39 protein-coding genes and 6 tRNA genes (1 of these 45 running past the window's edge) are annotated in these 57671 nt (G+C 29.9%); 36 read left to right on the top strand and 9 right to left on the bottom strand.

Going from position 1 to position 57671, the window contains the following annotated elements:
- Nucleotides 1-1172, bottom strand: the 5' portion of a protein-coding gene (locus ACRCZX_RS01270; protein ID WP_438581131.1) for a hypothetical protein. Its footprint begins 220 nt before the window's first position; the window shows 1172 of its 1392 coding nt (coding positions 1-1172); it begins with the start codon at nt 1170-1172; the stop codon falls past the left edge of the window.
- Nucleotides 1173-1351: 179 nt separating this feature from the next.
- Between ACRCZX_RS01270 and ACRCZX_RS01265 the strand changes: the two genes are divergently transcribed.
- The 7 genes from ACRCZX_RS01265 (at nt 1352) to ACRCZX_RS01235 (ending at nt 28201) form a co-directional block, all read left to right on the top strand.
- On the top strand, nt 1352-1903 hold the full coding sequence (locus ACRCZX_RS01265; protein WP_438581130.1) for a LemA family protein: 552 nt from the start codon (nt 1352-1354) through the stop codon (nt 1901-1903).
- On the top strand, nt 1884-3581 hold the full coding sequence (locus tag ACRCZX_RS01260; protein ID WP_438581129.1) for a DUF2207 domain-containing protein: 1698 nt from the start codon (nt 1884-1886) through the stop codon (nt 3579-3581). The genes ACRCZX_RS01265 and ACRCZX_RS01260 overlap by 20 nt, the downstream gene beginning before the upstream one ends.
- 74 nt (nt 3582-3655) lie before the next feature.
- On the top strand, nt 3656-6163 hold the full coding sequence (locus ACRCZX_RS01255) for an EAL domain-containing protein (RefSeq protein WP_438581128.1): 2508 nt from the start codon (nt 3656-3658) through the stop codon (nt 6161-6163).
- Nucleotides 6164-6280: 117 nt separating this feature from the next.
- Nucleotides 6281-7204, top strand: a complete 924-nt coding sequence (locus ACRCZX_RS01250) for a CBS domain-containing protein (RefSeq protein WP_438581127.1) — start codon at nt 6281-6283, stop codon at nt 7202-7204.
- Nucleotides 7205-7220: 16 nt separating this feature from the next.
- A complete protein-coding gene (locus ACRCZX_RS01245; RefSeq protein WP_438581126.1) occupies nt 7221-8498 on the top strand; it encodes an ArsB/NhaD family transporter in 1278 nt (425 codons plus the stop codon).
- A 137-nt stretch (nt 8499-8635) separates the two neighbouring features.
- Nucleotides 8636-24484 carry a hypothetical protein gene (locus tag ACRCZX_RS01240; RefSeq protein WP_438581125.1) on the top strand — a complete coding sequence of 5283 codons (15849 nt, stop codon included), beginning with the start codon at nt 8636-8638 and terminating at the stop codon, nt 24482-24484.
- On the top strand, nt 24485-28201 hold the full coding sequence (locus ACRCZX_RS01235; protein ID WP_438581124.1) for a hypothetical protein: 3717 nt from the start codon (nt 24485-24487) through the stop codon (nt 28199-28201). It begins immediately after the preceding gene.
- A 54-nt stretch (nt 28202-28255) separates the two neighbouring features.
- Here the strand turns inward: ACRCZX_RS01235 and ACRCZX_RS01230 are convergent, their stop codons facing one another.
- Complete coding sequence (locus tag ACRCZX_RS01230; protein WP_438581123.1) at nt 28256-28405, bottom strand: hypothetical protein; 150 nt, start codon at nt 28403-28405, stop codon at nt 28256-28258.
- A gap of 143 nt (nt 28406-28548) precedes the next feature.
- Here ACRCZX_RS01230 and ACRCZX_RS01225 point away from each other — a divergent pair, with 143 nt between their 5' ends.
- From ACRCZX_RS01225 to ACRCZX_RS01210, 4 genes are all read left to right on the top strand, one after another.
- Nucleotides 28549-29688 carry a YibE/F family protein gene (locus tag ACRCZX_RS01225; RefSeq protein WP_438581122.1) on the top strand — a complete coding sequence of 380 codons (1140 nt, stop codon included), beginning with the start codon at nt 28549-28551 and terminating at the stop codon, nt 29686-29688.
- Nucleotides 29675-31540: a bifunctional metallophosphatase/5'-nucleotidase gene (locus tag ACRCZX_RS01220; protein ID WP_438581121.1), complete on the top strand. Its 1866-nt coding sequence runs from the start codon at nt 29675-29677 to the stop codon at nt 31538-31540. Before ACRCZX_RS01225 ends, ACRCZX_RS01220 begins: the two co-directional genes overlap by 14 nt.
- Before the next feature lie 104 nt (nt 31541-31644).
- Nucleotides 31645-32613, top strand: coding sequence for a type I phosphomannose isomerase catalytic subunit (locus ACRCZX_RS01215; protein ID WP_438581120.1), 969 nt, complete (start codon nt 31645-31647; stop codon nt 32611-32613).
- A 16-nt stretch (nt 32614-32629) separates the two neighbouring features.
- On the top strand, nt 32630-34039 hold the full coding sequence (locus ACRCZX_RS01210) for a hypothetical protein (protein WP_438581119.1): 1410 nt from the start codon (nt 32630-32632) through the stop codon (nt 34037-34039).
- 220 nt (nt 34040-34259) lie between these two features.
- On the opposite strand, the gene ACRCZX_RS01205 is transcribed toward ACRCZX_RS01210, so the two are convergent.
- Nucleotides 34260-35459 (bottom strand): phosphoglycerate kinase, encoded by a 1200-nt coding sequence (locus ACRCZX_RS01205; protein WP_438581118.1) that lies wholly within the window; start codon nt 35457-35459, stop codon nt 34260-34262.
- A 99-nt stretch (nt 35460-35558) separates the two neighbouring features.
- Nucleotides 35559-36566, bottom strand: coding sequence for a type I glyceraldehyde-3-phosphate dehydrogenase (gene gap / locus ACRCZX_RS01200; protein ID WP_438581117.1), 1008 nt, complete (start codon nt 36564-36566; stop codon nt 35559-35561).
- A gap of 188 nt (nt 36567-36754) precedes the next feature.
- Between gap and ACRCZX_RS01195 the strand changes: the two genes are divergently transcribed.
- A complete protein-coding gene (locus ACRCZX_RS01195) occupies nt 36755-38833 on the top strand; it encodes an HD domain-containing phosphohydrolase (RefSeq protein WP_438581116.1) in 2079 nt (692 codons plus the stop codon).
- 152 nt (nt 38834-38985) lie between these two features.
- Nucleotides 38986-40254, top strand: a complete 1269-nt coding sequence (locus tag ACRCZX_RS01190) for a dicarboxylate/amino acid:cation symporter (protein ID WP_438581115.1) — start codon at nt 38986-38988, stop codon at nt 40252-40254.
- Nucleotides 40255-40300: 46 nt separating this feature from the next.
- Here ACRCZX_RS01190 and ACRCZX_RS01185 read toward each other — a convergent pair whose 3' ends face one another.
- Nucleotides 40301-41176, bottom strand: a complete 876-nt coding sequence (locus ACRCZX_RS01185; protein ID WP_438581114.1) for an RluA family pseudouridine synthase — start codon at nt 41174-41176, stop codon at nt 40301-40303.
- A 344-nt stretch (nt 41177-41520) separates the two neighbouring features.
- Between ACRCZX_RS01185 and asrA the strand changes: the two genes are divergently transcribed.
- The 8 genes from asrA to ACRCZX_RS01145 all read left to right on the top strand — a co-directional run bounded on the left by asrA (nt 41521) and on the right by ACRCZX_RS01145 (nt 49098).
- Complete coding sequence (gene asrA, locus ACRCZX_RS01180) at nt 41521-42558, top strand: anaerobic sulfite reductase subunit AsrA (protein WP_438581113.1); 1038 nt, start codon at nt 41521-41523, stop codon at nt 42556-42558.
- Nucleotides 42558-43367 carry an anaerobic sulfite reductase subunit AsrB gene (asrB, locus tag ACRCZX_RS01175; protein WP_438581112.1) on the top strand — a complete coding sequence of 270 codons (810 nt, stop codon included), beginning with the start codon at nt 42558-42560 and terminating at the stop codon, nt 43365-43367. Before asrA ends, asrB begins: the two co-directional genes overlap by 1 nt.
- A 12-nt stretch (nt 43368-43379) precedes the next feature.
- Complete coding sequence (gene asrC / locus ACRCZX_RS01170) at nt 43380-44450, top strand: sulfite reductase subunit C (protein ID WP_438581111.1); 1071 nt, start codon at nt 43380-43382, stop codon at nt 44448-44450.
- 128 nt (nt 44451-44578) lie between these two features.
- Entirely contained in the window at nt 44579-46330 is a 1752-nt protein-coding gene (locus tag ACRCZX_RS01165; protein WP_438581110.1) for a YeiH family protein, read from the top strand.
- Nucleotides 46331-46347: 17 nt separating this feature from the next.
- Nucleotides 46348-46575 (top strand): hypothetical protein, encoded by a 228-nt coding sequence (locus ACRCZX_RS01160; RefSeq protein WP_438581109.1) that lies wholly within the window; start codon nt 46348-46350, stop codon nt 46573-46575.
- Nucleotides 46576-47052 carry a hypothetical protein gene (locus ACRCZX_RS01155; RefSeq protein ID WP_438581108.1) on the top strand — a complete coding sequence of 159 codons (477 nt, stop codon included), beginning with the start codon at nt 46576-46578 and terminating at the stop codon, nt 47050-47052. It begins immediately after the preceding gene.
- 117 nt (nt 47053-47169) lie between these two features.
- Nucleotides 47170-48723, top strand: coding sequence for a bifunctional metallophosphatase/5'-nucleotidase (locus ACRCZX_RS01150; RefSeq protein ID WP_438581107.1), 1554 nt, complete (start codon nt 47170-47172; stop codon nt 48721-48723).
- Between the two features lie 15 nt (nt 48724-48738).
- Complete coding sequence (locus ACRCZX_RS01145) at nt 48739-49098, top strand: FMN-binding protein (protein WP_438581106.1); 360 nt, start codon at nt 48739-48741, stop codon at nt 49096-49098.
- Between the two features lie 49 nt (nt 49099-49147).
- On the opposite strand, the gene ACRCZX_RS01140 is transcribed toward ACRCZX_RS01145, so the two are convergent.
- The gene (locus ACRCZX_RS01140; protein WP_438581105.1) at nt 49148-49795 is read right to left on the bottom strand and encodes an OmpA family protein; all 648 of its coding nucleotides are present in this window, start codon (nt 49793-49795) and stop codon (nt 49148-49150) included.
- 196 nt (nt 49796-49991) lie between these two features.
- On the opposite strand from ACRCZX_RS01140, the gene ACRCZX_RS01135 reads away from it, so the two are divergent.
- From ACRCZX_RS01135 to ACRCZX_RS01065, 15 genes are all read left to right on the top strand, one after another.
- A tRNA-Pro gene (locus tag ACRCZX_RS01135) sits at nt 49992-50068 on the top strand.
- Between the two features lie 3 nt (nt 50069-50071).
- Nucleotides 50072-50147, top strand: a tRNA-Gly gene (locus ACRCZX_RS01130).
- A 13-nt stretch (nt 50148-50160) separates the two neighbouring features.
- Nucleotides 50161-50237: transfer RNA gene (locus ACRCZX_RS01125), tRNA-Arg, on the top strand.
- Between the two features lie 11 nt (nt 50238-50248).
- Nucleotides 50249-50324 (top strand) — tRNA-His (locus ACRCZX_RS01120).
- Nucleotides 50325-50350: 26 nt separating this feature from the next.
- Nucleotides 50351-50426 (top strand) — tRNA-Lys (locus ACRCZX_RS01115).
- Between the two features lie 8 nt (nt 50427-50434).
- Nucleotides 50435-50517: transfer RNA gene (locus tag ACRCZX_RS01110), tRNA-Leu, on the top strand.
- Nucleotides 50518-50587: 70 nt separating this feature from the next.
- On the top strand, nt 50588-51322 hold the full coding sequence (gene truA, locus ACRCZX_RS01105) for a tRNA pseudouridine(38-40) synthase TruA (protein WP_438581104.1): 735 nt from the start codon (nt 50588-50590) through the stop codon (nt 51320-51322).
- 8 nt (nt 51323-51330) lie between these two features.
- Entirely contained in the window at nt 51331-51780 is a 450-nt protein-coding gene (locus ACRCZX_RS01100) for a GNAT family N-acetyltransferase (protein WP_438581103.1), read from the top strand.
- 85 nt (nt 51781-51865) lie between these two features.
- Nucleotides 51866-52276, top strand: a complete 411-nt coding sequence (locus ACRCZX_RS01095) for a Fur family transcriptional regulator (RefSeq protein WP_438581102.1) — start codon at nt 51866-51868, stop codon at nt 52274-52276.
- Between the two features lie 36 nt (nt 52277-52312).
- Complete coding sequence (locus ACRCZX_RS01090) at nt 52313-52681, top strand: desulfoferrodoxin family protein (protein WP_438581101.1); 369 nt, start codon at nt 52313-52315, stop codon at nt 52679-52681.
- A gap of 19 nt (nt 52682-52700) precedes the next feature.
- Nucleotides 52701-52865, top strand: coding sequence for a rubredoxin (locus ACRCZX_RS01085; RefSeq protein WP_438581100.1), 165 nt, complete (start codon nt 52701-52703; stop codon nt 52863-52865).
- 84 nt (nt 52866-52949) lie between these two features.
- On the top strand, nt 52950-53723 hold the full coding sequence (locus tag ACRCZX_RS01080) for an MBL fold metallo-hydrolase (protein WP_438581099.1): 774 nt from the start codon (nt 52950-52952) through the stop codon (nt 53721-53723).
- A gap of 8 nt (nt 53724-53731) precedes the next feature.
- Nucleotides 53732-54310: a uracil-DNA glycosylase family protein gene (locus ACRCZX_RS01075; RefSeq protein ID WP_438581098.1), complete on the top strand. Its 579-nt coding sequence runs from the start codon at nt 53732-53734 to the stop codon at nt 54308-54310.
- Between the two features lies 1 nt (nt 54311).
- Nucleotides 54312-55364 (top strand): glycosyltransferase family 9 protein, encoded by a 1053-nt coding sequence (locus tag ACRCZX_RS01070; protein WP_438581097.1) that lies wholly within the window; start codon nt 54312-54314, stop codon nt 55362-55364.
- Between the two features lie 48 nt (nt 55365-55412).
- Entirely contained in the window at nt 55413-56159 is a 747-nt protein-coding gene (locus ACRCZX_RS01065) for a YebC/PmpR family DNA-binding transcriptional regulator (RefSeq protein ID WP_438581096.1), read from the top strand.
- Between the two features lie 44 nt (nt 56160-56203).
- Here ACRCZX_RS01065 and ACRCZX_RS01060 read toward each other — a convergent pair whose 3' ends face one another.
- The 3 genes from ACRCZX_RS01060 to ACRCZX_RS01050 are packed head-to-tail and all read right to left on the bottom strand — an operon-like array spanning nt 56204 to nt 57570.
- A complete protein-coding gene (locus tag ACRCZX_RS01060) occupies nt 56204-56653 on the bottom strand; it encodes a hypothetical protein (protein WP_438581095.1) in 450 nt (149 codons plus the stop codon).
- A 20-nt stretch (nt 56654-56673) separates the two neighbouring features.
- Nucleotides 56674-57102: a hypothetical protein gene (locus ACRCZX_RS01055; protein ID WP_438581094.1), complete on the bottom strand. Its 429-nt coding sequence runs from the start codon at nt 57100-57102 to the stop codon at nt 56674-56676.
- 39 nt (nt 57103-57141) lie between these two features.
- Nucleotides 57142-57570 (bottom strand): DUF4402 domain-containing protein, encoded by a 429-nt coding sequence (locus ACRCZX_RS01050; protein WP_438581093.1) that lies wholly within the window; start codon nt 57568-57570, stop codon nt 57142-57144.
- Nucleotides 57571-57671: the final 101 nt, after the last annotated feature.

The following is a 57671-nucleotide window of genomic DNA, read 5'->3' as shown; positions in this document are numbered from 1 at the left end:
TTATTTTTTAAATAGTGATCATCAGAAATGGTTACTTCATTGAAAAGTAAAAGGACATTTTGCACAAGAGATTTATTATGTTCAATAATTATCTTTTTCAAAATATTGATAATTGAAATTTTATCAAAGAAAAATAAAGAACGATTTATTGAATTTAAAATCTCATTAAACATAGACAACAAAATTTTATCAGATTTATCAATTGAAGTATTTTTAACTTTTAAGATACTATTATCATACTTAAAAAAAGAGATGCATATTTTTCTTAAAAGAATATTCTCTAATCCTATGTTTAAGTTCTGAAGATTGAATTTTTCTTTTAATTTTGATAGTAAAATATGCCCATTGGTGCTGATTTCAGATTCAAATAAAAAATGTTGTTTTTTAAGAGAAACTACAAAAAATAAAAGATGGTTACGATAGCGCTCATCATACTCTGACATTGTGTTATCTATCAGTTCTTTAGTTTCTGGATATTTATTTAAATCTATATTTGAATTACTTAAGTTAAAACCTCCAAGTTTTTTGTCAATAATAACTAGTGTACATAAAAAAGAGATTATAAAGTTAGTGCTTGAGATTTGAGTAGACTTTAGTATAAAGTGTATTTTTTCTAAAATATCTACAAAATCATATTCTGAAAGAAATTGAAAATGTAATGAATTTTTTTTAATATTAAAATCTCTACCAATAAAAAATTTAATAATTTTTTTACAAAATATGTTTTTGCACTCTTCTGAAATATAACTTATTTTTACGCCTTTTCCGCTTTGATATTCATAAGTTGAACCAGAATCATCCAAGATTTTTTTTATCTCTTTAAAATACCGAACAATAGAGCTGCGTGATAAATCTAAATTTTCTTTTTCAACCTCTAAGTTTATAAATTTATTATGAATGAATTTAACAAGAAGATAATCTAGAATTTCATTTGATGTAATAAAATCTTTTCTTGAAAAAATATTTTCCCACTCATCTTTATTTAAATCCAAAGATAGATTTGAATTTTTGACTATAATCGTTTTGAAATTATTATCTTTTAAAAATTCGTTTATTTGAATAATATTTTTTTGAATTGAATTTTTTTCGACGTTCACATAAAGAGATATTATCTCTGGAGAAAAATTACCTTGAGATAATAGTTTCAAAATATTTACATTTGTAGAATTCATAAGTTCCCCCCGATTATATAATATACTACAAGTATTATATTAACATATTTTTATAAAACAGAAAATATGAAAAATTTTACAAAAAAATCTTTTGAAACAGTAAAAAAGTTCCTGATTAATTTTTTAAAAAATGTAGTATAATAAATAAAACGATAAAATATAGATTGAAGGAGGATTTTATGATTTTAATAATTATTTTAGTGCTACTTGGACTTTTGGTAATTTATGGTGTAGGAATTTATAATAAACTTGTTAAAGAAAGAAATTTTGTAGATGAAGCTTTTTCAACAATAGACGCATATTTGAAAAAAAGGTATGATTTAATACCTAATTTAGTAGAGACAGTAAAGGGTTATAAAGATTATGAAGGTAGTACATTAGAAGCTGTAATTAGTGCAAGAAATAAATATATGAGTGCAACATCAACAGCAGAAAAAATAGAAAATGAAAATATGATAACAGGAGCATTAGGAAAATTATTCTCTTTAACTGAATCATATCCAGAATTAAAAGCAAATCAAAACTTTATGAAATTACAGGATGAGTTAGTAAAAATAGAAGAGGATATACTTCAATCTAGAAAATATTACAATGGTAGTGTTAGAGTTTATAATACAATGTGTGAAACATTTCCTAGTTTAATAATTGCTAATAATTTTAATTTTAAAAAATATCCATTCTTTAAAGTTGAAAACGAAGAGGAAAGACAAAATGTTAAAGTACAGTTTTAGAGCGTTACTACTCTTAATTATAATAGCTACATCTGCATTAGCTGACAGTGGATATATTATAGATAAATATAAAGTAGATATAACTATAGATGAAAAAAGTACTTATAATGTAAAAGAAAGTATAGATGTCCATTTTAAAGAAAAAAGACGTGGGATATATAGAGTTATTCCAGAAGTGTTTAATGGAAAAAAAATAAAAGTTTCAGACATAAAAACAAATACGAGTACTTCTATAAAAAATGAAAAGAATTATATATATTTAAGACTAGGTGATTCTCAAAAATATATAATTGGGCCTCAAAAATATTATATTCAATTTAAACAAATCTTTGGTTGGGACAGACAGTCAAAGTATGATGAAGTATATTATAACTTAATTGGAAACGATTGGGATACAACTATAAAAAGGTTAGAGTTTTCAATAACTTTACCAAAAGAGTTTGACTCTAGTAAGATAAACTTTACAACAGGAGTTCGTGGTAGCCTAGATAATTCAAGAGTTGTTTTTAGTGTAGATGGAAATACAATAAAAGGTTATACAACTTCTGCTTTAAAAGAGAAAGAAAGTGTCACTATAGCCCTACCTTTAAAAGAGGGTTATTTTAATCATTCAAAAGAAAAAGCGTTTTATAACTTATTAACACTATTAGTATGCCTCGTATACTTAATTGTTCCAATACTCTCTATAGCGCTATGGATAAAGTACAGAGATAAGAATAGTGTAATTGAGACAGTAGAATTTTATCCACCAGATAATCTAACACCAACAGAGATAGGTTATTATATAGATGGTGCTATTCATAGTAAAGATTTAACAAGTTGCATATTTTATTGGGCAGATTTAGGATATTTAAAAATACATGAAAAAAAATCAAGCCGTTTTTTTACAAAAGAAGATTTTGAAATTGAGTTTTTAAAAGATGAAATTACGAGTGAAAAAGAGTTTGAAGTATATTTGTTTAAAGCTTTAAACAGCTATAAGTCAAGCGAAAATCGAGTAAAAATATCTAGCTTAAAAAATAGATTCTATAAACATATAGAAAAATCTGCAGAAATTTTAGAAATAGATTTAATTATGAATCAAAAAGCTTTATACAGCTCTAAATCTTTAAGAATGGGAGCTAATATAAGAGCATCTATATTTTTAATCTTCTTTATAACAATAATTTTTTATAACTATTTTGGAGTTTTATCTAAAACACGTTTTGCGTTAATGGTTTTAGCTGGAATTTTATCGGTTTTAACAACTTTAATTATGAGTATGAAGTTTAAAAGTAGAACTGAATATGGTCGTGAAATATTAGGTAAAATCTTAGGTTTTAAAAGATTTTTAGAAACAGCAGAAAAAAACAAATTAGAGACTTTGTTAGATGAAAACCCTAGTTACTTTTATAAAATTTTGCCATATACAATAGTTTTAGGTGTAAGCAAAATCTGGGAAGATAAGTTTAAAGACCTTTCAGTAGAGTCTCCTCAGTGGTATGGAGGGGGAAACTCAGTAGGAAATGCGTTTATACTAGCTACATTTATGAGAGGATTTAATAACTCAGTAGGAGCTTTAAATGACAACATGCTTTCAGCGCCAAAATCTCCAAGTAACTTTGGTGGTGGCGGAACATCTATCGGAGGAGGTAGTTCAGGTGGCGGAGCTGGAGGAGGTGGTGGAGGAAGTTGGTAGAAGAAAAGTATTAAATTGACCACTTTCGTATAATTTGTTATAATGAAAATTGATTATAAAAAGCGGGAGGCTCAATGAAAAGAATTTTAATTTTCTTTTTTCTATTAACTCAACTTATGTTTTCTTCTACCTATATTCCTCAAAATATTAAAGAGGATAATGTTTTGAGAAGCTATAAAGACACTCAATTGGTTTTAGGATTAGTTGAAGATAGTAACTTTGATAATGAATCTTTAAATAATATAATTGAAGATATGTTAAAAAACTATTTAGGATTAAATATAAAGGTTGTAAAAAAAGATTACAACAAGATAAATTCACTTTATAATGAAAAGAAGTTAGATATAGTTGGATTGGTATTTGAAAATAGCAATTTTGTAGAGTTGAAAAATTCAAAAAGAATAATAGATCATTCTCCTGGAATTTCTATTATTTTAAAAGATAGTTTAATTGATTTATCTTTAATTATAAACAATGCTCTTTTACAGAGATATGAAACCATAATAAAAGAAGCTAGTGATAAAAGAGAAAGTAATATTTTTAAAAGCAATTTTTTAAATTCATTAACAGATTTTGAAAAAGAGTATTTAAAAACCTTAAACCTAGTAGAAGTTGGAGTAAAACTTGATAACAGTTTAAATTATTATTCTAAAAATTCAAATCGTTATATTGGTGTTATTCCACTATTTATAGAAAATTTCTCTAAAAATACAGGCGTTAACCTGAAAGTAATGAGTGATAGAAACAATAATTGGGATAATATATATGATGACTTTTTAAATAAAAAGATAAAAGTATTACCACTGTCAGGAAATAAAGAGTGGAATGAAGATATTATATTCTCAATGCCAATTTATGAACCAGTTATGTATAAAATTTCAGGGTTTTATAGCAATGTGACAAAAATTGGAGTTGTAAAAAATTCAGTAGAAGAAAATTTTGCAAAAGATTTTTATATAGATTCAGATATAAATAGATATGAAAATCATAATGATTTAGAAAAAGCTCTTAATACAAAAGAGATAAATATAGCTTTGTTATTTGATATAAATAAAATGGACACAAGTAAATTTAAAGTAAACGAGTTAGAAAAAGTTCAGATTTTTTTAGCTTTTAACAAAGAGGATATTGTTCTAAGAGATATTTTTAATAAGTTTATTAAAAATAGTACAAATTTAAAAACAATAATAGAATCAGCGGATATGTTGAAAAAGCAAGATGCTTTTAATGAGTATCAAAAATATAGACTAACAAATGATTTGTTAATGTCATTACTAATTATAGCAATGTTATTAGTGGTAATATTTATTTGTAAAATAGTTTTAAATCAGAAAATAACAAAAGAGTTAAAACGAGATTCAACAACAAAAATTCCAAATAGAAAAGCTTATTTGAATTTTGTATCAAAAAAGAAAATATTAAAAGGATATGCAGTAGCATTAGATATAGATAATTTTAAAGAGGTTAATTATAAGTATGGTCAAATAACAGGTGATTATATACTTTTAGGAGTAGGTTGTGCTATAAAAAAAATATTTAAAAATGAAGATATATTTCGAGTTTCAGGTGATGAATTTTATATTTTTAGCAAAGAAGAGTTTATTTTAGAGAGATTAAAAGAGTTAAAAGATGAATTGAAAGATCTTAGTTTAACTTATCAATTGGAATTTAGTATTGGATATTATAATAATAAAGATGATGATTTAGAATCTTGTTTTAAATTTGCAGGAATGGCACTAGAAGAATCGAAGAAAAAAAGTGAGACTTATTATTTAGAAGCTACAGAGGATTTATTAAAAAGAAATAGAAGAGAAAATTCTATAAAATCATTTTTAAGAAATCAAGATTTTAAAGGTTTATACGCTGTTTATCAGCCAAAATTTAGTATTAAAAACAAAAAAATTGTTGGAGGTGAAAGTTTAGCAAGATGGAGTGATGAAAAATTAGGTTTTATATCACCAGTTGAGTTTATACCAGTAGCTGAAAAAATAGATTTAATACATTTAATAGATTTTGAAATAGCTTCTCAAACAATAAAGTTTGTAAAAAGATTAAAAGAAAGTAATCTTATTCAAAAAGGTTTTAAAATGTCTTTTAATCTTTCAATGAAAACTCTTGAAAGAGATGATGTTGTAACTAAAATAAAATCATTATTAGATGAAAATAATATTTCAGGAGAATTTTTAGAAGTCGAAATAACTGAAACTATTTTTTCGACAAATTTGAAAACAACATTAAGAAAAATAGAAGATCTAAAAAAATTAGGATTCACTTTGGCTATGGATGATTTTACAGCTGGACATTCGACAGTGAGCTTATTACCACTATTACCTCTCGATGTTGTTAAGTTTGACAAAGCTATTTTAGATTCAATTGGAATAAAAGATGATTTAGTTTCTTCAAATATATACACAGCATTAGTTCGATTGGTAAAAGATCTTAATGTAATTATTATTGCCGAAGGAATTGAAACAGATTTACAACTAAATTTTTTAGAGAAAGCACTTGTTGATATTGGACAAGGATACATATTTAGTAAGCCAATTACTGATTCTGAGTTCGAAAACAGAATAAAAAAATAAAATTGGATAAAAACAAATTGACTTATGATTCAAAAACGAGCTTTACTTTTTGTAAATATGTGTTATACTTAAAAATGAATAAAGCACAAGATAGTGAAAAAACAAGGGAGGCATCAAATGAAATTGTCTAGCTATTTATCTGAAAAAGCAATTATTTCGAATGTTAAAGGAAATAATATAAATGAGTTGGTGGATGATCTATTAAATAGATTAGTAGAAAACAACAAAGTTTTAAAAATTGAAAAAGAGATAATGAAAAGAGCAGTATTAAAGAGAGAAGAAGAAGCGTCAACTTATTTAGGACACGGAATTTCTTTACCACATGCAAGATTAGGTGATTATGATGATATATTAGTAGCAATAGGATTCCCTGAAAAGCCAATCAAAATAAAAGATAGTAATAACAAAGAAGAAGAATTAAAAATTGTTATTCTTGTAATCGCTGATGTATTAAAAAGTAAAAAGATTTTAAAAATAATGTCAGGTATATCTAAATTAGCGATGAGAAATAAAGATGTTCTAGATCGGATAATTGCAGGAAAAGATCCAATTCAAACAATCAAAATAATAGAAGCAGCAAATATAGAGATTGATCACAACATAACAGCAGAGGATTTAATGACTAACTTACCAAAAGCAGCAGTACCTTCTGATACATTAGAAGATATCGCTAAAAAAATAATAATGGAAAAAGTAGCGGGAGTTGCTGTAGTTGATAGCGACAATAATTTTTTAGGAGAAATAACAGAAAGAGAGTTAATATCTTTTGGAATGCCAAAATATACAACTATTTTAAGCGACTTAAACTTTATGACTGTGGGAGAACCTTTTGAAAACTACTTAGTAAACGAGAAAACAGAAACAATAGAAGAACTTTACAGAAAAGAGGATCTTGTAACAATAGATAAGAATACATCTTTAATGGAAGTTTCATACTTGTTTATGAATCGTGGTGTTACTAGAATATATGTTCTTGAAAATGGCAAGTATCTTGGAATAATACTAAGATCAGATATTATAAGAAAAATATTACATATATAAAAGGAAGTGAAAGTTTATGTTTAGTTTAATAGTAGGACTTGGTATTTTTATAGCAGTATTTTATTGCATAATTACAGAAAAAGTTCCTGGAGCATGGGCAACTATGGTCGGCGGTTTAGCTATGTCTATGGTTGGTTTATTTAATGAAGAAGAAGCACTGCATGCAGTTTCAAGTAGATTAGAAATTTTATTCTTACTTATAGGTATGATGATAATGGTTCATCTAATATCTGAAACTGGTGTCTTCCAATGGTTTGCTATTACTTTAGCAAAGTTTGTAAGAGGAGAACCATTTTTATTAATAGTGTTGTTATCGATAGTTACAGCTGTATGTTCAGCGTTCTTAGATAATGTTACAACAATCTTACTAATGGCTCCTATATCTATATTACTAGCTGGAGAATTGAAATTAAATCCATTCCCATTTGTAATAACAGAGATAATGGCAGCAAATATTGGTGGAAATGCAACTTTAATAGGAGATCCAACTCAGCTTATAATAGGTCATGAAAGTGGACTTGGATTTAATGAATTTTTATTTAATACATCACCAGTTGCAATTATTTCAATGGTTGTATTATTAGTTAATGTTTACTTTATTTATCGTAAAGATTTCCATGTTTCAACAGAGTTAAAAGCTAGAATAATGGAGATGAACCCAGGTAGAGCTTTAAAAGATAAGAAACTTTTAAAAGAAGCAGGAGTTATATTTACACTTGTTATAGTAGGATTTATCTTAAATAACTTTATAAATAAAGGATTAGCAATAATGTCTTTAAGTGGAGCTTTCTTACTTGTAACAATGGCAAAGAAAAAACCAGCAGAGATATTTAAACACGTTGAGTGGGATACACTATTCTTCTTCATAGGATTATTTATGATGGTTTTAGGAATTGAAAAAATTCACGTGATTGATGCAATTGGTACACAGATGATTAACTTCACAAAAGGTAATTTCCCATTAGCAACATATTCAATAATGACATTATCAGCATTCTTAACTGCGATAATAGGAAACGTTGCAAATGCAGCGACTATATCTAAAATAATAAATGTAATGGCTCCAACATTTGATGGAGTTCATAAAGAAGCACTTTGGTGGGCACTATCGTTTGGATCTTGTTTAGGAGGAAACATCACTATTCTAGGATCAGCAACAAACGTAGTAGCAGTTGGAGTAGCAGCTAAATCAGGATGTAAAATAGATTTCGTAAAATTCTTAAAGTTTGGAGCACTAATAGCAGTACAAACTTTAGTAATAGCAGGAATATATATAAAATTCAGATATTTATAAAAATAGTAAAAGAGAGAGAGCGAAATATTTCGCTCTCTTTTTTTATTTTGAAAAAAGGAACAGAAAAAAAAAGAAGAATATATAAATATGATAGAAAAAAATAAAAAAATAAAAAAAAATAATAATAAGGAGGAAACATGGGGAAGAAATTATTATTTAATCGCTATATTGCATTCATAGTATTTTTGTTGAATTCAATATTAGTACTTACAGCTCCAATAGTTACAATTCAAAAAGTTAATACAGCAGGAATAGTTCAACCAGAAGCATACGATACTGGAGAAACAATAAGATTTAAGGTACGGATTGACAACCCAGGGCCAGGAGCATTAACCAATTTAAAAATAGAAGCGCCGCTTAGTGAAGTAACATCATCTTTAGATGGTGGAGGATCTGGAGCGGCTTTTTCTAATCTAGTAAACCAAATATCAGGAAGTAGTGTTGGAGCAAATCCAAGTACAGTTCCTTTAAATGGGGATTTTTCTATAAATGGAGTTGATATTCCAGCAGGTGGATTTGTAGAGTACTTTGTAAGAGGTACTGTGAACAATTTAGTAAATGGTTCGCTAACACCAGTTGTTAGCCTAAAAGAAACAAACAACACCGAAATAGCTACAGGAAATATTACTTTAAAAAGAGTTACATATAAGTATACAATTGGAAAAACATCACCAACAACTTATTATGAAAAAGATGGAGTTGTTACATATAAAATAGAAATAACAAACACAGATCTAACTACTACAATAAAAGATTTTAAAGTAGAGGATATTTTACCATCTGATTTAACAGGAGGTACTATCACTGCAACAAGTACAGTTGGAAGTACAGTTGGAAGTTTTTCTCCATCTGGAAACTTAATAGCAACAGGAATAGAGATTAAACCTTTAGGTAAAGTAGAATATACAATAACAGCAAATGTAAAACCAGGAGTAAGCACTCCAATAGTAAATAAAGCTATTGCTACAGTAAGAGGGCAGTCAGAAGAATCATTACCTCTAACTTTAAATTTAGCAACTTATGATTATTCAATTCAAAAAACAGCGACAACAACTAACTATACACCAGGTCAAGATTTAATATACAAAATCAAAATTCAAAATAATTCAAATACTATCGGAATTACAAATATGAGTGTAAACGATATTATGTCAACGATAACAGCAAGCTCAGCAGATGGATCGGTAAAATCTGTTTTTGCACCTGGAACAATATCGACAGTAGCTACTAGCACTGGTAGTAGTAATTCTGGAACATTCTCACCAACAGGAAATTTAACGGCGACAAATGTTAGTATTTCTACAGGATCTTTTGTAGAGTATACAATAACTGGAAGAGTAAATAGTGATATAGTAGGACCAATTGCAAATACAGCATCTGCAACTGATAGAAATTCAATCGTAAAAACATCTACAACGACAACAACATCAGTAGCTCCAGTAATGAATTTGAAAAAGAGTCAAAATCCAACAAGTTATAGACCTGGAGCAATAATCACTTACACAGTAGAGGTTGATAACACTGGAAGTGGAATAGCTTCAAACTATTTAGTTGAAGATTTATTAGCAAGTATAACAGGAAATATAGCAAATAATTCAGTAACTTCAGCAACGGATGTAGCATCATCAACTCTATTAAAGAGTTGGACTGTAAATGCAGTTTTAGCACCAGGGTCAACAAAATCCCTATCTCTTATAGTAGCTAATGGTGGAACTACATCGAATACAAACTTGTTAGATATAGTTACAGTTTTCCCAGGGGAAAAAATAATTTATACAATAACTACAATTGCAAAAGATACAGCTATTAGCAATATAGCGAATACAGCAAATTTAAAAAAAGATGGCATTTTACAAAAAACAGATACAGTTACAACAACATCCGTAGCATTAGCTAATAACGGCAGCGCTATAATAACAAAAGTTCCATCACAGATAGAGTATAAGCCTGGAGATACAGTAGCTTATACTTTAACAGTGACTAATCCAAATAATAATTTTATGAACAATTTAACAATAACTGATTTAATAAATTCAATAAAAGCAACACAAATAGATGGAACATTAGGACTAGCTTTTGAAAGTTGGGATTTATCTGTTTTAAGTACTTCTGGAACAGGAACATCTCCTGGAACAGGAACTATAACAAATAATACAGGAAATTTAATATTAAATGTAGATATTGGACCAAATGGAAGTATTGTTTATGAAATAAAAGCAAAAACAAAACTTACAACAGTTGGTTTAATAGTAGATGACAAAGCACTACCAGGAGATAATGTATTAGAAACAGGACCTGGAGTAAAAATGTCAACTCCAATTTTAGAAGTAGCAAAAAATGTTAATACTACAGAGTATGTTCCAGGAGGAACACTAACTTACACAATAGATGTTGATAACCCAGGAGATGGATATGCAACAAATGTAATGGTAGTAGATAAATTGAGTTTAGTAACAGCTCAACTTATAGATGGTTCAACAGGACCAGCATTTGCATCATGGACTATAACATCAAAAATATATGATATATCTACTGGGTCACCAGTTTTAGTAACAAGCTCTTCAGATCCAACAAGTGCAGGAACATATTCGCCAACAGTGGATTTAAATGTGAATAATGCAATATTAGGTCCGAATAGAAGAATAACATATACAGTAACAACAGTTTTAAATCCAAAAGCAAAAGGAAGTATAAAAAACTTAGCTACAGTAAATGGAGCAGTTTATTCTGACAAAGGAACAATAACAAAAGTGTCAAAAATAAATATTGCTAAAAGTACTCCAACAGCACTTTATTCAGCTCGAGATACTACAACAATACAATATGAAGTTTTAGTTAGTAATGCAGCAACAGCAGGAACAGCTTTAGGAATAAAAGTAGAAGATGAAATTTCAGCAGCAACTGCAACTCTTTTAAGCACAGGAGCACTAACAAATGCTTTTACTAGTTGGACAATATCAGCTCCTATTTTAGTTGGAAGTGAAACAAAATCAACTTTAACAGCAGGAAGTAGCAATATAAATTTAGTGGATACTGTAGATATATCTCCAGGTGGATCTGTAAAATATATAATCAATGCAACGTTAAAAACATCATCACAGAATGCTGTTTTATATGGACCAATAACTAATACAGCATCAGCGGATAGTTTAACAGCTTCAGCTACAACATCACCAAAATTACCAAATTTAAATACATCTAAAACAGCAACAACAGGAACATTTATTCCTGGAAACACTGTATCGTTTGAAGTTGTTGTATCAAACAATGGAGAGGGATATGCAAATGACGCTACAATTAAAGATATTCTAAATTCAACATATTTTGAAAATATCTCAATAAATGGAACGGTTTCGGGAGTAGGAACTAGCACAGGAATAACTAATCCTTTAAATGGCAACTTAAATGCAACTATAGATATAGCACCAGGTGGATTTGTAAAATACACAATAGTTGCAAGAGTAAAAGCAGGTTATACAGGAGATACAGTTTCAAATACTGTAGAAGTAAAAGATACTCAAAATAATTTAATAACAAGTACATCAGCAACAATAACAAAAGATGGAGGAGCAGGAAATCTTCTTGATTTTGTAAAAAGAAGTGATAGAACTGTATTTGAACCATCTGGAACAATAACATACTTTATAGACGTTATAAACAGATTGGGTTCAGCAAAGACGGTTACAGTAAAAGATGATTTAAGTAGTATATTAGCAACTTATGCAAATAATTTAGCACTTGATAATGTAACAGATATGCCTAATCAACCAGCATTTGATACTTGGAATATTTTTAGAGATTTTAATAATTCAAATCCAAGTATACCGTTTGGAAGTCCAAAAACAAATTTAAATGACGTAGTTATAATCCCAGCAAACTCAAAGGTAACATATAAAATTGTTGCAACAGTAAATCCAAGAGTTGTGACACCTCAGCTAACTAACGTTGCTAACGTGTTAGAAGGAAGTAATATAATAGGAACAGGTTCTGTTCAACACAATATAGTTCCACCAGGTGGAGGAATAACTAGAGAAGTAAATAAAGCAACATATATTCCAGGAGTGGATGTAATTAAATATACAATTACAGCAAATTCAACAGGACCTGGATATCAGAATAATGTTTCAATAAGTGAGTTAGTAAAAGATTTAACAGTACCACTTATAGATGGAACTGTAGGAAACCCATTCGATGGAGTATTTACAGTTAAGAAGATAGTAACAAATGAAACAGATGGAACAGAAACAGTGTTTACGGTAGGACCAACAGATAATGAAAATTTAATTGGACTAGTAGACATTAAACCAGGAGAAAAAGTTCAGTACGTAATAGAAGGTATAGTTAGAAAAGATGCAATTGGAACTATTGATAATGGTGGCTTAGTAACAGTACCTTTCAGATGGAACCTACAAAATACAAAAAGTGTATTGCCAAGTAAATATGAACCAGGAGGGTTTGTTACATATACAATTACACTTAGAAACAATAGTAACGGAAATGCTCAAAATATCCAGGTGAGTGATGATTTTACTGCGATTACGGTAGTAGATTCAACAGGAGCAGTTGTACCAGCACTGTCAGATATAACTGTTGATTTAGTAAACAGTACTGCAACAGGATTTAAAGCAGATTTAGGAAATCCAGTTATAGCTGCAGGTAAATTAACTGCAATTCCGGATATACCAACAGGTGGAGTCATAGTTTATAAAATTAAAGCAAAAGTAAATGATAAAGCTGTAGGATTTATAACAAATACAGCAATTGTTGATGGCGATGCAGTTTCAAATCAAGTAGGACCATCAATAGAAAAACCAGAAATAAAAAAAGAAGTCCTTAAATTCTATAAACCAGATGGAACAACTGTTATAACTAACAGATATATGCCTGCTGGATTTATAGAGTATAAAATTACTCTAAAAAATACAGGAAAAGGAATTTTAAATAATGGTATTTTCCTTGATGAAATAGGGTCTATTATGACAAATTATGCAACTACAGGAGTTTCAGGACCAGCATTTGATAGCTGGACAGTAACAAGAGTTAGTGCAACTGGAGCTTCAACAATTCCAGATATAAATAATACTATTCCTCTAGGAACAGTTATCAACAATGATCTTTCAAAGCCTAAAATACAAGCGGTGCTAGATTTGCATCCAGGTGGAGAGATTGTTTATTTAATTAAAGCTAAAATAAATGAAAATGCAGTTGGAAATATAACTAATACTGCAAGTTTAAATGGTTTAAAATCATCAGTAACTTCAAGTATGCAAAATCCTTTAATTACTCATACAAAATCTGTATTTGAAGCTGATGGAACAACACCTAAAACTACTTTTCTACCAGGAGAAACAATAGTTTATAAAATGAAAGTAGAAAATAAAGGAACAAGTGTAGGAACAAGTGCTTCAAAGAACTATAAAGATATAATAGCTAATATAGTTGGAGAGATCGCAGAAACTACAGGTTCAGTTATAATTCCAACAGCACCAGTATTTGAAAGCTATACAGCAACATTTAACACTTCAGGTGGAAATGTAACGAAGGTTGGGGTGTTTAATCAAACAATTGATTTAGTAGGAAGCGTAACAATTGCACCAGAAGGATTTGTTGAATTTGTGGTAACAGGTAAATTAAGAGATGACCTAATAGGTAAATTTACCAATACTTCAACTTATGATAATACAAACAATAAATCAGTTGATTTAAATCCAGTACCTCCAATAATTACAGCAAAGAAAACTCTAACAAAACTTGGTGGAGTACCATTTGTAACAGGAGCAACATATAATCCAGGAGATGCTGTAGAGTATGTTGTAGTAATTGAAAATACAGGTGGCAGTTTCTTCAATAACTTAAGAGTTGGAGATAATTTAGATGCAATAGTAACTAGTTTAACAGGTGATGCTACTGGAAAAGGACTAGAAAATATAGTTATATCAGCTCCAGTAGTGACAAATTCATCAAAGCCAGTATTAACAGATATAAAACCTATAGCTGGAAATAGTCCTACAAATTTACAAGTTGAAATAGATTTTGCACCAGGAGATATAATAACTTATACAATTAGCGGAAATATAGTAAAATCAGCAATTGGAGTTATACCAGCAAATATAGCAGTTGTAAATGGTAAGAACTATCCATCAGACTTAATAAATCCAAAATTACCAGAAATAGTTTCTAAAAAAGAGCTAATAGCTCCAGCAAATAGAATCTACGGACCAAACGAGGTTGTAGAGTATAAGCTAACAATAGAAAACACTGGACTTGGATTTGGTAATGATATTAAAATAAGTGATAAAATAAGTGATATTAAAACTACTCTTTTAAATGGTAGTTTAGGACAAGCTTTTGTAAACTGGACAATTACAAGTGTTATAACTCATACAAAACCTGAATTTAATGGGCAAACGATTTTACAAAACGCTTTAGTAGATAACAATAACATAGATACAGAAGTAGATATTGCTCCATCAGGTAAAGTAGAGATAACGATTCGAGCAACAACATCTAGTTTAGCAGCAGGTGAAATAATAAATATTGCAAAAATAAATAATATTGATAAACCGAGTGATCCAATTAACCCTAGAGCAGCAATTGTTGAATTTAATAAAGTTCCATTAATTACTGGAAATACAACATACACTCCAGGTGGAGACATTGGATTCAGATTAGTTTTAAGCAACAAAAGTACAGATGCAATAGCAAAAGATATAAATTTAAGTGACTTAGTAAGTGAAATTAAAGTTGAATCTTCAGCTGGAGCATTAGTACGAGCTTTCGAGCCAGGATGGACTTATGAAATTGTAAGTGTTAGTGGAGATGCTACTAGATTTACAACTTCTGGAATTACAAATGGAGGGGATATAACTGCAGGAAAAGTTACATTAGGACCAGAAGAAGTTGTTGTTGTCAGAATAAGAGGAAAGGCAAACAACACTGCAGTTGGGGACATTGTAAATACAGGAAATGCTTCTTACAACGGAATAGACTTAGGACCTAAAACAGTAACATTAACACCAACTCCTGGAGTTGCAGATTTAAGCAAGGTTGTAAATAAAGAATTATACACACCAGGTGGAAAATTAATATACACAATCGTTGTAAAAAATACTGGAACAGGTTATTTAAATAATGTTTCGATAGTAGACGATTTAAAATTAATTACAACTGATTTAGCGACAGGAGGAGTTGGAAGTGCAATAGATAGCTTTAATGTTGTAACGCTATCAAAAACAAATCCAGCTACAGTAATAACTAGAGACACTACATATATAAACGGATTTAAAGGAACTGGAGATATCTATCCAGGGGATACTGTTACTGTAGTAATAGAAGCAACATTAAATCCTTTAACAACAGGTAAAATTACAAATATAGCTCAAATTTTCGATTCAAATGGAAAAGAAATTCCAGAAGATAAATTAAATAATACAACAACTGTAAATCCTTTACCAGCAGTTGTACAGATATTAAAAACAGTAGATAAAGCGACGTATATTTCAGGTGATACTCTAACATATAAAATTATTGTTGGAAACACTGGAACAGGTTGGGCAAACGGAATAAAAGTTCTAGATAATGTAGCTGGAATTTTAACAGACACTGCTACTGAAACAGGAGTTGCAGCATTTGAATCATGGATAGTAAGTGGTACACCATCAGCAGGAAGTGCAAAAGTAATATTAGACGGTGTAGAATTAACAGCACCAAAAGTTTTAGCACCGAATGTCAACTTGGATGCAAAAGTGTCACTAGCTCCACTTTCTGGAATAGAGTTTACTATAGTTGCTAAGTTAAAACCTAATACAACAACGGATATAAAGAATAAGGCAAGTTATAAATATGACCCACTTAATCCTGAAAATCCAACAATAGAAAAGCCTAGTAATCAGGTTGTAACAAACCCAAAAGCAACAGAGTTAACAATAACTAAATTACAAAATAATTTAAGAGAAGGATCAGGCTTTACAGCTAATCCAGTTCAGTATTGGCTTGAAGATACAATTCTGTATCAAATAGTAGTTCAGAATGGTGAAAATGCAACAGCAGCACCATTCGAAATAATTGACAATATAAAAGATATTCTAGTAGGTGGAAGTGGAGGAACTAACATCTCTGCATACTCAGAATGGGCAATAGATAGTATTGTCTATTCTGGCGGAACAGCAGCACCAATTAGTTCAGCACCAGCTTCGCTTGTTATACCGAGTACAGAAAATGTTAAAGTTGTAACAAGTTTAAACGCTAGAGAAAGTGTAACGATTACAATTGGAGCTAAAATAACTGCAGGGGATATGACTAATAAAAACTTCCCACAATCGGTTATAAAAAACACAGCTTCAATAATCGTAGGAGGAGTAGAAGAAAAATCAAATGAAGTAATCTTTACGCCTTACCCACCAGTATTAGAAAGAACAAAAGTTATAACTAGTATTGGAGGACTAGCTTATAAGCCTGGAATGACTTATTCTCCAGGAGATAAAATTGTTTATACAATTGGAATAAGAAATATAGGAAATGGAGTTGCAGATAACGTTACAGTAAAAGATGATGTCAATTCTGTAGTTACAGAGTTAGCAGGTGGAACATCAGGACCAGCATTCACATCTTGGGTGGTAGAACTAGATAAATCACCAGCAGCAAAAGTAGACCGTACATATCCATTATCAAGTCCAGCAATAATAGATGATATAGTGGATTTAGGACCTGATAAATATGTAAACTTTATAGTAACAGCTATTGTTAGAGATAATGCAATTGGAACAATTTCTCCAAATATAGCTGTAATAAATGGAGAAGATAAGGTGACACCACCAATCCCTCCAAAAGTAGGAACAGCTCCAAGTTTAACTAAAAAAATATTGGAGGAAGAAAACAGATTAGACGAATCTACATACAGCGCAGGAAATACAATTGTTTATGAAGTTGTAGTTTCTAATGAGAATGAAAAAATATGGCTTAACGATGTAAACGTAATAGATTTAATAAGTGATGTAAAAGCTGGAAATTTAGCAGGAGATTTAGTTACAGCATTTAAATCAAACTGGAAAATAGAAATGTCAAATCTAAAACCAGAGACTATATTTAGTGGAACTTATCCAAAGATAAATTCAAATCTAAATGAAACAATGGATTTAGCTCCAGGAGATAAGGTTACATTTAAAATTACTGCAGTTGTAAATGATAACATTGTAGGTGAAATTAAGAATATAGCAACTGGAACTTACAAGAAAGATAAAACAGAAACTCCTATATTAGGACCAGTAAGTGTTAAATCAAATCCAAAGTTAGGATTAGCAAAAATAACAAAATCACCATTTGAAGAGTTCTATTCTCAGAATGGAAATATAGGATTTGATATCACAATAGAAAACGTATCAACAGAGTTAATAAATAACTTAAAGTTAACAGATTTAATAAGTGAAATAAAAGCTTTAAAAATAGCTGATGGAACTGAAACAGCAGCATTTAAAACTGGATGGACAATAACTTATCAAGTGATAGGAGATACTGTAAATACAAATGCAACAGCGATACCTACAACAGGAGATATAAATGCTGTAAACCTTGATATTGGAAAATCAACAAAAATTAACATCCAAATCAGAGGAACAGCAGCGGATGGAATTTATGGAGATGTAACTAATACTGCAAGCTATGTTTATCCAGATAAAAATTCTGATAAAGAGGTAATAGCTACAGTAAAACCAAAAGATCCAGTTTTAACATTAGTAAAAAATGTAAATACAGAAATTTATGGTCCAAAAGATGAGATTATTTATACTTTAGAATTACAAAATATAGGAACAGGAGCAGCAATTGGAGTTCAATTAGAAGATGCTATTGGAGCGTTAGAAACAACTTTAGCAGGATTGCCAGCACCTGGAACAGGATTAGCTTTTGTATCATGGACAAGAGAGTTAACATTGATACCACCAACATCATCTCTGACATCAGAAGTAATAACTGGTGATACATATAAAGCTACTTTAAATATATCTCCTGGAGATAAAGTAATAATTACTTTAAAGGGAGTTTTAGACGAAAGAGCTACTGGAAAAATAGATAACATAGCAGATGTAACTTATAAAAATGGTAAAAATGAAGAGTTAAAATTAACGGATAACGCTGAAACAATTGGAAAATCAGCTCAGTTATTCTTAAGAAAAACGATAGACAAAAACGTATATGAAGATGGAGACACTTTAACATATACAGTTTTACTTCAAAATGCAGGATTAGGATGGGGTAACAACATCGTAGTTTTAGATGAAATTTCTAAAATAGAAGATGCTTTAATAGGACCAGCATTTCAATCTTGGGAAATTGAAATTACAAAATCATCTACATTATCTTCAGTTGTAACGAATCCAGAAACAAGCGATCCAGCAACACCGAACGATAAAGATTTAAATGTGCTTGTAGACATAGCACCACAAAGTCAAGTTGGATTTATAATAAAAGCTAAATTAAAGCCAAATGTAAGTTCTAGAATAATAAATACTGTAAGCAGCCCAGGTGGACCAAATTCACCAGAGCCAGTAATTGCAGATCCAATTGAAGGAAGTATAACTATACTGAAAAGTGTAGAAGAGTCTAAGTACATTCCTGGAGAAAAGTTAAATTATATAATAGAAGTTACAAATGGTGCAAAAATACTTGCAAAAGATGTTGTAATAAAAGATGCTTTAAACAATATCAAAGTTTTAACAAATAAAGGAGTTTTAATATCTCCATTTAGTTCTTGGAAAATAGTGAGTATAACACCAAGTTCTGCAGTAACACCAGTGACAGTACCATCTTTAACAATTCCAGAAATAGGAGTTGCAGGAAGTACTGATATAGAGATAAAAACTAATTTAAAAGCAAATGAAAGGATTGCAATAAAAGTAGAAGCAACTGTATCTTTAGGAAATGAAACTGATGGAGTTCCAGTTGGTATTTTAGAAAATAAAGCTACAGCCAGCTTCAAAGAAAAAGAAGTGTTTGATACAGTTCAAAATACACCAGGGGATCCACTAACTGAAGTAAGTAAAGTTATTAAAACTTTAGCAGGAAAACCATTTGAAGGTCAAAAGTACAACTCTGGAGATGAACTTGTATATGAAATAACAATTCAAAATATTGGAGCGGGAATGGATAAAGATGTAAGCATAAAAGATGCTATATCTACTATGACTACAGAGTTAGCAGGAGGATTGACAGGACCAGCATTTGAAAGTTGGTCTACAACTATTACTAAAGTAAAATCTACAACATTAATTGAACCATCAACTGTTGATGATAATAATGACATTAACTTAGTGGCAGATATAGATAGAGGAGATAAAGTAGTAATAACTGTTACAGCTGTAATAAATTCAAAAGCAGTAGGAATTATTCCTAAAAACGTTGTAACAGCGGGAGCGATTGAAAAAGAAACTCCTGAAGTAGAACCTCAAAAAGGTTCTTTAGAATTTACAAAAGAAATTATAAAAGGAGCAGAATATACTCAAGGTGGAACTATAGAGTATAAACTAAAAATTACAAACCCTAATAAAACTTTTGTAAATGATGTTAGCTTTATAGATAGAATTTCAGAAATTAAAGCGATAGCATTAAATCAAAATGAAGTATTAGCATTTAAGTCTTGGACAATCATTAGAACTGATAATGGAACAGGAACGACATATACTCAAAATCCAAGTTTATCAAATGTAGATATAGATGATAAAATAGATATATCGCCAAATGATGTTTTAATATATACGGTAACAGCAGTTGTAGAAGAAAATATTGTTGGAGATATTGTAAATACAGGATATGTAAAATATGTTGGACCAGAAGGAGCAGAAAGTTTAGAAAGAGAGGTTGTTTCTAAAAATACACCAGGAAAACTAACGATAGTAAAAGAACCAATCTTAGAAACGTATTTACCAAATGGAGAGATTGGATTTACAATAGTAGTAACTAATACTTCAACTAGTAGTGTGGTAAATAATGTTAGGATTAAAGATTCAATCAGTACAATATTAGCTCAAAAAGTTGGTGGAGGAGAAGTACTAGCCTTCCAAGCTGGATGGACAGTATCTGCAGTATTAACTGGAGATTTAGTAAATTCTAACATAACAGCTTTAGAAACAATTGATGAGCAAGATATTGACGCACTAATAGATTTAGGGAAAAACACAAAAGTAACAATCACAATAAAAGGAAAGGCAGCAAACAATATCTATGGAGATATAATCAATAAAACTTCATTTGAATATCCTGAAGGAGTAACACCAGAAGATAAAGGTGGAGAGGATGATGCAGTTATTAAGAATACTCCATCAACTCCAGAATTAACAAAAGTTGTAAATAAAGGAACATACAACTCTGGAGAAACTTTAGAATATACAATAAAAATAAAAAATCCAGGAAAATCTATAATACCAAGCTTCATATTAACTGATGAAATTGGAAAAGTTATAGGAGAGATTTCTGGAGAAAATACATCAACAGGATTAGCATTTGAATCATGGGAGAGATTATCAATAGTAGTGCCAGAAACGTCATCTTTATTATCAGAAGGTGTTAAAAACTCTACTGAAGGAGACACTTACACGGCAACATTAGATTTAGCTCCAGGAGACGAAATTATAGTAACGTTAACAGCTAGAACTAAGAATAATGTTTTTGGAGAACTTAAAAACGTTGCGGTTGGTAAGTATAAAGAAGTTGGACCAGATGGACCAATAGATAAAGAAATAAATAGTGAAGCAATATCAACTGGAAAAATAGGTGCTTTAAAACTAGAAAAAACAGTTAAAACAAAAACACAACTAACAACACCAGCAGGTAAAACAGTTAACGTATATTCTCCAGGAGAAGTTGTAGAATATACGTTCCTTGTAACTAATGATGGAGAAGGTTGGGTTAGAAATGCTAAATTAGAAGATATCTTTACCGATGTAAATGTAAAACTATATCCATCTGGAATAGAAGGACCAGCATTTGTGAGTGGAACGTTACAAGATGTTAGTTTTGAGTCAACACCAAGTCTAACACAGAACTCGGTTAAGATAATTCCGAATCCTTCAAATCTAATAGCAGATATAGATATTGAAAATGGAACTTCTATTAAATTTACTGTAAAAATAAAAGTTTCAAATGATGCAGTTTCATTTATACAAAACACTGCAAAATTAACTGTAAAAGTTGGAGAGAAAGATGAAGTTATAGAAGATAAAGCTATAATATTTGCTCAAATTCCAAAAGCAACTTTAAAGAAAACAGTTAATGTAAAAGAATTTGAACTTTCACAAAAAATGATATATACAGTTGTTTTAGAAAATACAGGTGAAAACAATCTAGTTGGAGTAGAAGGTAGAGATATCATCGAAGAGATTAGAGCTATGAATAGCTTAGGTGAAATGGTTTATCCATTTGAACCAGAAGTAGCTATAACTAGAGTAATTGATCCTCTAGATTCTGTGAGAGTAACAACAGTTACTGGAGAGGATGGAAACGTGTTTGATAATTTAGACATGAGACCAAAATCAAAAATAACTTATACAATTGAATTAAAACTAAAAAATAATATAGTAGGAAATATCACGAACATTGCTAGAGCTAGAATTTTAAATCAAGATGGTGATGGTGATGAAAGTAAAGAGCAAAACTTAGAAAGTGAAGTTAGCTCAAGTCCAACTAAGCCAACAATAACTATAGAAAAATCAGTAGTTACATCAATTGAAGGTGATGATGGAATTATAAATGGAGAAGAAGTGACTTATACAGTTAAAATTAAAACTGATAAAACAGTGTTTAATGTTAAGATGATTGATGAAGTTAAAAATTTAAAAACTTCAGTAGGAGAAACAATATTCTTACCAGAATCAATCAAATTAATATCGGTTCAAGAAGCAGGAGTAGCTATAGATTATACGGGAGATATTAATGGAACTATTTCTGAAATTGAAATCCCGACAATAAATACAGAAGCAGTTATAACAGTTAAAGCTACGGTTAAAAAAGATGTGCCATTAAAAGCAGGAGAAAAAATTAAAAATATAGCAAGTGCTAATTTTGATCAAACAAAAGATGGAACTCTAGATTTAGAAAATGACATAAAAGCTGAGGTTGATGTAAATGCAACAGCACCAGATTTAGAAATTACAAAAGTTGCTAAACAAGAGGAAATTTTACTTGGAGAAGAAGTAGAATATACAATAAAAGTTAAAAATAAAAGTACAACATCAACAGCAACTCTTGGAACATTTACAATAATTGATGAAATATCAGAGATGACTGAAACATCAAATAATGGAACAAAAATTCCAGCATATACTAGCTGGACTGTAACAGGAACAACAGGAGATGCTTCAAAAATTGGAACGTTACCAGAAGTTAATAATAATATAAATATATCTGATGCAGAGATAGCTCCAGGAGATACATTAACTTATACTATCAAAGCTAAAACTTCATTAGACTTAAATACAAAAGAAATTAGAAACTTAGCTAAAATAACGTCAAATGGAATACCAGAAAAAACAGCAACAGCTAAAATTAAAGTTAAAAAACCTTTAGTGTCAATAGACAAAGAAGCTGGAGTGAGAGAAACCTCTGTAGGTAAATTTGTACCATACAGCTTAGTTATTACAAACAATGAAAATCAACCAATTAGAAATCTTTATGTAAGAGATACTCCACCAGCTGGATTTAAGCTAGTAGACGGATCTTTACAAATAGTTAAAAATGGTGAAAAAGTAGGAACGATAGCTACAACTTACGAAGGAAATACTATTAAAATTGGACCGTTCAATTTAGATGCTAAAGAACAAATTGAAGCTGTTTATTTAACAAAAGTATCTATCGGAGTTGTAAGAGGAGTTTATAAAAATGTGGCATTAGTTACAAACTCTTCTGGAACAGCGGTATCAAATACAGATAGTGCAGAAGTAGATGTAGTTGAAGATCCATTGTTTGAAACAACAACTGTAATTGGAAAAGTATTCCATGACAGAGATGGAGATGGAACTCAAGATGACAATAGAGCAACAGGATTATCAATAACTCAAAATATCCCAGAAAGCTCATACGTACCTAACAGTACATATTACGTAATTGATGGAGTTAGAAAAGCTTTACCAGATAAGAGTGTACCGTTGGAAAGAGGAGTTAAATTAAAAGAAGTTTTACATGGTAGAATGAGTGAAAGAGAAATCTTAGATAAGAGTAAAGTTGAAATCTTTACAGGATTAACTGATATCTCTAATTTAGGCGATATTAGAGTTAAGACAGTAGAAGGTACAGACATAACTTTAACAAAAGACAATAGAGTTATAACTGAGCACACAGGATTAAAAGCAAAAGGAATGGTATCACAAAACATAGTTATTAAAAGAGACATTCTAAAAAGAAGCACAAATAAAAATCCTGATAATAAAGTAAAATATTATCAAAAAATAACTATAATAAATACAGGATTAATAGAAGAGGGAATTCCTGGAGTAAGAGTTGCAAACGTAGAAGGTTTAGTAATAATTACAGACCAATACGGAAGATTCAACATACCAGAAGTTTCTGACAACAAAGGTAAAAACTATATCTTAAAAGTGGATACAGCGACATTACCTACTGGAAGTATATTTACAACAGAAAATCCTAAAGTTCAAAGATTAGGAACAACTATGATTAAATATAACTTTGGAGTAGTTTTACCAAGAACCACTTATGAAACACGAGAAGATGGAACAAGATTATTAAGAGTAAGAGTTTTCCCTGGAATAATATTCTATGATAATTCAACAGAAATAAAACCTGTTGTTTACAAAAATTTATTCGATGAAATTATGGGTAAATTAAAATCTAAAGACCACTTGTTAGTAGAGTTAAATAAGAGTGGAGACAAAGAGTTAGATGAAAAAAGAAGAGAAACTCTAATGAAAGCATTAAGACAATATTTAGATGATGAAAAAGTAAAAGTTCAATTTACTCAAAATAAAAAGGAGGCGATATAGATGAGTAATCACTTACAAAAAAAGTGGAGTTTACGTTTGATTTTATTAGGATTAATAGTAACAGCAGCAAATGCTCAAGTAGTAGAACCTCCAAACTCTTATGATGAGTATGAAGTAGTAGAAACAATATCAACTCAGAGTTTAAAAATTGAAAATTGGAGTGATTCAGAAGAAAATGTAAGGGGAGTTGAGTTCCAGAATCTGGAACTCAACTCAAACCTTCAATCAGCAGATCACTTACCAGAAACTGAAAATTTAGTATATAAAGGCAGAGCTTTTTTAGAAAATAGAAGAGGAGTTATATACAGTATAGTAGATCCTGTTGCAGTAGATCCTAGATTGAATATTTTAACAGATTCTTATGTTTTAGTTGATGGAGTTGGAAATATTAAAGAATCTGTAACTTTCTATGCATATACAAACTATGAAAAAATGATTAAAAACTATGAACTTTTAATATATAAAGAAGGCGACGTATTAAAAAGAAATCCAATTGTAACTATAAAAGGTGATACACTAGATTTTAATACTCCTATAGTATGGGATGGTACTGTTTCTAAATCACATGATTTAAAAGATGTAGATAAATTATATTATGTTTTTAGAGTTTATGATGCTAACGGAACTTATGATGAAACAGATTTGAAAACGTTAAATTTAAATGATATAGATATGAAAAACTTTAAAAAAGGTAATGATTCAACAAAAGATAAAGTTTATGGAACAAATGATTTAGCTTTACAAAATATACCTATTGTAGGATCTAAAATTAGATTCTATGGTAGAGATATAGATCCTAAAACAATTGTAAAAATAGATGGTCAAAATATTGATCTAGATTCTACAGGAGATTTTATTTATGAAACTCTTTCAGACGCACCTTTAAAAGTTTATAACTTTGAAATAGAGAAAGATGGAAAGCATAAACATTATCCTATAGAAGTAGAAACAATTAAAGACTATGAATATTTAGTTGCACTAGCGGATTTTACTCTTGGAAAAAATAATATATCTGGAAGTGATTCAATTTTACAAAATGATTCAAACTTTAAAGCAAGCTATTATGATACAGGAAGACTTGCTTTTTACTATAAAGGTGTAAAGGATAAGTATAAAATAACAGCACAAGCTGATACATGGGAAAATGAAATAAAAAATATATTTAATGATTTTCATGAAAGAGATAGAAATGCTATTTTTAGAAAATTAGATAGACAGTATTTACCATTTGATTATGGAGATGAATCAGAACGTTATTATGATGTAGAAACTGAAGGAAAAGCGTATTTAAGAGTTGACTGGGATAAATCACAAGTTTTATGGGGTAATTACGAAACAGGTTTAGATGCAGGATTCTTTAATAATTATAGTCGTAGCTTGTATGGAGCAAGAGGTGAATATAATAGTTTAGATGTGAATCCTTTTGGAGAATCAAAACATCATCTAGAAATTTTTGCAGCTAATCCAGATACGAGTTATAAAAGAGATGCTTTTTTAGGAACAGGCGGAAGTATATATGCACTAAGTGAAAGAGATATAGTTGTTGGAAGTGCTAAATTAACATTAGAAATAAAGGATAAAAAAACAGGTAGAATTTTAGATAGAGTAGCATTAACAGAAGGATCAGATTATACAATTAATGAATTGTCAGGAAGAGTTATACTTTCAGATCCTTTAAGTCAAAGCTATTTTACAGAAAAAGTTACAAATATAGTAAAGAGCTCTCCTTCTGGAGAAAAAAGTGTTTATTTAATAGCAGACTATGAATTTTATTCTTCTGCAGATAATATTTCAAATTTAACTGCAGGTGGAAGAGGAAAAACTTGGATAACCGATAATGTCCGTGTTGGTGGAACTTATGTAAAAGAGGATAGAAAAGGAACATTAACAGATTATGAGTTAAAAAGTGCTGACTTAACTTTAAAAAAATCAAATGGAACTTATATAAAAGGAGAATATTCTGAAACAGAGGGAAATCAATTAACTAAAAATTCAAATTGGTTTTCATATAATGGTGGTTATGATTTTGTGCAACAACCAATTATAGTAGAAAATGGAAAAGGAACAGCTTATTATATAGAAGGAAGTTTTGCACCAAGTGATTATAGTAATAAGTTTAATTTAGATGATAATCTATTGTTCTGGTATTCTAAAAAAGATAAAAATTTCTCAACAGCTTCAGAAGCTAGTGGGTTAGAAAAAGAAGAAATTGGAATAAGAGGAGAACATAAAGTAGATGAAAAAACTTTAGTATTCTTAGAAGCTACAAAATATAAAGAAAGTGATTTTGATGATCTTGGAAAAAACGAAGGTTTTCAAGAGCAAAGAGCAGTTTCTTTAGGAGTAAATAGAGAAATAACAGAAAAGCTAGATATTGGATTTGAAGCTGAATATGTTAGAGATAAAGAGGATGAATCATCATTAATAACACTTAATAATGACGATTTAGATTCTGGAGAAGCTGTACTTTTAGGAACAAAAATTGGATATAAATTTAATGAAGAGTTAGATGGATATCTGAAATTGCAATCTTCAGCTTGGAGAGATAAAGGTTATTCAGCAAATAATTTAGTAACTGTTGGAGGTAAGTACACTCCTACAGAAAAATTAGAACTTGGAGGTGCCTTTAGTACTGGAAACAGAGGATCAGCAGCAGAGTTAACTGCAGGATATAAGTATAGTCCTGATTATGAAATTTATGCAGGATACACATTTGAAAATGAAGAAGATACAACTAGAGATTTAACTATAGGTCAAAGATTCCTATATAGTGACAGAGTAACTCTTTTTCAAGAAAATAGTATTATGAAAAATTATTCTGAAAAAGGATTGTTACAAGGTTATGGAGTTGATTACGAATTTGAAAAAAATATTTTCTTAGGAGTTATGTATGAGCGTGGAGATGTTGATATTGAAGATGGTAAAGTAACTAGAAATAATGTAAGTACGAGTTTAAGATATGAAGATGAAACTTTGTATTCAAAGCATAGATTAGAGTATGGAAGAGATTCAGGAGCTAGATCATCTTCTAGTTGGGGATTTATTAACAATGCAAAGTGGAAACCAACAGCTGAGTATACTCTGTTTGGTGAAGTTAACTATGTTTCAATAGATGGAGATAGTTATACTTTAAAAAGAGATAACAATGAATATTTATCTAGAACTTTTGATGGAGATGATAAATTCTATGAGCTAGGTTTAGGATTTGGTTATAGACCAGTATTTAATGATAGATTAAATTTAATTTCAAGATGGAACTATATCTATGATACAAGTGGTTCAGGAACAGTTGGAGATTCAACTGACTTTAACTTTAAAGCCCATCTATATACAGTAGAAGCTATTTATGACTGGACTCAAAGATTGACAGTAGCTGGAAAATACGCAATAAGACAAGATAAGGTTAGATTAGTTTCAGGTGGTGACTGGTATAGTAATACAATTAATATGTATTCAATGAGAGCGACTTATGAAATTATCTACAAATGGGATATTTTTGCAGAGTATCATATTTTAGAAAGTAGAAAAACAGATGAAGTTAAACACGGAGCTCAAGTTGGAGTTTATAGAGATATAAATGAAAATATGCAAGTTGGAGTAGGTTATAACTTTAGTAAATTTGATGATAATTTAAAAGATTTACGTTATAAAAATGGTGGAAAAGATTTAGATTATGAAACTCAAGGTTGGTTTATAAATATAATAGGAAAGTTCTAGTAAAAAAAACTCCATATTAGAAATATGGAGTTTTTTTTATAAAATCAAAAAAAATTAACCTTTTTGGATGTTTAAATTAATATTTTTAAAAGATTGAATTACAATTGAATTCATATCTGTATTTTCTAATCCGAGAATAAGTAAATCTAATAATTCGTCAACGGTTTTACCTTTTAGTAATTCTTTTATGTTGTTTTGTGACATTTTTAACACCTCACTAAAAAAGTTTTTGTATCTACTATAATCATACAAAAATTTTATAAAATAGTCAAACAAAAAGAGATTTTTTTTTAAAAAAATGTTATAATTTTGAATATAAATAACTTTTAATAGGACAAGAGGTCAGAATGAAGAAAATATTGTTGCCAATAATGGTGGTTATCTCAATACTTGTGATGGCTATATATTCACCAAAGTTAAGTCAAAATTTAAAAGGTAAAGTTAAATTTCCACAAGAATTTGTAGAAGGTAAAATTATTAAGGTCATAAAAGAAGATTTGATGAAAGATCCTATTGTAAAAGGCAAGTTTAGAGGAAGTCAAACATTAGAAGTAGAGATTTTAGAGGGCAAATATAGTGGTGAAAAATTTATAGTTTACAATTCGTTGGGAACTTTGCATAATGTTTATGCAGATGTGAATTTAAAAGCGATATTTACCGTACGAGAAGAAAATAAAACTCCAACAGTTTGGTTATATAATTTAAAACGAGATAGATCAATATATTTTTTAGGAGCTATTTTTATATGCGCAGTAGTTTTGTTGGGTAAAATGAAAGGAGTTAAATCTCTTTTAGCACTAGCATTTACTGGTTCTGTAATTATTTACATATTGATTCCACTTTTGTTTAAAGGTTGCGATCCAATTTCGACGAGTATATTTTTATCGTCAGTAATAATTGTGATAAGTTTTTTACTTATAGGTGGTTATGATAGAAAAACATATTCTGCAATAATAGGTACAATATGTGGAATAACAATAGCAGGATTAATTTCTTATTGTTTTGGTAAAATAATGAGATTAAGTGGTTTAAATTTATCAGAAGGTCAGCAATTACTCTATATAACAAGAGATTTTAGAATAAAAATCGAGGGATTACTTTTTGTTTCGATACTGATAGCATCTTTAGGAGCAGTAATGGATGTTGCAATGTCAATTTCATCAGCTGTGAATGAGATTCATCAACACAAAAGTAGCTTAACTTCAAAAGAGTTATTTAATTCAGTTATGGTAATTGGAAAAGATATAACAGGAACTATGATTAATACTTTAATTTTAGCTTTTGCAGGGGGATCACTTCCTTTGATGATGATGATATGGGGTTATGGAATGGTTTATCAACAATTTATAAACATACCAGCAATAGCAATTGAAGTAGTTAATGCATTAGCTGGAAGCATCGGAATAATAGCGACTGTACCTATAACAGCAGCAGTATCAATATTATTAATTAAAATAAACGGGGAGGAAAACGGTGAAAACGACTAAATTTTTTGTTTTAGGAGCTTTGTTATCAATCACTTTAGTTGGTTGTGGTCAAAAAGATTCAGAGCCTAAAACAGCAACAAACACAGAGGTTAAAGAGTTTTCAGAAAACAAACTTAATCTTGAAAAAAAAATTGTAACAAAAGGTAAAGCTGGAAGCGAAGAGGTAACTTTATCATTTGCAGCAACTTCAGATGTTCATGGAAGAATTTATCCTTATGAGTATGGAATAGATTCAGAGGATGCGAGTGCAGGATTTGCAAAAACTTACACGATAGTGAAAGCTTTAAGAGAAAAAAATCCAAATTTAATTTTAATGGATGTTGGAGATACTGTACAAGATAATAGTGTAGAGTTATTTAATAACTTAGAAACACATCCAATGGTAGAAGCTATGAATACTATGAATTATGATGCTTGGATTTTAGGAAATCATGAATTTAATTTTGAGAAGGATTTTTTATTAAGAAATATTAAAAACTTTAAAGGTTCTGTAATATCAACAAATATAGAAAATGAAGATGACGGTTCTAAATTTGTACTTCCTTATCAAATATTTGAAATTGAAGGAGTAAAAGTAGCTTTAGTTGGAGGAATACCTCCTCATATACCAATGTGGGAAGCATCAGCTCCAGAACATTTTAAAGGTTTGACATTCGAAGATCCAATGATATCTGTAAAAGAAACTTTAGAAGAGATAGACGGTAAATATGATGTACTTGTTGGAGCTTTTCATTTAGGAAGAAAAGATGAGTATGGAAAAACTGGAGTATTTGATTTAGCTGCAGCTTATCCTCAATTTGATTTGATATTTGCAGGACATGAGCATGCAAGATATGTAACTGATATAGAAGGAACAACTGTTTTAGAACCAGGTGCTTATGGATGGGGAGTTTCAAACGGTGAAATTAAAGTTCTTAAAAAAGATGGTAAATGGATAGTTAAAGATATAGTTGCCAAAAATATTGAAACTAAAGATATAGATGCAGCTCCAGAAATTTTAGAGCAATTTAAAAATGTTCATGATACTTCAAGAGAGGATGCAAACAAAGTTGTTGGAAAAGTTAATGCTAAATTTATTCAAAATCCAGATTATATAACAGGAGATGATAAAGTTACAACTATGCCAACATCTCAAATTGAAGACAATGCTATTATTGAACTTATAAATGAAGTTCAAACTTATTATGCAAAATCAGATGTTTCAGCAGCAGCGGTATTTAATTTTGATTCTAATTTAAATGCTGGTGATTTTAAAAAGAAAGACGTTGCATTTATTTACAAGTATACAAATACATTGATGGGTGTAAATATGACTGGTGAGAATCTTTTAAAATATATGGAATGGTCTATGGCTTATTACAATGAAACAAAGCCAGGAGATGTAACTATATCATTCAATCCAAAAGTAAGAGGATATAACTATGATATGTTTGATGGTGTAAATTACAAAGTAGACATTTCAAAAAGAGCTGGAGAGAGAATAGTTGATGCTACTATAAAAGGTGAAGCTATTGACCCTAAGAAAAGTTATAAAGTAGCAATAAATAACTATAGATTCGGAACTCTTATGCACCTAGGACTTGCAACACCAGAAGACAAATATTATGATTCTTATGAAACTTTACAAGATGCAGGAAGAATTAGAGATTTAATTGTGAAATATGTATCGGAAAATTTAAAAGGAGAGTTAAATCCTAAAATTGATAATAACTGGTCAATAGTAGGGTTTGATGAAAATGTTCCTGGAAAAGATAAAATAATTGAGAAAATTAAGACTGGAGAGATAAAAATTCCTATGTCTGAGGATGGAAGAACTTTAAATGTTCAATCAGTGAATATAAATACATTATAGTACAGGTAAAAAGAGGAGAGTACTCCTCTTTTTTATTTACTTTTTTTAAAAATAGAGATACAATAAAAATAATTGAAAAATTAATATATGGCATGGGAGGAAGAATGTATTTGTTAAAATTTAAGAAAAATTTAGTGGAAAAAGTATGGGGTGGGAGAGGCTTTGAAAGTACTTTAGGGTTTAAATTGCCTACAGCTGAGTTATATGGTGAGTCTTGGGAGGTGAGTTGTCACCCTGCAGGGATGTCATATGTTGAAAACGGAGATATGGAAGGTGAGAGTTTAGAAAAACTTTTCAAAGAATTTGGAAAAGATCTTGTAGGCGAAGAGATAGTTCAAAAATATGGAGAGAAGTTCCCATTACTGATAAAGTACTTGGATATAAATGATAAATTATCTGTGCAAGTACATCCTAGTGATGAATATGCATTAAGAGTTGAAAAAGAGTTTGGTAAGAGTGAAGTTTGGTATGTGATGGAAGCAAGTGAAGATGCAAAATTGATTTTAGGACTAAAAAAAGAGATAACAAAAGAGATGTATAAGGAAAAAGTAATTAAACAAGATTTTACAGGATTATTTAATGAAGTAAAGGTGAAAAAAGGCGATTTTATAGATGTAAAACCAGGAGTTGTTCATGGAACATTAGAAGGATCAATTTTAATATGTGAAATACAACAAAACTCAGATACGACATATAGAATATATGACTTTGATAGAGAGGTAAACGGTGTAAAAAGAGAGTTGCATTTAGATAAAGCTATGGATGTTATAAAGTTTGGAGAAGAGGTAAAGATAAGCTCTGAAAGCTCTAGAACTAAAATTGAAATTGAGGATGCAAAGATTGAAGAGTTAATAAGAGGAGAATACTTCTCGATAGATAGATTGTTAATAAATGGAACTTTTGAAGATCCAGCTTATAAAAACTTTAAAGTTTATTCAATTTTAGATGGAGAGGGAATTTTAACTTCTAAATCAGTTCAATATAAAATAGAAAAAGGTGATACTTATTTTATTCCAGCAAAAACAGAGGTTTCTATAAAAGGATATTTAGAGGTAATGAAAAGCTACATTTAAAACTACAGGAGGAATTATGTCAACAACAGTGATAACATTGCTTAAAATTTTATTGCACGGAGATGCTCATATAGATGAAATCGTTAAATACACAAATTTAGACGTAAACTCTATAGAAAGAAAAATTTTAATATTAAATGATTATTTAGAAGCAAATGGCATAAGTAAAGTAAAAAAAATAAACAATATTTATATTTTAGAAAATAATGGTGAAGAATTTTCAGATTTCTTTTCAAGGTTGAATATTATATCTTCAGAACAAAGGCAAAAAATTTATTGTGTAAGACTTTTAATAAAAGGTTATATAAATTTAGAAAAAGAAAGAAAAAGAATTGGTGTTTCTAGAACAACAGCAATCAAAGATTTTAAAATAGTAAAAGAAAATCTTTTGAAAAATAATATCTTGTTAGAATCTAAAAATTCAAAAGGGATATTTTTGAAAGAAAGTAATGAAAAAAAGGTAACAGAGATTTTATTTGAAGATATACTGAGATTATTTATAGATAGAGATTTTTTATGTATGCAAAGAAAAGAGCTTTTAGAAGAGATAGATATTTTAGATGAACAAATTTATTTAGAAATATATAAAGAGATAACAGAAATGTTTAAAATAAAGAAATCAATTTTTGTTTATTACTCAATATATGCGATGGCTTTAATTGAAAAGCATAAAGGTTATTTAGATTGTGATATGAAAAATTTGGATAAAACTGATGAATTTAAAAAGATATTAAAAAAAATAAAAACAGCAAGTTTTTCAAAAGATATATCAGAAGAGTTAACAAAAGCTATTGCTAGTATAATTACAAAGATAAAGATGTATCAATTTTTAGATTACCCAATTAAATTTTATTTTGATAAGTTTTTAAATGAAATAAAGAGTAAATTCAAAATGGACACATTTGAATTAGAAAGATTGAAAAAATCAATCTGTATTTATTTTATGATAGGATATTTGGATAAAAAGTATGAAGTGTTATGGGTTAGAAAAGAACCACATTCTTTGAAATGTAAAAAATTAGCAGCTATTATAGAAAAAGTTTTGAAAGATATAGGTTTAGAAATGATGTATTCTGATGTTTTGAGGTTGTCTGGGGCAGTTTCAAAGTTTTTCATGAAAGAAATTTTTATAGATGGGTTTAAAGTTATTAGTGTTTCTAGAAATATAGATGAAGAGTACAATCAAAGAGTTATAGAATGCATTGAAAAAATTTATCCAGGGCTAAAATTTGAATCACAATCTTTTTTAGAATTTCGATTTCGAAGTAAAGAATCTATTCAAAAATATGATCTTATAATTTCTGATACAGAGAGTTATAAAGTGAAAAAATTAAAAAAAGTAAACACACTTAGTATAAGAGAGATTGAACGATGTTTTATAGAATATGCTTTAGATAAAAACTTCAAAAATATAGATGAATTGTAAATATACTTTTTTAGAGTGGTTAATAACAATAAAAAGTATGTATACAGTTTTTTTTAAAAATGGTATTATATTTTTAATAAATCCTTTTTTCGAATATATCCCCCTAATATATATTTGAGAAAAAACTAAAAGAATTCCATCCCCCCGGAGTTCTTTTTTTTTATTTTTATTATAAAAGTTATAAAAAAATGACATCTCGAGAGATGTCATTTTTAGTTTATTACTTAGTAGATATAGAATCTACACCTGGTAATGCTTTTCCTTCTAGGTACTCAAGAGAAGCTCCTCCACCTGTAGAGATGTGAGAGAACTTGTCAGCGAATCCTAAAGAGATAGCAGCAGCAGCAGAATCTCCTCCACCGATAATAGTTGTAGAGTTCTTTAAGTTAGCGATAGCTTCACAAACTCCGATAGTTCCTTTTGCATAGTTAGACATTTCAAACACACCCATTGGTCCGTTCCATACAACTGTCTTAGCTCCCATTAATTGCTCAGTGAACAATTTAATTGTAGCAGGTCCTACATCTAGTCCCATTTCATCAGCAGGAATAGCATCTACAGATACAACTGAATGAGGAGCTTCGTTAGAAAACTCTTTACAGATTACAGTATCGATAGGTAAGATGATTTTTCCTTCTGCTTTTTCTAATAATGATTTTGCTAATTCAACTTTATCTTCTTCAACAAGAGAGCTTCCTGTATCTTTTCCTAAAGCTTTGAAGAATGTGAACATCATAGCTCCACCAATTAATATTTTATCAGCTTTAACTAATAAGTTTTCAATAACTCCAATTTTATCAGAAACTTTAGCTCCACCTAAGATAGCAACTAAAGGTCTTTCTGGTGCATCAACAGCTCCACCGATAAACTTAATCTCTTTTTCCATTAAGAATCCAGCAGCAGTGTTTCCTTCTCCAATGTTAGCAGCGATTCCAACGTTAGAAGCATGTGCTCTATGAGCAGTTCCAAATGCATCGTTAACAAATAAATCTCCTAAAGAAGCCCAGTATTTTCCTAACTCTGGATTGTTTTTAGATTCTTTTTTACCATCTAAATCTTCAAATCTAGTGTTTTGGAACATTAGGATTTCTCCATCTTTTAAATTAGCAACAGCAGTTTCTAACTCTTCTCCTCTTGTAGCGTTGATGAAAGTTACAGGTTGCCCTAAAAGCTCAGCTAATCTCTTAGCAACAGGTTCAATATTTCTCTTTTCTAAATCTGCAGCTTCTTTAACTTTTCCTAAGTGAGAGAAAGCAATTACTTTTCCACCGTTTTCTAAAACATACTTTATAGTAGGTAAAGCAGCAACTATTCTATTCTCATCTGTGATTTTTCCGTCTTTCATAGGAACGTTGAAATCTACTCTCATTAAAACTTTTTTTCCAGCTACGCTTAAATCAGTTACAATTTTCTTTGCCATTTTGATGAACCTCCAGAAATTTTCGATATATTTTCTTAAAAAAAAGCGGAACTAAGAAGTCCCGCTATTCTGTTTATTCTATTTTTCCTAGAATTCTAATTACTTAGAGATTTCTACGAATAATTTTAAAGTTCTCATTAATTGAGCAGTATAAGACATCTCGTTGTCATACCAACAAACAGTTTTAACTAATTGCTTATCTCCAACTGTCATTACTTTAGTTTGAGTTGCATCGAATAAAGATCCGAATTCAATTCCGATGATATCAGATGATACTAATTCTTCTTCAGTGTATCCGAAAGATTCGTTAGAAGCAGCTTTCATAGCAGCATTGATTTCAGCAACAGTTGTTGGTTTTTCTAAAACAGTTACTAACTCAGTTAATGATCCAGTTATTACTGGTACTCTTTGAGCAGCTCCATCTAATTTTCCAGCTAATGCAGGGATTACTAATCCGATTGCTTTTGCAGCTCCAGTTGTGTTAGGAACGATGTTTGCAGCAGCAGCTCTTCCTCTTCTTAAATCTCCTTTTCCATGTGGTCCATCTAATGTGTTTTGGTCATTAGTGTAAGCATGTATTGTAGTCATTAAACCTTCTACGATTGTGTAGTTATCGTTTAATACTTTAGCCATTGGTGCTAAACAGTTAGTTGTACAAGAAGCTCCTGAAATTACAGTTTCTGTACCATCTAAAATGTTGTGGTTTACGTTATAAACTACAGTTTTGATATCTCCAGTTGCAGGTGCAGAGATAACTACTTTTTTAGCTCCAGCTTCTAAGTGAAGTCCAGCTTTTTCTTGTGATGTGAAGAATCCAGTACACTCAAGAACAACGTCTACTTTTAACTCTCCCCAAGGTAAGTTTTTAGGATCTCTATCAGCTAAAACTTTAATTTGCTTTCCGTTAACTGAGAATCCTCCTTCGTTAACTTCGATAGTTCCATTGAATCTACCTTGTGCTGAATCGTATTTGAATAAGTGTGCAAGAGTTTTTGCATCTGTTAAATCGTTTATTGCTACTACTTCAAACTCAGGGTTGTTCATCATTAATCTTAATGCTAATCTTCCAATTCTTCCAAATCCATTAATTGCTACTTTAACTGCCATTTTGAAACCTCCTAAATATATTTATGTTTTTTTAATTTCTTTTTAAATACTTTCTGTATGTACTAATGATATATTATCTTCTATATTTTGTCAAATCATTCATGGGCGCTAAAATTAATCTTTTTCTGATTACTTTTTTGTTAAAATTGTAGTATAATAAAAAAACTGAAATTAAAGGAGAAAAAAATATGTTTAAAGTTTTTCTTTTTTCCTTCTTGTTATGCTCTAATTTAATAGCAGAGAATCATGTAATATTATTAGAAAATGAGAATAGTTTTTTCTTTTATAAAAAAGGAGATTTATACAAAGGTCTTTATCCGAAGTTATTTAAAGATATTAGTGTGAAAAAAAAAATAAATCTTTTAGTTAAGGAATTAGATACAAATTTAATATTAGACATGGAAAAAGGTAAAAATGTTTTGATCATGGATTTGATAGAAACTGATGATCGAAGAAAAAAATATTACTTTATTCCAACATTTTTCTATTTAAAAGCTAATATATATTTCTTGAATTCAGATTACATAGATATCAATAATTTTTATAAAAAAAAGATTGGTATTATAAAAGGAACTTATATTCATAAAGAATTTTTAAAAAAGTATGAGTTTTTAAATAGTGAAATTATAGATGTTGAAACAAGAGAAAAAGGTATACAGATGTTGAAAAAAGGAGTTATAGATGGTTTTATTGGTGATGATCAATATGGATTTATAGATTCTTTAAATAAAATAAATTTAAGTAGAATACGAACGATGGTAACAACATTGGCAGTTCCTAAAACAGAAAAAAAACTATATAATGATTTGAAGTCTTATTTTGAAAGTATATCCTCTGATGAATTGAAAAAAATTATAGTTAACTCTAGAAGAGAATATTACAAAGATAAATTTGTAAATAAATTTTTATCATTAAAAGGAAAAGAAGTAGATGTTTTATATCCAGTAGAAAAAAGTAATTATCCACTTTACTATATGGAAAATGGAAAAGAAAAAGGTTTGATTAGAGAATACTTAAAAGATGTAGAAGATATTTTAAGTATAAAATTGAATAAAAAAAAATATTCTAAGAATACAGATTGGAAAGAGAATGATATAATAGCTGCAATCACAGTGCAATCAAGTTTAAAAGAAAAAGAATTATACACAAATCCATATTATACATTAAGTCCAGTTATATTCAATAGAAAAGAAGAAGGTTTTGTAAATAATATTGTAGAGACTCGAAGAAAGAAGTTTGCAGTTGTAAAAAATAGTTATTACATGGAGCGTTTAAAACTTGATTTAAAAGAAGAAAATTTTATTTATGTAGAAGACATGGATGAAGTAATTGAAAAAATTCGTAAAAAAGAAGCTGATTATGGAGTAGCGGATTATAAAACATTGGCAAATAAGTTGTATAACAAAGGTTATGATAGAGAACTTAAAATAGCAGGTATTTTAGATAAAAAATACGAATTAGCTATGGGAGTGAAATCAGAAGAAGTAGAATTAGCAGAAGCACTTAGAGAAATTTCAGCGAGTTTTTTAAATGAAAATATGAGTGAAAATATGTATTCGTTTAAAAATACTTATGAAGTAAATAATTCTAAAAAATTAATAGTTATTTCGTTTGGAATGCTTCTAATAACTTTGATTTTTATGTATAGAGCTAAAAAGAGTTCACTTGAAAAGAAAAAATATGAAAATTTAATGCTGTCTTTAGTATCCTCTTTAGAAGCGGTGAACCAATTTAACGATTTTGAAACAGGAAATCACATAAAAAGATTAAATGTTTACTCAGAGTTGTTAGCGAATAAATTAGGGTGTAATAAAAAGTTTTGTGAAGAAATTGGAAAAGTTGCATCATTGCATGATGTTGGAAAAATAGGGATAGATAAAGCAATATTAAAAAAACCAGCTAAATTAACAGAAGAGGAGTTTCAGATAATTAAGACTCATTCAGAAATAGGATATGAAATTGTGAAAAAATCAAGAGTTAGTGAGATGGCTCAAAATATAGCAAGATATCATCATGAAAAATGGAACGGAGAAGGTTATCCAATAGGGTTGAGTGGTGAAGAGATTCCTTTGGAAGCTAGAATAGTCTCAATAGTAGATGTTTATGATGCATTGAGACAAAAAAGAGTTTACAAAGAAGGTTTTACTCATGAAAAATCAATTGGAATAATAGAAGAAGAAAATGGTAAAAGTTTTGATCCAACTCTTGTGAAAGTATTTATGGAAAATCAGGATAAATTTGATAAACTTTTTAATAATAACAAATAAGGTAAAGGTAGCTTTTATGATGCTACCTTTTTTTAATCAATAATATGAAAATATATTTCCATAAATAAAAAAAAGAAAATTTTTAGTTGCTTTTTAAAAAAGTAAAATGTATAATAAGTTTTATAAGAAGAAATATTAAAGGAGTGAATTTAATGAAAAAATTAAGTTTAACAAATAAAATTTTTATGGCTTTAATTTTGGGTGTTTTAAGTGGTTTATTGCTGTATCCATTTCGAGAAAATGAAATAGTAAAAAAATATATAATAGATTTCTTTTTTAATTTTTTAGGAACTGGTTTTATTAGAGCTATAAGAATGATAGTTGTTCCGTTAGTATTTTGCTCATTAACAGTAGGAGCAGCGGGAATAGAAGATATAAAAAAATTAGGAAGAGTTGGAATTAAAACATTGGTATTTTATTTGGGAACTACAGCAGTTGCAATAACTCTAGCTTTGGGAGTGGGTTCGTTTATAAATCCTGGAAAAGGTGTACATCTATCTAGAATTGTTGAAACTAATATAAGTGTGGGAGAAACAAAACCTTTTGTGGATGTTCTTTTAGGAATGATTCCTATAAATCCAGTTGAAGCTTTAGCAAAAGGAGATATGTTACAAATTATAGTTTTTTCTATAGTGTTTGGAATAGCCATGGCTTTGTTAGGAGATAAAGTTTCAACAGTTAGAAAAGGAATGGAAGAGTTAAATAACTTAGTTTTAAAAATGGTTGAAATAGTTATGCAGTTAGCACCATTTGGTGTTTATGGTTTAATTGGTAAAACTTTTGCAACTTTAGGTTACACTGCAATGTTACCTTTAATGAAATATTTTATAGGCGTTGTAATAGTGTTAATTCTTCATTATTTAATAACATATCAAACACTATTAATTTTAGTAGCTAAATACAATCCTCTTAAATTTTTAAAAAAGTTTTCAGGTCCTATGATGGTAGCTTTTTCAACATCATCAAGTAGTGCGACATTACCATCTTCAATGGAGTGTTTACAAAAAGATTTTGGAGTATCAAAAAGTATTTCATCATTTACATTACCTCTAGGAAGCACAATAAATATGGATGGAACTGCAATAATGCAGGGTGTTGCAACAATTTTTATAGCTCAGATATACGGAGTGCATTTAACTATGGGAGATTTTATAACAGTAATAATAACAGCAACTTTAGCTTCGATAGGAACAGCTGGAGTACCTGGAGTAGGAGTTATAATGCTTGGAATGGTATTGCAGCAAGTAGGATTGCCTTTAGAAGGTATGGCACTCGTTATGGGTATAGATAGATTTGTAGATATGTTTAGAACTGTTACAAATATAACAGGGGATGCTATTTGTACTTTAATTATAGCTAAAACTGAAGGAGAATTAATTGATGATGAAGTTATAACTATTAAAAAAAATAAATTAGTATAGAATTATAAAAAGCACCTTTTTGAAAGGCGCTTTTTTTTAACTAATATTATGCATTAACTTTATGAAGAATTTCTTTGAAGTCTTCTGCTAAAGGAGCTTCAACTTTTATTTTTTCATTGCTTTCTACATCTGTAAAGATAAGTTTGTAAGCATGAAGCAGCTGTCTTTTTGCTCTTATATCTAATCCACCATAAAGTTCATCTCCTAAAATAGGATATCCAACAAGCGACATATGAGCACGTATTTGATGTGTTCTACCAGTAAATAATTCTAATTCAATTAAAGTTAAATTTTCTTCTGGAAAACGCTCTAAAACTTTCATACTTGTTTTAGCGGTTTGTCCACCTTTTTCAACAGTCATCTCTTTACGTCTTAAGTCGTCTCCTTCTTTACCAATAGGAATCTGGATCATCATTTCGTCTTCTTTAATAACACCTTTAACAATAGCTTGATAGAACTTTGCAACTTTTTCTTTGTCAGTTTGTAAAAAAGCTTGAGTAAAAGCATTTTTAGCTACAACAATAAGCCCAGAAGTATTCATATCTAGACGATTAAAAAATCTAGGTGGTTGAATTTTACCAGTTTGCTCTTTAAGATAATAAATAACACCATTAGCTAAAGTTAAATCTGTTCTTTTAGTAGTTGGATGTACAACTAAGTAGGGGTCTTTATCTATTATCAGCAGATTTTTATCTTCGTACATAACTTTTAAGTTCATTTTGATAGGTTCTATTCCAACTTCTTTATCTTTTTCCTTTACTAATAATCTAGCATTTTTTTTAACTTGTTTTGTAGTTTTTGTTCTTTTTCCATTCAAATAAACTTCAACATTTCTGATTCCTCTTCCAGAGTATCCTTTTTCTTTTAAATATTGAGTTATTTTCATGTTGTGAAATTCAGCTTCAACAATAAATTTTTTCATAATACCGCCTTTTAAAAAATGTTATTTTATTATATTTTATAATGAAATTCAGAAAAAAACAATCTTTTGATTCTGTTGTGATGAAAAAGTGATCAGGTATATTATTCTTATAAACTACACTTGAATAATATACAATCATAGAATTAAGGGTTTCTTATAGAATAAAACTTTATCAAAAAAATAAAGAAATGAAAAAGTGGCTATTAAGGTTTCGACTAAAAATTCAAATTTAACCAAAAGGTGTCGAAATTCAAAAAAGTGGTTTACAAAAAAACAAAAAGGTTGTAATATAGACATATAAATAATTGAATAAAAATTCAAAAAAATAGGGAGGCAGAGTAAGAATGGGATACAAAATAACAGCAGAAAATTTTGATAACTTACTAAAAAATCTTAGTAAAGAGTATAAAGTATATGCTCCAAAAAGATTTCCTAAGCAAGGAAGATACTCAGACACAGACGTTATAAGATATGATAGGGTTTATTCAGCAGATGAGATTGTACATGATGAAAAATCTGATTATGCAGCTAAAGAGGTATTAAGTCCAATAACAGAAACGGTTTTATACTTTACAGATGCAGACTATAGAGAAACAAAAGTTGTAGATGAAAGACCAATGCTTGTTTTTGCAAGATCTTGCGATATTCATTCAATTAAGAGATATGATGATATATTCTTAAAAAATGGTGGATTTGAAGATTCATACTATAAAAGAATGAGAGATAATACAAAGTTTGTACTAATAGAGTGTCCAAAAAATGGTTGGGATACTTGCTTCTGTGCTTCTATGGGAAGCGGTTCTACAGATGAATATGCTTTTGGAGTTAAATTCAATGGTGAAGAAGTTTTAGTAGAAACTAAAGATGCAGCATTTAATAGTTACTTTGATGGAAACGAAGAGTTAGAGTTCGCTGTAACACCTGTTACTGAGAATGTAAGAACTGTAAGAATTCCTGAAATAAATGATAAAGAAACTCAAATTGCAATCAAAGGTTTAGAGATGTGGAAAGAGTTTGATAAAAGATGTTTAATGTGTGGTAGTTGTACTGTTTCTTGCTCAACTTGTACTTGTTTTACAACTTATGATATGAACTATACATCAGATTCAAATGCAGGAGAAAGAAGAAGAATAAATGCTTCTTGCCATGTAGATGGATATACTGATATGGCTGGAAACCACTCGTTTAGAAGAGCTGGTGGAGAAAGAATGAGATTTAAAGTTATGCATAAAATACATGACCATAAAGCAAGATTTAAAGAGCATCATATGTGTGTTGGTTGTGGAAGATGTGACGATAAATGTCCTGTATTTATATCATTCTCAACAACAGTAAATAAACTAGCAGCAGAAGTTGACAAACTAAATGGAGGAAAAAAGTAATGGAAAACTTAATAATGCCAAAACCATATAGATTATTGGATATAAAAAAACTTACAGAAATAGAATATCTATTTAAAGTTGAATATCCAGAAGCTAAGAACATCAAGTTTGGACAATTTATGCAGTTATCTTTACCAAAGGTAGGAGAGTGTCCAATATCAGTTACAGATTTCTCAGCAGAAGAAGGCTGGGCAGAGTTTTTAATAAGAAAAGTAGGAACAGTAACAGATGAGATCTTTAATCTTCATACTGGAGACATTTTACCTATGAGAGGACCTTATGGAAAAGGTTTTGATGCAGTAGATATAAAAAATAAAAAAGTGGTTATTGTAACTGGTGGATCAGGTTTAGCTCCAGTAAGATCTTTAATCAATCATATATATAGAAATCCAGAAGAAGTTCAATCTATGGAGTTATTATTTGGATTTAAAGATGAATCATCTATACTTTTCAAAGATGAAGTTCTTCAATGGAGAAAGAAACATCCAATGGTATTAACTGTAGATAAAGGATGTGGAATAGATGGTGAATGTGTAGGACTTGTAACAGAGTATGTACCACATTTAAAAATGTTAGAAGATGGATTCAAAGATTTAGAGGTTATTATTGTAGGACCTCCTAATATGATGAAATACACAGCTATAGAGTTTGAAAAGCTAGGAGTTCCAGCTGAGAAGATTTGGGTATCTTTTGAAAGAAAGATGTCATGTGCTGTAGGAAAATGTGGACATTGTAGAATAGATGAAGTTTATGTATGTCTAGATGGACCAGTATTTAATTATTCAGAAGCTAAATATCTAATCGACTAAGGAGGTAACAGAGTGAATCACGATATTAATATAACAAAAATGAAACTGAACTGTTTCCGTCAATCAAAAGTACCTGGGGAGTTTATGATACAACTTCGTGTTCCAGGCGGATTAATAGAAGCTAAGTATTTAAGAGTAATACAAGAGATTGCAGAGAAATGGGGAGACGGAACTTTCCACATGGGTATGAGACAAACTCTAAATGCTCCAGGAATAAAATATGAAAATGCAGAAGCTGTAAATGCTTATTTAGAAGACTATATAAGAGAAGTAGATGTAGAGATGTGTGGAGTAGAAATGGATGTTACTAAAGCAGGATATCCAACTATAGGAGCAAGAAATATAATGTCTTGTATTGGTAACTCTCATTGTGTTAAAGCAAATATTAACACTTGGGAATTAGCTAGAAAACTTGAGGCAAAAATTTTCCCAAGTCACTATCATATAAAAATGGCTATATCAGGATGTCCAAATGACTGTGCAAAAGGTCATTTCAACGATTTTGGTATAATAGGAGTAACAAAACCTACTTATTTAAAAGATAGATGTATTGGATGTGGAAGATGTGTTAAAGTTTGTGAGCACGCTGCTACAAGAGTTTTAAAATTAGAAAATCATAGAATAGTGAAAGATTCTTGCTGCTGTGTAGGATGTGGAGAATGTGTTGAAGCATGTCCATCATCTGCATGGGTTAGACCAGAAGAAAAATTATTCAGAATAACAATCGGTGGAAGAACTGGTAAACAGTATCCAAGAATGGGTAAGATGTTCTTAAACTGGGTAACTGAGGATGTAGTTATGGCAGTTATAGGAAACTGGCAAAAGTTCTCAGCTAATGTATTACACAATAAACCTATGTATATTCATGGAGGTCATTTAATTGACAGAGCTGGATATCAAAAGTTTAAAGAGATTATCTTGGATGGAGTTAACTTAAATCCAGATGCTCATGTAGCACAAAGAATTCTTTGGGCAGAAACAGAATACAGAGCAAACATAAATGTAAAGCCTTTATCTAAACATTCAAGTCCAGGAGAAGCTTATACTCAAGAAAAACCGTTTCAATATGACGGCGGACACTAAAAAGAATTTTATCTAAAATTATATATTCTAAATTTAATGGGAACCCTAAATGGGTTCCCATTAGTCATGTTTACCACTTTGAATAAAAGTTCAACAAAGCACATTTAAAAAAACCGAGGAGGAATAAAATGGAAGCTGTAAAATCGAACAATAAAAGTTTAAAGGTAACAATATTAGATTTATTTAAATTTGAAGATTATTGGGCAATATTATTAGCAACAATTATACTTATATTTTGTATGTTTTTATATATGGGATCGGATTCAAACGTTCTTATAGGAAAAGCACAAGTTTATAATGATATAATGAAATCTGAAGGAGAGAGAGCTCCTTTTAAAACAATTCAATGGCATGAAGCTCAATTCGATAAAAATACATTAGTTAGAAACAATTCAACCACTCAAAAAGTAAAAGAAATCTTAGGTAAACCTAAAAAGTGGACTAAAAATCCAATCGAATCATTTTATTTAAGTAAAGCAGCAGCAGATGAAAGAGGTGCTTTATTTTTAGAGCAATATGAACAATCAAAAAAAATGACTATTTTAAGTAAAGAAAAATCGTTACTCGCAATTTCATTAGCTGAAGAGATGAAGTTTTTAAATGAAGAATTAAACACAGTAGCAAGTTCATCTGTTGATGAATGGTTAGTAAATAGAGACAAAGAGAATAAATTAAAATCAGCAGCACTCGTTAAACCATATAATTTAATACCAAACTTATTGATATTATTGGCATCAATAGGGATATATTTTAGTTTAGGAATGAAAAAAATGGATAGAGATGGCTTTTTAAAAGGGTTTTCATTTGTATTTTTATTAGCTGTAGGAGCATATTGCTTAGGAGAACAAGAAACACTAAAAGCTTGGGGACTTGGATACGTATTTTGGGGACTAGTTCTAGGATTGATAGTTAGTAATACTGTTGGAACACCTAAAAAATTATTGGCAGCAGCTCAAACAGAGTATTTTATAAAAACAGGATTGATATTATTGGGTTCAACTGTTTTAGTAAATAAAGTGTTGTTAATAGGAATACCTGGAATATTTGTAACTTGGTTTGTAACACCAGTTGTTTTAGTATTAACTTTCTTATTTGGAGATAAAGTTTTAAAAATGGAATCGAAAAGTTTAAATATGGTAATGTCAGCAGATATGTCTGTAAGTGGGGTTTCAGCAGCAATAGCCGCAGCAGCAGCTTGTAAAGCTAAAAAAGAAGAGTTGACTCTTTCTGTTAGTATCTCAATTATGTTTACTGCTTTTATGATGATAGCAATGCCTATGTTTATAAAGTTTTTAAATTTAGATCCTGTATTGGGAGGAGCTTGGATTGGAGGAACAGTTGATTCAACAGGAGCAGTTGTTGCTGCGGGAGAATATTTAGGTCCAGTTGCAAGAGACGTTGCTGCTACAATAAAGATGATTCAAAACGTTATTATAGGAGTAATGGCCCTAGGAGTAGCTGCATATTGGTCATTAAAAGTTGATAAATCTACTGCTAGTGAAAGGGACTTTTCTTTTAAGGGTTCTTTAAAAGAGATTTGGGCTAGATTCCCAAAATTTATTCTAGGATTTATTGGAGCATCATTGGTATTTTCTTCTATTTATAGCATGTTAGGAGTAGATGGGTCTAAAATAATTATAGATAAAGGTATGGTAAATGGTTTGATTTCACCTTTACAAGGTTGGCTGTTCTGTTTGGCTTTCACAAGTATAGGTTTATCTACAAACTTTAGTGAGTTAGGAAAATTATTTAAAGGTGGGAAACCTATAACTCTTTATTTAGTGGGGAAAGTTATAAATTTAAGCGTTACTTTTGGAGCTGCATACTTGATGTTCCACGTAGTATTTCCTGATATAACAAAATCACTAATGAACTTATAAAAAACTTGGAGGAAGATATGAAAAAATGGCTTGCTTTAGGATGCAGTTTTTACTGTATATACTTATTATGCTTTTCTATATTACCATTTTTAGATGAAGTTTTGGGATTTAAAGAAGCACATCAAAAGCTTGCTGAAGAAGATATTGAGTCTGGAGCTTGGTATTATATATTTGTTAAAAAAGTAGAGCCGAGTTCAGAAAATGTGAGACACACTTTGATATATTGGAATAAAGGGGAAAAGTAGATGTTAAACATTGAAGGTTTTTTAAAAAATGAAAATAGGTTAGCATTCGAAGTAGCATCAGAGTTAATAGAAAAACCAAAAATATCTATGATGGTAGTATTGTTTCCTATTTTATTGATTAATTTTATTGGAGATTCTAGAATCTACAAATATAAAGTAGAGTTTTTTTTAAAAGAATATATGTTTTTAAAAAATCTTGTAAGCTCTTTATTGAAAGAGGAATCTCTTTCAGATGATGAATTGAAAAAAAGACTAGAATCAATATTGTTTAAAGAAGCAAAGTATAAAGAGTTGTATAACTATCAAATATCAGAAGCACTATCTATAAAAGATTATATCTATGAACATAAAATTGAAAAAGTTATGAGAGAAAAAGAGATAATAACATTGAAATCAACTATAAGTATTTTAAGCTTAGAAGGTGATTCTTTAGAGAGCAGTTTAAAGCTTTTAAAAATATTGGAAAAGAGAATGTAAAATAAAGGTGAAAACTGCATTTTGATGCAGTTTTTTCTTTTACAATACTATTTAGATGTGATAAAATATGTTCAAAATAGTTTAAAAAAGTTTCAAATAGTTTCTTAGGGAGGGCATATGAATAAGAATATTAAAATTTTTGGTTTAATGGGATTGGTTTTAGCTTTTTCAGCTTGTAGAGTTTTACCAGCAAGAGATGGAGAGTATGAACTTACTATGGTTCATGTTAATGATGTTCATGGGAGAGCAAAAGAGGGGAAAAGTGACGGTGTAGGTTTAGCTAGAGTAAGAACAATCGCTAAAGCTTTAGAGCAAGATAAAAATAGTGGAAAAGTGTTACTTATAGATGCTGGAGATACTATGCATGGAACAACATTTGCAACTTTAACAAAAGGTGAATCAATGGTTCAAACTTTAAATGCTGCAGGCTTTGATTACTCAACATTAGGAAATCATGATTTCAATTATGGTGAGGAAAGATTAGGAGAGCTGCTTTCTATGCAAAAATATAAAACACTAGCAGCAAATGTTACAAATAAAAGCACGGGAAAACCAATAGCAGGAACTTATGAAATAAAGAAAATAGATGGAATGAAAGTAGGATTCTTTGGTTTAGCAACTCCAGAGACATATTTTAAAACAAATCCAAACAATGTAAAAAATATAAAAATAGCAGATCCAATAGCAACAGCAAAATCAGTTGTAGCTCAAATGAAAAAAGAAGGTGTAAAATTTATTGTAGTTATATCCCATTTGGGTGATGATGAAAGCACAGCTAAAAATTTACAAAGTGTAGGTCTTGCTGAAGCAGTACCAGAAATAGATATTATAATAGATGGTCATAGCCATACTGAGTTAAAAGAAAAGAAAATTGTAAACGGTGTTACAATAGTTCAAACAGGTGAATATTCAAAAAATGTTGGAGTTGTAAAAGTTGATTTTGACAAGTTAAAAAATAAAAACAGTGCAATTGATTATACGTTATATACTAAAAATGCAATAATGAATGGGGATAATCCAGTTCCAGAAGATGAAAAAGTAAAAGCAAAGATTGATGAAATTTCTAGAAAGCAAGATGCAATAACAAGTGTAAAAGTTGGAGAAACACCAATTTTACTAGAAGGAGATAGAGCTTTTGTTAGAACAAGAGAAACTAATTTATCACAATTAATAACAGATGCAATGGTATGGAAAACAGGAGCAGATGTAGCTTTAACAAACGGTGGTGGAATAAGAGCTTCAATTAATCCTGGTGAGGTAACAGTTGGAGATATAATTAGTGTTTTACCATTTGGAAACTATGTTGTAACAAAAGAAGTGAAAGGTTCAGATTTACAAAAAGCTGTAGAAAATGGTTTAAGAGCTTATCCAGAATCATTGGGTGCTATGGCACAAGTTTCAGGAATGACTGTTAAATTTAATGTTAAAAATCCTGCTTATAGAAGAGTTTTAGAAATTAGAGTTGGAGATGAGAAATTAGATTTAAATAAGATGTATACAGTGGCAACAAATGACTTTATGGCTGCAGGAGGAGATGGGTACTCTTCTTTAGCTGCAGGTAAGGTTGTAGCACATTATTCAGGTTTAGATGAAGTTTTAACTGAGTATATACAAAAAGTAGGACTTGAAGGAAGAGATAAAGTTACGCCAAGATTAATTCCAAAAAAATAAGGAGATGACTTTGTTATGGTTAAAGAGGGGATAAGAAAAAAAAGTGTTATAGCTTTTGTAGTAATAGGATTACTTTTAGGAATATATGAATCAAAAAAACCAGGACCAATTGTAGTAGAGGGAAGTGGAACAGGTTATAACGATGAGTTGAATGTAAAATTGAAAGCAAAGTTAAAAGGGGATAAGTTTAAAATTGTAGAGGTAGATATAATTCATGAAGATACTCCGCCAATTGCTGATCCAGCAGTCGAGAATTTAAAACAACAAATTTTAAAAAAACAAAATTCAGACTTGGATATAATAGCAGGAGCAACGTATACATCTAAGGGAGTAAAAGAAGCAACAGTAGATGCTATCAAAAAAATCAAGAAGTAAGCAAAAGAGGACTTTAATTAAAGTCCTCTTTTGTTTTAAAATTTATATATTAATAAGCTGGGAATATTTGAATCTCTACTCTTCTATTTTGAGATCTACCAGAAGCAGATGAATTATTTGCTATTGGTCTATCAGGTCCAAATCCGTTTATAGTAATTCTATTAGGGTTTACACCTTTTCTTACAGCATAATCAGCAACACTTCGAGCTCTTTTTACAGACAAGTCCATATTATACGAATAAGCACCAGTATTATCAGTATGTCCAGAGATAATGATTCTTGTTTCAGGATATTGATTTAAAACAGAAGAGATATCATTTAGAGGAGCATAGAAACTAGTTCCTATAATGTGTCCGTTTGTAGGGAAAGTAACTCCACCAGGTAAATTAAGGTTTATATAATTTCCTTCATCAGTAACTTTAACTGAAGTATTTTGTAGTCTAGTTTGTAACTCTCTTGTTTGTTGATCTTTATAAGCACCCCAACCTAAACCAGCTAGAGCACCAATACCAGCACCAATAAGAGTACCTTTACTATCTTGTCCAATTGCTTGTCCAAGAAGAGCACCAAGTGCAGCTCCACCAGCAGTTCCAGTAGTTTTGTTATTAAGATTGTTGTATCCACCACCATTTGCAGTACAAGCTCCTAAAAGTGAAGTAGCTAAAAATAGAGAACATATAATTTTTTTGTTTTTCATTTCAAATCCTCCTTAAACTAAGATAACTTTAAAATATCATATTTGTTTTATGATTGTTTATAGATTAATATTCTTTTTATATAAAATCAATCCTTTTTTTAAATAAAAAATAATAAAAAAGTTTGTTGACATAAAATATAATTTGTGATACTATAAATATGTAGCAAGCGAAAGCGAGTTATACAAAATAAATAGTCGGAATATAGCGCAGTCCGGTAGCGCACCTGCCTTGGGAGCAGGGGGCCGCAAGTTCGAATCTTGCTATTCCGACCATCTGCGGGAGTAACTCAGTTGGTAGAGTGTCAGCCTTCCAAGCTGAATGTCGCGAGTTCGACCCTCGTCTCCCGCTCCAATTTTTTAAATATGTGTTTGTAGCTCAGTTGGATAGAGCAACGCCCTTCTAAGGCGTGGGTCAGGGGTTCGAATCCCTTCAAGCACACCATATTATATTTGGTGGTCGTAGTTCAGTTGGTAGAGCGCCAGTTTGTGGATCTGGTTGTCGCGGGTTCGAATCCCGTCGGTCACCCCAAGTATTTTTAATATTTTTCAAAGTATGCGTCATTAGCTCAGATGGTAGAGCACACGACTTTTAATCGTGTTGTCACTGGTTCGAGCCCAGTATGACGCACCATCTATTTTGCGAGGGTGGCGGAATTGGCAGACGCACCAGACTTAGGATCTGGCGTTTCGACGTGAGGGTTCAAGTCCCTCTTCTCGCACCAATAAGAATTTACAGAGTCTTGATTAGTCAAGGCTCTTTTTTATATATAAAAAAAGGAAAAGGAGAGAAAATTGGAAAGAAATATAAAGATAACATATAGTTATGATGGAAGTGAATTCTTTGGATTTCAGAGACAACCAAAACTAAGAACTGTACAAGGAGAAATTGAAAAAATCTTAAAGACTATTTTTAAAAAAGAGATTGATTTAGTTTCAGCAGGAAGAACAGACAGAGGAGTTCATGCTAAAAAACAAGTTTCTAATTTTTTTATTACTTCGACAATTCCAACTGAGAGAATTAAATTTATTTTAAATGGAAATTTACCAAAAGATATTCTTATACTAGAAATAGAAGAAGAGGATAAAGATTTTAGTTCTAGATTTTCTGCTAAATATAGAGCTTATGAGTACTATATTGGAGAGGAAAAAAATCCTTTTCAATCAAGATATGTAACTTTTGTTAATCAAAAATTAGATTTAGACAAGTTAAATAAGATTGTAGCTCCATTGGTGGGAACTTATGATTTTTGTAATTTTAAACTTGCAGACTGCTGTAGCAGAACTTCTGAAAGAGAGATTTTTGAAGCTAGATTTGAGAGAGTAGATGAAAAAACTGTAAAGCTTTATGTAAAAGCAAATGCTTTTTTAAAATCTCAAATTAGAATAATAGTTGGAACAATCTTATCTGTATATTTTAGAAAAAAACCAGAAAATTATTTAATAGATATGTTAAATAATCCAAATGGTAAATATGTTAAAGCAGTAGCAGAACCAAATGGACTACATCTTTCTGATATTGGATATTAGGAGGTTTTATGAGAGTAGTAGAAGTAGCTGAGAATGATAGAGAACTAATCGGAAAAATTCATGAAAATGAATTGCATAGTTTTGGCACTATGGGTGGAGCAGATATGTGGATGATTATGAGTTTTATTCGTTATGGAAAATTATATGTTTTATTAAATGAAGAAGATAAATTATTATGTGTAGCACAATATCAAGGTGTTTTAGGAAAAAACGAAGCTTTTTTATATGGATTTTCAACTCCTCTAGAAGAGAGAGGAAAAGGTTATGGTAAAATTCTTTTAAAAGAAAGTCAAAAAGAATTGAAAAAAAATAATATAAAAAAAATATATTTGACTGTTGATCCGAAAAATATAACAGCAGTAAAAATGTATGAAAAAGATGGATATGTGATTATAGAGTTGCATAAAGATGAATATGGAGTTCGTGTTGATAGGTATCTTATGGTAAAAGAACTCTAGTAAAATCTTGACAAAGAAAAGAAAAAAGTGTATATTAAAAGAAAACAATTGTTACAATTTTGTAACCATTACAAAGGAGAAAAAAGTGTATATTGAAAATATAGGTGATCACTTAAAAATACATGACATAAAACCTTCATACCAAAGAATGAAAATATTTCAATATTTGTTGGAAAATAAAATTCATCCAACAGTAGATGAAATTTATAAGGCTTTATGTCCTGAAATTCCTACTCTTTCTAAAACAACAGTTTATAATACATTAAATCTTTTTATAGAAAAAGGAATAACAAGAGTAATAACAATAGAAGAGAATGAAACTAGATATGATGTTGATATGGATATACATGGTCATTTTAAGTGTGTAGAATGTAAAAAAGTGTATGATATTCCAGTAGTGAAAGATCAATTCATAGTTGATAATATGAATGGTTTTAAAGTAGATGAATATCATGTTTATTTTAAAGGAATTTGTTCAAAATGTCAGAATAAGTAGTAGATACAATCTTTTTATTAAGTGGAGGAGGATACAATGAAAGTTTTTGAAATTTTTAAAGTAAAAGGAAATCCAGTTTTATTAGAAGTACTTATAGCAGACAAAGAGGTTAGTGTTGAAGGATTAGAATTAGTTTCAGAGAAAACTCAAGATGCATCAACAGAAAAGCATGTTCCTTATGTAGAGGAAAAAGAAGATGGATATTTAGTTAAAGTTGGAAAAGAAGTTGCTCATCCAATGACAGAAGAGCACTATATTCAAATAATAGAGATTTGTGTAGATGATTTTTTATATAGAAAATACTTAAAAGCAGGATCAGCACCAGAAGCATACTTTAAAGTTCCGAAAGGAAAGAGTGTTTGTTCTAGAGAATATTGTAATATCCACGGACTGTGGAATAGTTAATTATTCTGGAGGTATTTAAATGGCTAAATATATGAGATGTATTGTGTGTGACTATGTTTATGATGAACTAGTTGGAGATATAGAAAATGGAATCTCTCCAGGAACAAAATGGGAAGAAGTTCCAGAAGATTGGGTTTGCCCACTTTGCTATGTAGGTAAAGACCAATTTGAAGAGATGAAATAGTAAACGAAAACCTCTTGGTATATATGCTAAGAGGTTTTTTTATGATATAATAATAATCGAATAGATATTTAGAAAGGATGAAATATGAAATTAGCAGTACTAGGAAGTGGAAGTAAAGGTAATTCTATTTTTTTAGAAACTGATAACATAAAATTACTTATAGATGCAGGGTTCAGTGGAAAAAAAATAGAAGAACAACTCAAAAATATAGGAGAGAATATTTGTAATATAGATGGGATTTTAATAACTCATGAGCATGGGGATCATATACTCGGAGCAGGAATAATCTCAAGAAAATATGATGTTCCAATCTATATTACAAAAGAGAGTTATGAAGCTGGAATTTTGAAATTAGGAAAATTAAATTCTCAAAATTTGAGATTTATAGAAGAAAATTTTGAAGTTGGAGCGAGTCTTATTTATCCTTTTGATGTTATGCATGATGCTGAAAGGACTGTTGGTTTTAGAATAGAAGAGAGCACTGGTAGTAAAGTAGCGATAGCGACTGATTTAGGATATATAGACAACACTGTGAGAGAAGCTTTTAAAAATGTAGATGTGATAGTTCTCGAATGCAATTATGATTATAACAAATTGATGGAGTGTTCATATCCTTGGGATTTAAAAGCACGTGTAAAAAGTAGAAGTGGGCATCTATCAAATATTGATTGTGCTAGATTTTTATGTGAAATATATCATAAAGATTTAAAGAAAATATATCTTGCTCATATGAGTAAAGAAAGTAATGATCCTAAACTTGCATTAGATGAAGTTATGGAAGAGTTATCAAAAAATAATATAGAAATTCCTGTAGAGATTGCAACTCAGGATCGAGGTACAAAATTAATTGATTTTTAGGAGGAAAAATGCAAGATTTTGAAAAACTGTTAGAAGAGTTAAAATTTGAAATAGGTGGAACAGATGCTCTTCGAAATAGTAAAGAAAAAATAATTTTAGGTGCAGGAAGTTTCAATGGAGAAATTATGTTTGTAGGAGATGACAGCAACCTATATATAGATGAAAATTTTAAAGTAAGACCAGGTTCAAGCGGTGAATTTTTAATAAAGTTATGTGACATAGTTGGGTTTTTACCTGAACAATATTATGTAACTACTTTGACAAAATCAGAAAAAAAATATCGTGAACTAGAGGAGAGGGATAAAAGAGATTTAAAAGAGTATTTAATGATGCAAATATCTTTAATGAATCCAAAAGTTATAGTTGCTTTAGGTCAAGATAGTGCTGAACTTCTTTTAGAAAGAGAGTTTAAATTTTTACAAGAAAAAAGCTCTATACTAGATTGGAAAGGAGACATTAAAATACTTGTAACTTATGATGCTAATTTTGCTAAAAAGTCTAGAGATGATGGAGGAAAAAGAGCAAAGGTTGCAGTTGATTTTTGGGGTGATTTAAAAACTGTAAAAAATAAAATTGAGGAAATGTAATATGAAAATATTAGTAATTAGATTTAAACAGATAGGGGATGCAATACTTTCATCAGTTTTATGCAAAAGTTTAAAAGAGACATATCCAGATGCAGAGATAGATTATGTTTTATATGAACATGTATCACCACTGTTCGAAAATCAAGATTATTTAAGTAGAGTTATTTCAATAACAAAAGCCGAGCAAAAAAATCCATTTAAATATCTAAAAAAAGTTTGGAATGTAACTAGAACTGATTATGATATAGTTATAGATATAATGTCAACTCCTAAAAGCGAATTATTCTCTTTGTTCTCAAGAAAGGCAAAATATAAAATTGGTAGAATGAAACCAAAAAGAGGTTACTGTTATACTCATAAAATTGAAGAGCCGTCAACTGAGTTTGATAAAGCTGAAAAGTTTTTAAAAATGCTAGAGCCTCTTATACAAGATAAAGTAGATGTTAAATTAAATAAAAATTATTCTCTAAAGTTTTTAGACGTAGAAGTATCTAAATTAAGAGAAAGAATGGTAGCAGCAGGAGTTGATTTCAGTAAAATTATAATTCCTTTGGCAATAAATTCTAGAAGAGAAGCTAAAGTTTACCCAATTGACTTAATGAAAAAATTAGCTTTAAAAATATTAGCGGAATTTGATGCACAAATTATTCTTTACTATTCTGAAGATGAGATGGAGTTTGCTAAAAAGTTTCATGAAGATTTAGGTACCGATAAAAGAATAATATCAAATATACAAACTAAGAGCATAAGAGAGCTCGGAGCTTTATTGTCAAATTGTGATATTTTTATAGGAAACGAAGGAGGGCCAAGGCATTTAGCTCAAGCGATAGATATTCCTAGTTTTGCTATATTTAGTCCAAATTCCAAAAGAAGAGATTGGCTTTCTAAAGATAATATGAGGCATGAAGGTATAGAGCCAAGAGATATATTATATAATGATGAATATGAGACGTTATCTTTCGATCAAAAATATAGACTCATAACACCTGATATTATACTAGAAGAGGTAAGGAAAAAAATGCTATTACTACCCAAATATATTGAAAAAAAATAGGTGTTATGATAAAATTTATAGAGAAATTTAAACTGAGGAGGGATTTTTGTGGCAGGACATAGTAAATGGTCAAACATAAAACATAGAAAAGGTGCTCAAGATGCTAAAAGAGGAAAATTATTTACAAAGTTAGGAAAAGAGTTAACAATTTCAGCTAAAGAAGGTGGAGGAGATATAAACTTTAACCCTAGATTAAGACTTGCAATAGAAAAAGCAAAAGCAGCTAATATGCCAAAAGATAATCTAGAAAGAGCAGTTAAAAAAGGAACTGGAGAACTTGATGGTGTAGATTATATGGAGATTAGATATGAAGGTTATGGTCCTGAAGGAACAGCTTTTATAGTGGAGGTTGTAACAGATAATAAAAATAGATCTGCTTCTGAAGTAAGAGCAGCATTTTCTAAAAGAAATGGAAACTTAGGAACTGACGGTGCAGTAGCTTGGATGTTTGCTAAAAAAGGTGAAATTATAATTCCTGGTGAAGGAGTAGATCCAGATGAGCTAATGATGTCAGCTTTAGAAGCTGGTGCTGAAGATGTTAAAGAAGAAGATGGAGAGTTCACAGTTATAACTGATCAAGCTGATTGTAACACTGTTGCTGAAGAGTTAAAAAAAGCAGGATATAATGTACTTGAAGCTGAAGTTGCCATGATACCCGATAATAAAGTTATAATCACAGATTTAGATATGGCTAAAAAAGTAATGGCACTATATGAAGCTTTGGATGATTTAGATGATGTAAATGATGTTTATTCAAACTTTGATATATCTGATGAGTTATTAGAGCAAATATAATATAAATAGAAACAATAAAAAAGGCTCTATTCAGTGAATAGGGCCTATTGAAATGTTACGTTCATAATCAAAGTACCGGAGTATTTACCTAATACAGCGTCTTTTGGAACTATTAATTCAGCATCAAAGTCATAGTGAAATTCACCATTTTTATCTAGCTTTGTACTTTCACTATAATCTGAAATATTGATAACGTTAACTGATATTTCATTATTAGAAGATTCGTGTTTTAGAGGAATACTATTACTAAAAGCGTTTAAATTTTTTTCATTCAAAGAAACTTTTATATTTTGGCCTTTTTCTCCATAAATAGTAAATCCATGTCTTGAAGAAGTATTGCTGCTTCCTCTAAAAACATTTCCAAATTCAATATCTCCATTATGAACTACTCTTAAAGGATCTATAACCTTTGCAGTAATGTTCATTTTCCCATCGTTGCTCTCTAAGCAAAACGAATTAAAGCTAATCATTAAAAAAAAAAATAAAAATTTCAAAATGTTGTTCTCCTTCTTAATTATTGGTATTGAACTCTAGCGGTTAGACTACCAGTATAGTCTCCTATCCTAGTGCTTGTAGTAGGAGAGATAGAACCATTTATATTAATTTCAAGGTTACCATCACTACCTAAACTATATCCAGCTAAAGGCATTAGCATATTGAAATTAATAGGTAGTGCTAAAGATTTATCAATATTATTTGTTAAAGTTTTGGGAAATGTTGTGATAACATCTATTTTCTGACCAGGTTCTCCATCTATTTTATATGTACCTTCTGCAGTAGCAGTGCTGCCTTGAATAATTTTTCCAAAATCCATATCTTTTGTAACTTCAATAGTTAAAGGTTTTATAACAGTTGCATTGATATTCATACTGGCTTCACCAGAAGCGTTTGCAAAAGCAAGAATACTAAGTGTACAGCTTAAAAGCATAAGTAATTTTGTCATTTTATCCTCCTGAATTTTGGTTCGATTAAAAAAATAAAATTAATTGTATTGAACTTTAGCAACTAAAGTACCATTGTATTTTCCAATCTCTTGATTTGAAGTAGTTTCTAAAACACCATCAACAGAAAGGGTAGCATTTCCGTTTTTATCTAAAGAGTGAGGTGGTGAAGTTCTAATACCAACAATAATACTAGATTTAGTTGTTTCGTGCGTTAATAAAACAGAACTATCAATAGTTATAGCTATACTTTGTCCAGCTTCTCCTTTAATTGAGTATCCAGAAGTAGCATTAGCCTTACTTCCTTGTATAATAGAACCAAATTCCATATCTGTAATTTTTTCTATAGTTAAGGGTTTTATAACAGTTGCACTTATATTCATAGTTGCAGATTGCTCAGAGTTTCCTTGTGGAGCTCCAAAAGCAGATACTGCTAAAGTTAAAGATAAAAGCATTAATAATTTTTTCATTGTAATACCTCCTGATTTATTAGATAAAGTTAGAAAAATACAAAAAGCCAATCGCATCTATAACCAAAATGGTTAAGAGCAACTGGCTGTCATTTTAAAGA

It is taken from the genome of Cetobacterium sp., assembly GCF_051658645.1.
In the GTDB taxonomy this organism is placed as follows: Bacteria; Fusobacteriota; Fusobacteriia; order Fusobacteriales; family Fusobacteriaceae; genus Cetobacterium_A.
Note: the sequence above shows the minus strand (reverse complement) of the source record. Positions and strands in the feature narration are given on the sequence as shown.

Excerpts from the sequence above, each read along its gene's own strand:
- ACRCZX_RS01265 (WP_438581130.1), top strand. The coding sequence starts at position 1,352 with ATGATTTTAATAATTATTTTAGTGCTACTTGGACTTTTGGTAATTTAT.
- ACRCZX_RS01260 (WP_438581129.1), top strand. The coding sequence starts at position 1,884 with ATGTTAAAGTACAGTTTTAGAGCGTTACTACTCTTAATTATAATAGCT.
- ACRCZX_RS01255 (WP_438581128.1), top strand. The coding sequence starts at position 3,656 with ATGAAAAGAATTTTAATTTTCTTTTTTCTATTAACTCAACTTATGTTT.
- ACRCZX_RS01250 (WP_438581127.1), top strand. The coding sequence starts at position 6,281 with ATGAAATTGTCTAGCTATTTATCTGAAAAAGCAATTATTTCGAATGTT.
- ACRCZX_RS01245 (WP_438581126.1), top strand. The coding sequence starts at position 7,221 with ATGTTTAGTTTAATAGTAGGACTTGGTATTTTTATAGCAGTATTTTAT.
- ACRCZX_RS01240 (WP_438581125.1), top strand. The coding sequence starts at position 8,636 with ATGGGGAAGAAATTATTATTTAATCGCTATATTGCATTCATAGTATTT.
- ACRCZX_RS01235 (WP_438581124.1), top strand. The coding sequence starts at position 24,485 with ATGAGTAATCACTTACAAAAAAAGTGGAGTTTACGTTTGATTTTATTA.
- ACRCZX_RS01230 (WP_438581123.1), bottom strand. The coding sequence starts at position 28,405 with ATGTCACAAAACAACATAAAAGAATTACTAAAAGGTAAAACCGTTGAC.
- ACRCZX_RS01225 (WP_438581122.1), top strand. The coding sequence starts at position 28,549 with ATGAAGAAAATATTGTTGCCAATAATGGTGGTTATCTCAATACTTGTG.
- ACRCZX_RS01215 (WP_438581120.1), top strand. The coding sequence starts at position 31,645 with ATGTATTTGTTAAAATTTAAGAAAAATTTAGTGGAAAAAGTATGGGGT.
- ACRCZX_RS01210 (WP_438581119.1), top strand. The coding sequence starts at position 32,630 with ATGTCAACAACAGTGATAACATTGCTTAAAATTTTATTGCACGGAGAT.
- ACRCZX_RS01205 (WP_438581118.1), bottom strand. The coding sequence starts at position 35,459 with ATGGCAAAGAAAATTGTAACTGATTTAAGCGTAGCTGGAAAAAAAGTT.
- gap (WP_438581117.1), bottom strand. The coding sequence starts at position 36,566 with ATGGCAGTTAAAGTAGCAATTAATGGATTTGGAAGAATTGGAAGATTA.
- ACRCZX_RS01195 (WP_438581116.1), top strand. The coding sequence starts at position 36,755 with ATGTTTAAAGTTTTTCTTTTTTCCTTCTTGTTATGCTCTAATTTAATA.
- ACRCZX_RS01190 (WP_438581115.1), top strand. The coding sequence starts at position 38,986 with ATGAAAAAATTAAGTTTAACAAATAAAATTTTTATGGCTTTAATTTTG.
- ACRCZX_RS01185 (WP_438581114.1), bottom strand. The coding sequence starts at position 41,176 with ATGAAAAAATTTATTGTTGAAGCTGAATTTCACAACATGAAAATAACT.
- asrA (WP_438581113.1), top strand. The coding sequence starts at position 41,521 with ATGGGATACAAAATAACAGCAGAAAATTTTGATAACTTACTAAAAAAT.
- asrB (WP_438581112.1), top strand. The coding sequence starts at position 42,558 with ATGGAAAACTTAATAATGCCAAAACCATATAGATTATTGGATATAAAA.
- ACRCZX_RS01165 (WP_438581110.1), top strand. The coding sequence starts at position 44,579 with ATGGAAGCTGTAAAATCGAACAATAAAAGTTTAAAGGTAACAATATTA.
- ACRCZX_RS01160 (WP_438581109.1), top strand. The coding sequence starts at position 46,348 with ATGAAAAAATGGCTTGCTTTAGGATGCAGTTTTTACTGTATATACTTA.
- ACRCZX_RS01155 (WP_438581108.1), top strand. The coding sequence starts at position 46,576 with ATGTTAAACATTGAAGGTTTTTTAAAAAATGAAAATAGGTTAGCATTC.
- ACRCZX_RS01150 (WP_438581107.1), top strand. The coding sequence starts at position 47,170 with ATGAATAAGAATATTAAAATTTTTGGTTTAATGGGATTGGTTTTAGCT.
- ACRCZX_RS01145 (WP_438581106.1), top strand. The coding sequence starts at position 48,739 with ATGGTTAAAGAGGGGATAAGAAAAAAAAGTGTTATAGCTTTTGTAGTA.
- ACRCZX_RS01140 (WP_438581105.1), bottom strand. The coding sequence starts at position 49,795 with ATGAAAAACAAAAAAATTATATGTTCTCTATTTTTAGCTACTTCACTT.
- ACRCZX_RS01100 (WP_438581103.1), top strand. The coding sequence starts at position 51,331 with ATGAGAGTAGTAGAAGTAGCTGAGAATGATAGAGAACTAATCGGAAAA.
- ACRCZX_RS01090 (WP_438581101.1), top strand. The coding sequence starts at position 52,313 with ATGAAAGTTTTTGAAATTTTTAAAGTAAAAGGAAATCCAGTTTTATTA.
- ACRCZX_RS01085 (WP_438581100.1), top strand. The coding sequence starts at position 52,701 with ATGGCTAAATATATGAGATGTATTGTGTGTGACTATGTTTATGATGAA.
- ACRCZX_RS01080 (WP_438581099.1), top strand. The coding sequence starts at position 52,950 with ATGAAATTAGCAGTACTAGGAAGTGGAAGTAAAGGTAATTCTATTTTT.
- ACRCZX_RS01075 (WP_438581098.1), top strand. The coding sequence starts at position 53,732 with ATGCAAGATTTTGAAAAACTGTTAGAAGAGTTAAAATTTGAAATAGGT.
- ACRCZX_RS01070 (WP_438581097.1), top strand. The coding sequence starts at position 54,312 with ATGAAAATATTAGTAATTAGATTTAAACAGATAGGGGATGCAATACTT.
- ACRCZX_RS01055 (WP_438581094.1), bottom strand. The coding sequence starts at position 57,102 with ATGACAAAATTACTTATGCTTTTAAGCTGTACACTTAGTATTCTTGCT.
- ACRCZX_RS01050 (WP_438581093.1), bottom strand. The coding sequence starts at position 57,570 with ATGAAAAAATTATTAATGCTTTTATCTTTAACTTTAGCAGTATCTGCT.